Origin of the sequence: Paraburkholderia sp. RL17-380-BIE-A (assembly GCF_046028085.1) — a bacterium.
In the GTDB taxonomy this organism is placed as follows: Bacteria; Pseudomonadota; Gammaproteobacteria; order Burkholderiales; family Burkholderiaceae; genus Paraburkholderia.
Window position 1 is genome coordinate 1 of the sequence record NZ_JARESQ010000026.1, and the last position, 57,671, is coordinate 57,671.

40 protein-coding genes and 1 riboswitch are annotated in these 57,671 nt (G+C 62.4%); of the genes, 16 read left to right on the forward strand and 24 right to left on the reverse strand.

Features of this window, described 5'->3' with window-relative positions:
- The first annotated feature begins 480 nt into the window (after window positions 1–480).
- Together rpoD and P0D68_RS32125 are read left to right on the forward strand one after the other, a co-directional pair.
- Window positions 481–2,478: an RNA polymerase sigma factor RpoD gene (rpoD, locus tag P0D68_RS32120; RefSeq protein ID WP_091804242.1), complete on the forward strand. Its 1,998-nt coding sequence runs from the start codon at window positions 481–483 to the stop codon at window positions 2,476–2,478.
- A 388-nt stretch (window positions 2,479–2,866) separates the two neighbouring features.
- Window positions 2,867–3,343: a PRC-barrel domain-containing protein gene (locus P0D68_RS32125; RefSeq protein ID WP_408303000.1), complete on the forward strand. Its 477-nt coding sequence runs from the start codon at window positions 2,867–2,869 to the stop codon at window positions 3,341–3,343.
- A gap of 262 nt (window positions 3,344–3,605) precedes the next feature.
- Here P0D68_RS32125 and P0D68_RS32130 read toward each other — a convergent pair whose 3' ends face one another.
- The 8 genes from P0D68_RS32130 to amaB all read right to left on the reverse strand — a co-directional run bounded on the left by P0D68_RS32130 (window position 3,606) and on the right by amaB (window position 18,592).
- Window positions 3,606–4,412, reverse strand: a complete 807-nt coding sequence (locus tag P0D68_RS32130; protein WP_408303002.1) for a YfaP family protein — start codon at window positions 4,410–4,412, stop codon at window positions 3,606–3,608.
- Window positions 4,413–4,719: 307 nt separating this feature from the next.
- Window positions 4,720–6,348, reverse strand: coding sequence for a DUF2300 domain-containing protein (locus P0D68_RS32135; RefSeq protein WP_408303130.1), 1,629 nt, complete (start codon window positions 6,346–6,348; stop codon window positions 4,720–4,722).
- A 166-nt stretch (window positions 6,349–6,514) separates the two neighbouring features.
- A complete protein-coding gene (locus P0D68_RS32140) occupies window positions 6,515–11,317 on the reverse strand; it encodes an alpha-2-macroglobulin family protein (protein WP_408303005.1) in 4,803 nt (1,600 codons plus the stop codon).
- Entirely contained in the window at window positions 11,314–12,207 is an 894-nt protein-coding gene (locus P0D68_RS32145) for a DUF1175 domain-containing protein (RefSeq protein WP_408303007.1), read from the reverse strand. Before P0D68_RS32145 ends, P0D68_RS32140 begins: the two co-directional genes overlap by 4 nt.
- Window positions 12,208–13,998 carry a DUF2138 domain-containing protein gene (locus P0D68_RS32150; RefSeq protein WP_408303009.1) on the reverse strand — a complete coding sequence of 597 codons (1,791 nt, stop codon included), beginning with the start codon at window positions 13,996–13,998 and terminating at the stop codon, window positions 12,208–12,210.
- A 463-nt stretch (window positions 13,999–14,461) separates the two neighbouring features.
- Window positions 14,462–15,658, reverse strand: a complete 1,197-nt coding sequence (locus P0D68_RS32155; protein WP_408303011.1) for an aminotransferase-like domain-containing protein — start codon at window positions 15,656–15,658, stop codon at window positions 14,462–14,464.
- Window positions 15,659–15,780: 122 nt separating this feature from the next.
- Window positions 15,781–16,953: an NAD(P)/FAD-dependent oxidoreductase gene (locus P0D68_RS32160; RefSeq protein WP_091804265.1), complete on the reverse strand. Its 1,173-nt coding sequence runs from the start codon at window positions 16,951–16,953 to the stop codon at window positions 15,781–15,783.
- 139 nt (window positions 16,954–17,092) lie between these two features.
- Window positions 17,093–18,592, reverse strand: a complete 1,500-nt coding sequence (gene amaB, locus P0D68_RS32165) for an L-piperidine-6-carboxylate dehydrogenase (RefSeq protein ID WP_408303013.1) — start codon at window positions 18,590–18,592, stop codon at window positions 17,093–17,095.
- A 474-nt stretch (window positions 18,593–19,066) separates the two neighbouring features.
- Here amaB and P0D68_RS32170 point away from each other — a divergent pair, with 474 nt between their 5' ends.
- Window positions 19,067–19,435 carry a response regulator gene (locus P0D68_RS32170; protein WP_408303015.1) on the forward strand — a complete coding sequence of 123 codons (369 nt, stop codon included), beginning with the start codon at window positions 19,067–19,069 and terminating at the stop codon, window positions 19,433–19,435.
- Between the two features lie 161 nt (window positions 19,436–19,596).
- Here P0D68_RS32170 and P0D68_RS32175 read toward each other — a convergent pair whose 3' ends face one another.
- On the reverse strand, window positions 19,597–20,439 hold the full coding sequence (locus tag P0D68_RS32175) for an HTD2 family dehydratase (RefSeq protein WP_408303017.1): 843 nt from the start codon (window positions 20,437–20,439) through the stop codon (window positions 19,597–19,599).
- A gap of 306 nt (window positions 20,440–20,745) precedes the next feature.
- Here P0D68_RS32175 and P0D68_RS32180 point away from each other — a divergent pair, with 306 nt between their 5' ends.
- Both P0D68_RS32180 and P0D68_RS32185 read left to right on the forward strand, forming a co-directional pair.
- Complete coding sequence (locus P0D68_RS32180; protein WP_408303019.1) at window positions 20,746–21,558, forward strand: 2OG-Fe(II) oxygenase; 813 nt, start codon at window positions 20,746–20,748, stop codon at window positions 21,556–21,558.
- A gap of 314 nt (window positions 21,559–21,872) precedes the next feature.
- Window positions 21,873–23,792, forward strand: coding sequence for an FUSC family protein (locus P0D68_RS32185; RefSeq protein ID WP_408303021.1), 1,920 nt, complete (start codon window positions 21,873–21,875; stop codon window positions 23,790–23,792).
- 583 nt (window positions 23,793–24,375) lie between these two features.
- Here the strand turns inward: P0D68_RS32185 and P0D68_RS32190 are convergent.
- The 4 genes from P0D68_RS32190 to P0D68_RS32205 form a co-directional block, all read right to left on the reverse strand.
- Window positions 24,376–24,564, reverse strand: coding sequence for a hypothetical protein (locus P0D68_RS32190; RefSeq protein ID WP_353615898.1), 189 nt, complete (start codon window positions 24,562–24,564; stop codon window positions 24,376–24,378).
- Window positions 24,565–24,650: 86 nt separating this feature from the next.
- On the reverse strand, window positions 24,651–27,014 hold the full coding sequence (locus tag P0D68_RS32195; RefSeq protein WP_408303023.1) for a DUF6531 domain-containing protein: 2,364 nt from the start codon (window positions 27,012–27,014) through the stop codon (window positions 24,651–24,653).
- Between the two features lie 1,700 nt (window positions 27,015–28,714).
- A complete protein-coding gene (locus P0D68_RS32200; RefSeq protein ID WP_408303025.1) occupies window positions 28,715–29,446 on the reverse strand; it encodes a CbtA family protein in 732 nt (243 codons plus the stop codon).
- An 11-nt stretch (window positions 29,447–29,457) separates the two neighbouring features.
- Window positions 29,458–29,688: a CbtB domain-containing protein gene (locus tag P0D68_RS32205; protein WP_408303027.1), complete on the reverse strand. Its 231-nt coding sequence runs from the start codon at window positions 29,686–29,688 to the stop codon at window positions 29,458–29,460.
- Window positions 29,689–29,690: 2 nt separating this feature from the next.
- A riboswitch (adenosylcobalamin (AdoCbl) riboswitch) is annotated at window positions 29,691–29,843 on the reverse strand.
- 88 nt (window positions 29,844–29,931) lie between these two features.
- Between P0D68_RS32205 and P0D68_RS32210 the strand changes: the two genes are divergently transcribed.
- Window positions 29,932–30,525, forward strand: a complete 594-nt coding sequence (locus P0D68_RS32210) for a histidine phosphatase family protein (protein WP_408303132.1) — start codon at window positions 29,932–29,934, stop codon at window positions 30,523–30,525.
- Between the two features lie 23 nt (window positions 30,526–30,548).
- On the opposite strand, the gene P0D68_RS32215 is transcribed toward P0D68_RS32210, so the two are convergent.
- The 4 genes from P0D68_RS32215 to P0D68_RS32230 form a co-directional block, all read right to left on the reverse strand.
- On the reverse strand, window positions 30,549–30,989 hold the full coding sequence (locus tag P0D68_RS32215; RefSeq protein ID WP_091808969.1) for a hypothetical protein: 441 nt from the start codon (window positions 30,987–30,989) through the stop codon (window positions 30,549–30,551).
- Between the two features lie 104 nt (window positions 30,990–31,093).
- Window positions 31,094–32,107, reverse strand: a complete 1,014-nt coding sequence (locus tag P0D68_RS32220) for an alpha/beta hydrolase (RefSeq protein WP_408303029.1) — start codon at window positions 32,105–32,107, stop codon at window positions 31,094–31,096.
- Window positions 32,108–32,126: 19 nt separating this feature from the next.
- Entirely contained in the window at window positions 32,127–33,485 is a 1,359-nt protein-coding gene (locus P0D68_RS32225; protein WP_408303031.1) for an MFS transporter, read from the reverse strand.
- Window positions 33,482–34,558, reverse strand: coding sequence for an alpha/beta hydrolase (locus P0D68_RS32230; RefSeq protein WP_408303033.1), 1,077 nt, complete (start codon window positions 34,556–34,558; stop codon window positions 33,482–33,484). Before P0D68_RS32230 ends, P0D68_RS32225 begins: the two co-directional genes overlap by 4 nt.
- A 186-nt stretch (window positions 34,559–34,744) precedes the next feature.
- On the opposite strand from P0D68_RS32230, the gene P0D68_RS32235 reads away from it, so the two are divergent.
- The 8 genes from P0D68_RS32235 to P0D68_RS32270 all read left to right on the forward strand — a co-directional run bounded on the left by P0D68_RS32235 (window position 34,745) and on the right by P0D68_RS32270 (window position 44,581).
- Window positions 34,745–35,647: a LysR family transcriptional regulator gene (locus P0D68_RS32235; RefSeq protein WP_408303035.1), complete on the forward strand. Its 903-nt coding sequence runs from the start codon at window positions 34,745–34,747 to the stop codon at window positions 35,645–35,647.
- Window positions 35,648–35,733: 86 nt separating this feature from the next.
- On the forward strand, window positions 35,734–37,251 hold the full coding sequence (locus P0D68_RS32240; protein ID WP_408303037.1) for an ATPase domain-containing protein: 1,518 nt from the start codon (window positions 35,734–35,736) through the stop codon (window positions 37,249–37,251).
- A 4-nt stretch (window positions 37,252–37,255) separates the two neighbouring features.
- Complete coding sequence (locus P0D68_RS32245; protein ID WP_408303039.1) at window positions 37,256–38,914, forward strand: ATP-binding protein; 1,659 nt, start codon at window positions 37,256–37,258, stop codon at window positions 38,912–38,914.
- 85 nt (window positions 38,915–38,999) lie between these two features.
- Window positions 39,000–39,620 carry a MarR family winged helix-turn-helix transcriptional regulator gene (locus P0D68_RS32250; protein WP_408303041.1) on the forward strand — a complete coding sequence of 207 codons (621 nt, stop codon included), beginning with the start codon at window positions 39,000–39,002 and terminating at the stop codon, window positions 39,618–39,620.
- Between the two features lie 6 nt (window positions 39,621–39,626).
- Window positions 39,627–41,729, forward strand: a complete 2,103-nt coding sequence (locus tag P0D68_RS32255; protein WP_408303043.1) for an FUSC family protein — start codon at window positions 39,627–39,629, stop codon at window positions 41,727–41,729.
- 55 nt (window positions 41,730–41,784) lie between these two features.
- A complete protein-coding gene (locus P0D68_RS32260; RefSeq protein ID WP_007176114.1) occupies window positions 41,785–41,994 on the forward strand; it encodes a DUF1656 domain-containing protein in 210 nt (69 codons plus the stop codon).
- A complete protein-coding gene (locus P0D68_RS32265) occupies window positions 41,991–43,058 on the forward strand; it encodes an efflux RND transporter periplasmic adaptor subunit (protein ID WP_408303046.1) in 1,068 nt (355 codons plus the stop codon). Before P0D68_RS32260 ends, P0D68_RS32265 begins: the two co-directional genes overlap by 4 nt.
- On the forward strand, window positions 43,055–44,581 hold the full coding sequence (locus tag P0D68_RS32270) for an efflux transporter outer membrane subunit (protein WP_408303048.1): 1,527 nt from the start codon (window positions 43,055–43,057) through the stop codon (window positions 44,579–44,581). Before P0D68_RS32265 ends, P0D68_RS32270 begins: the two co-directional genes overlap by 4 nt.
- A 343-nt stretch (window positions 44,582–44,924) precedes the next feature.
- Here P0D68_RS32270 and P0D68_RS32275 read toward each other — a convergent pair whose 3' ends face one another.
- The 3 genes from P0D68_RS32275 to P0D68_RS32285 all read right to left on the reverse strand — a co-directional run bounded on the left by P0D68_RS32275 (window position 44,925) and on the right by P0D68_RS32285 (window position 48,514).
- Window positions 44,925–45,386 carry a (2Fe-2S)-binding protein gene (locus tag P0D68_RS32275; protein WP_091804331.1) on the reverse strand — a complete coding sequence of 154 codons (462 nt, stop codon included), beginning with the start codon at window positions 45,384–45,386 and terminating at the stop codon, window positions 44,925–44,927.
- A gap of 43 nt (window positions 45,387–45,429) precedes the next feature.
- The gene (locus P0D68_RS32280; protein ID WP_408303050.1) at window positions 45,430–47,700 is read right to left on the reverse strand and encodes a xanthine dehydrogenase family protein molybdopterin-binding subunit; all 2,271 of its coding nucleotides are present in this window, start codon (window positions 47,698–47,700) and stop codon (window positions 45,430–45,432) included.
- Window positions 47,701–48,268: 568 nt separating this feature from the next.
- Window positions 48,269–48,514: a hypothetical protein gene (locus P0D68_RS32285; protein ID WP_408303053.1), complete on the reverse strand. Its 246-nt coding sequence runs from the start codon at window positions 48,512–48,514 to the stop codon at window positions 48,269–48,271.
- Between P0D68_RS32285 and P0D68_RS32290 the strand changes: the two genes are divergently transcribed.
- The gene (locus tag P0D68_RS32290) at window positions 48,513–50,363 is read left to right on the forward strand and encodes a S8 family serine peptidase (protein ID WP_408303054.1); all 1,851 of its coding nucleotides are present in this window, start codon (window positions 48,513–48,515) and stop codon (window positions 50,361–50,363) included. The genes P0D68_RS32285 and P0D68_RS32290 overlap by 2 nt on opposite strands.
- Before the next feature lie 91 nt (window positions 50,364–50,454).
- Window positions 50,455–52,275, forward strand: a complete 1,821-nt coding sequence (locus P0D68_RS32295) for a hypothetical protein (protein WP_408303056.1) — start codon at window positions 50,455–50,457, stop codon at window positions 52,273–52,275.
- 26 nt (window positions 52,276–52,301) lie between these two features.
- Here P0D68_RS32295 and P0D68_RS32300 read toward each other — a convergent pair whose 3' ends face one another.
- The 4 genes from P0D68_RS32300 to xylA all read right to left on the reverse strand — a co-directional run bounded on the left by P0D68_RS32300 (window position 52,302) and on the right by xylA (window position 57,657).
- The gene (locus P0D68_RS32300; RefSeq protein ID WP_091804337.1) at window positions 52,302–53,501 is read right to left on the reverse strand and encodes a sugar ABC transporter permease; all 1,200 of its coding nucleotides are present in this window, start codon (window positions 53,499–53,501) and stop codon (window positions 52,302–52,304) included.
- Window positions 53,498–55,057: a D-xylose ABC transporter ATP-binding protein gene (gene xylG / locus P0D68_RS32305; protein WP_091804340.1), complete on the reverse strand. Its 1,560-nt coding sequence runs from the start codon at window positions 55,055–55,057 to the stop codon at window positions 53,498–53,500. Before xylG ends, P0D68_RS32300 begins: the two co-directional genes overlap by 4 nt.
- Window positions 55,058–55,136: 79 nt before the next feature.
- Window positions 55,137–56,165, reverse strand: coding sequence for a D-xylose ABC transporter substrate-binding protein (gene xylF / locus P0D68_RS32310; protein WP_408303059.1), 1,029 nt, complete (start codon window positions 56,163–56,165; stop codon window positions 55,137–55,139).
- Between the two features lie 169 nt (window positions 56,166–56,334).
- Window positions 56,335–57,657: a xylose isomerase gene (gene xylA / locus P0D68_RS32315; RefSeq protein WP_091804346.1), complete on the reverse strand. Its 1,323-nt coding sequence runs from the start codon at window positions 57,655–57,657 to the stop codon at window positions 56,335–56,337.
- Between the last annotated feature and the right edge of the window lie 14 nt (window positions 57,658–57,671).

Genomic DNA, 57,671 nt, shown 5'->3' on the forward strand with positions numbered 1-57,671 from the left:
GACAACGATTGACACATCGTCAACCCCCTTTTGTGAATTTTCTTTTGACCAAGCGCCGATCGACGCCAGAACCAAGCCGCCCCTATATATAGAGAAGTGGGACCAGCGAGCCCGCGTCATGTGAGAACGACCAAGTTACTCTATAGTGAGGAGCTTGAAATCCACCAATACGCACGCACCTTGGAACACGGACCCGACAACCGCTCCAAGCCCGACCAGCGGCGCGGGGATGCACCTGCAACAAACGCGCATGATGAAATGATGTGCACACAATGAGCGCGAAGGCTCAAGCTCGTATATAATGCGAGCCGCGCGAATTTCGCACATTTCTATCGGCCCGCTTCGAGCGGGCTCATCTTTTTTGCTCCCCAGAGCACAGCCAAACAACCGCGTTGAGTCACTCAGGTGATGTTGAGCCATGCTCGAAACGCCTGACGGTCGCGTCTTGCGTCTCATAGCGAAGCCTCTAGAGGAGAATACGTGAACCCTTTTGATCGCGAAGATTCGCAACACGAAACCGCCGGCTACGCCGCCAAAGCTCCCTCGGGCCGTACGGCCAAGGGCAAGGGCGCCGGCAAAGCGATCCCCGTGGCGGCCGAGCTGCCGCCGCAGCAAGCCGAAGAACGTCAGCGCCAGATGCGCGCGCTGATCCAGCTCGGCAAGGAACAAGGCTATCTGACCCACGCGCAGATCAACGACCATTTGCCCGACAACTTCGCGCAAACGGCGGCGATCGACAGCATTGTCAGCGCGTTCAACGACATGGGCGTGCAGGTCTACGAGCAGGCGCCGGATGCGGAAACGCTCCTGCTCAACTCGAACGCCCCCGCCGTGGTGTCGGACGATCAGGCGGACGAGGAAACCGAAGTCGCGCTGTCGACCGTCGATTCCGAGTTCGGCCGCACGACCGACCCGGTGCGCATGTACATGCGCGAAATGGGCGCGACCGAACTGCTGACGCGCGCCGGCGAAATCGCGATTGCCAAGCGCATCGAAGACGGCCTTCACGAAATGGTGCAGGCGATTGCCGCCTGCCCGCTCGCGATCTCGGCCATTCTGGCGAGCGCCCAGCAGGTTGCCGACGGCGAACTGCGCATCGACGAACTGGTCGACGGTCTCAATGAAGACACGGTCGCCGCCGAAGAAGACAGCGCTAGCGCGGACGCGTCGGCCGATGTCGACGCCGACGCGGACAGCGACGAAGACGAAGACAGCGACGACGACGTCGGCCCGGCCGACTCCTCGGCCGCAGACGAAGCACGCCTGAAGCAGCTCACGAGCGACTGCCTCGAAATTTTTGCCCAGGTCGGCATGTTGTCCGACCAGATGAACGCTTCGCACACACGCGGCGACGTCACCTCGAAGGCGTACCAGCGCGCGCGCGAAGAGATCCAGCAGCACCTCGCGAAGATCCGCTTCACGGCACGCACCATCGACCGCCTGTGCGGCGACGTGCAGCAACAGGTTGCTCAAGTTCGCGCGATCGAGCGCAACATTCTGCAAATCGTCGTCACGAAGAGCGGCATGCCGCGCGAGAAGTTCATCGAGTCGTTTGCCGGTCATGAGGCCGACCTCGGCTGGACGGAACGCGCCGCACGCTCGAATACATCGTACGGCGCGGCGCTGGAGCGTCATCTGCCCGCAATTCAGTCCGAACAGCAGAAGCTGATCGAAATCGAAGCAACGGTTTCGCTTCCGTTGAAGCATCTGAAAGAGATCAACCGCCAGATGGTCGCGGCCGAATCGAAGATGCGCAAGGCGAAGAGCGAGATGATCGAGGCGAATCTGCGTCTCGTGATCTCGATCGCGAAGAAGTACGTGAACCGCGGCATGCTGTTCCTCGATCTGATCCAGGAAGGCAACATCGGCTTGATGAAGGCCGTGGACAAGTTCGAATACCGTCGCGGCTGGAAGTTTTCCACGTATGCCACGTGGTGGGTCCGCCAGGCTGTCACGCGTTCGCTCGCCGATCAGGCTCGCACGATCCGCGTGCCGGTGCACATGATCGAAACGATCAACAAGCTGAACCGCATTTCGCGCGAAATCCTGCAGCAGACCGGTCAGGAAGCGCATCCGTCCGTGCTCGCGGAACGCATGGAACTCTCGGAAGAGAAGGTGCGCGGCATTCTGAAGATCGCCAAGCAGCCGGTGTCGATGGAAACGCCGGTCGGTGACGACGGTGACGCCACGCTCGGCGACATGATCGAAGACTCGGCAGCTTCCTCGCCGGCCGACGCAGCCATGCAGGCCGACTTGCGCGCCGCCATCGACGACGCGCTCGACTCGCTGTCGCCGCGCGAAGCCAAGGTGCTGCGCATGCGCTACGGTATCAACACGAAGTCGGACCACACGCTCGAAGAAGTCGGCAAACAGTTCGACGTGACGCGTGAGCGGATTCGTCAGATCGAGAGCAAGGCCATGCGCAAGCTGATGCATCCGAGCCGCGCCGACCGCCTGAAGTCGTTCCTCGACCGCTAAGTCAGCAATTAGGCCAGCAATTAAGCCAGTAATTGCGCTTGTCGTGCGTCACGCACGGCAAGCGCATCCCTCCTCCTACCTCAAGCAAGCAGCGAAATGATCCCGCAGTGGGTTCGCGCTGCCGCCCGCCTTCCAGCCGTATAGAACGCGCCAGACTCGCGCTGAAAAATCGCGAAAAGCGCCCGACGTCATTGCGCGTCCGCGCAACTTTCTCCAATACATCTCCCCGCAATTGCCGATCAGGCGCATGCACGTCCAGGCGTACTACGCCCGCCACATGCGGCAGCCACAGCCAATCGCCGCAAAGCGCGCCCGCGTCCATCATCCCCGCAGGCAACGGGCACAGTCGTTGCGCGCTCCTCTGTATACCTTTTATGAGGAGCAGATCATGACTACCCTCGATCCCCACATCCCGGCACCAGCCAGCACGCAAGGCGCAACTATTGTTGGCGTTGGTATCGGCGACGGCCCCGGACCGGACGTCATGGCCGCATCCACGCTCGACGGCAACAAGGTGATCTCGTCCGACGGCGAACATGTCGGCAAAATCTCCGACATCATGCTCGACGTGCGCGGCGGTCGGATCGCTTACGCGGTGTTGTCCACCGGCGGTTTTCTCGGCATAGGCGACACACTTCACGCTATCCCGTGGAGCGCGCTCACGCTCGATACGGACGACAAATGTTTCGTGCTCGACGCAAGCGCAGAACTGATCAAGAACTCGCCGGGCTTCGATAAGGATAACTGGCCTTCCATGGCGGATACGCAATGGGGCGCCACCGTGCACGAGTATTACAACCGTCGGCCGTATTGGGAAGCCACGCGCGACGTGGTGGAGGGGCGAGAATCGGACTCCGATCTTTGATTGGCGCATGGTTGGTCGGGATCAGGCCGTCAACCTGAGCGAGGAAAAGTGCCGCGAGCCGCTCTTTAACAGAAGGCGCGCATAGCGCTGAGTTTGTCCACGGCATTTGTCCACAGAAACTGTTCGCAAGCCTGTGGACAACCTGCGCATGACTCACGCAACTCGTTGAACGCATTGGCTTTCACCTGCGCGCTCTCAATGAGTCGCGGGTCTCACCGCTTGGCGGACATAGGTGTGGCTTCGCGGTATTACGGCAACACAGTTACGGCAACACAAACGTTTTCACGAGCGTCAATTCACCGGCCTTGCGCATAGGCACCCGAATCGTTTCGCTCTTTTCGTTCGGCGTATTCTCGTTCGTGATGATAGTGACCTGCGCGACGGTCATATCGGCGCCGCTATTGCCGCTGCCGTAGTAATTCACAAACACCAGATATGTGCCCTTCAACGGCGCTGCCGACGAGTAAATTTCCGGTCCATAGCCGGTCGTCACGTCGACGTCGAGCGCGCCGCCATTCGGCGCAACGCGCTCGCCGTACCAGGTGTGCGCGCCGTCGGGCGACACGACGTGCAAATCCAGATCGGTGCCGTCGGTGTCCCACGCGAGCAGCACACGCAGCTTCGGCTGGGTCTTGCCGCTGTAGGCGTCGTAGAACTGCACGCGTTTGCGGCTGCCGTCCGGCGCGCGCAGTTCGACGCCGTTACTGCCGGCAGGAAACGCGTAAGGCCGCGAGAACTTGCCGTCCTCTTCCACGCGCTGCGGCAATGGTGTGCCGTCGACCACGAGCGTGCCCACCGTGGTGCCCTTCTTCTTCGGCGTATTGCGGATCTGCCCTTCGATCAGCGCGAATCTGGACTGCCCTTCCGGCGTCGATACGGACACCGCCGGGTAATGCACGTCCTGCGTATAACGCTCGCTGTCACCGCTCGTGTTGCGCCAGCCATTCAACGGCGCGGCAAAGTCGATGTCGCTCGCATGCGCCGCCGGCGCTGCCTGCAGGCAGGCCAAACAGGCTATTGCGAACAACTTGTGACGCGCTTTCATCCAACCCGTCGTGTTGACCTTCATGTTCCTTGCTCCCATCCCGCTGTCAGAGTCGCTCGCTGTTCGCGAGCATCAGGTCGCCGATCTTGCGCAGCGGCGCGACCCTCGTTTTCATGCCATTCGTTCGGCGTGGTTTCGTGGAACCACTGCTTCAGCGTCGTCCCGATCACGTCGCCAACATGCGAAGCGCGCATCGACGTTGTAGCCGGTCGAATCGAAATCGCCCTGCTAATTCACATACAACAGTCACGCTTCACACCCGAACAGACGCCCGCATGACGCACCAAAGACGACCGGCTCAACAGACATAACGGCAAGCGCGTGACGATATTCATTGGATCGGATTGTCGGTACGAATCAGCGTGCGCGCGGTCCGCTCGACGAACGTCTCATCGAGACCACGCGGATGATGCTGGAACGCGAGGTGAATATATTCATGCGCCAACGCGATCCGATCCTCTTCGGTCTGCAAGCGATACACGTACACGCGATTGCGCTGCGCGTCGGCATACGGCCGCCCTTCTCGCACCGCGCACACCGCGGGCAGATCGGGGGTTTCGTAGCCCGCCGCGCCGTCCATGCGCCGCGCCCACAAAAGCGCGTTGCGCTGCAGCCAGGCCTGCGCGCCGGCCACCGCGATGCAGTCGCCCGATAACGGACTCTGGAACGACGTCAGCGTCGCTTGCGGCCAGGTGCGCGCGAGAATGGCGTCGAACGTCAGGCCGGTTTGAGCGGAGGCCTTCGCGGCCAGCCAACTCATCTGTCCCGGCGCGGCCTTGTCGTGGTGATACTGGACGGGCACGCCGGTCAGCACGAGCGCATCGGTCAGATCGGCGGCATGACGCGCGGCTGCCGTCGGCGCGCGCGGCAGGACGCGCTGCGTGCTGCTGCTGTCGTCGATACGCAAACAGCCGTGATCGTGGCTGCCATGTTGCACGACGTAGGTTCGCGCCGCGACGGCTAACGCCTTGGCCGCCTCCGGCTGGCTGGTGTCGCCTTCGCGCTCGACCACGCGCGCCACGTAGTCGTTCATGCCGAACCGGCCGACCACTTGCGGCGCGCCCACAGCATCGCGATCGAGCCGCAATTCGCCGCGGCTCGTCACGCGCGCCCAATTGCCATTCACAAAGCCGACCCGGAAATCCCCGCGCAATGGACCGTCCGTTACGGAGGCCGGCCCTTTATCGCCGAGCACTTCGCGAATCGGATAGCGGCTGAAGAAATCGACCAGCACGCAAGCCGTATCGTCCGGCACGGTGATCTGCGTGAGCAGCGGCGCGATGCGCGGCGCGGCGGCCGCCAGCACGCGCGCGCTGCCACCCGAACCGCCCAGCCACACCGGCGTGCCGTCGGCGAGCCAGCCCGCCGCGCCGCCAATCGAGGCACCCGGCCGCGCCGGATCCGGCATCGTCCAGGTCTTGGCGCGCAGGACACTGCCGTACAGCGACACCGTGCCTTCGCCGCGTCCGCTGGTCAGCACCGACACGAGCGTGCTCGCGGCCGCTTCGCGCGGCCGGCTCGGCATGGCCTGCAACGCGGCGAGCAATTCGGCTACCGGCACACGGCGCGCGGGCGTCATGGCGTGCAGATCGCGCAACCAGACGGGCGCGTGAGCGGCAGTCCAGTACTTGCGCCAGTCGGTGGAATCGAGTTGCAGGCGCGCGGGCTCGAAAAAGAGTCCGCACGACTGCACCAATGCATGTTCGCGATCGATGTGGCCGCCGGTCATGCAGCAATACACTTCTTCCGGGTCGTCGCCGTTGCAGGCGTAATCCGGCGCGGCGATGTTGCGATCCACCAGATAGCCATAGACGAACAGTTTCCACACGCTGCCGAGCGGCGTCTCAAGCGTGCGCGGTAAGTCATTCGCGGCCTGAGGCGAGAAGCCGACCGGCGTGCCGCTGCCGTCGGCTTGCCAAAGCTGGGCCTGGCCGTCGCGCAACCAGGCAAAGCGCAGCATCTGCGGCGCGGAGGCCGTGGCCGACACAGTTGAAGACGAAGCCGCCGCGTCCGTTGCCGTTCCGTTGAAACCGCACACCACGCTCACGGCGAGCGCGATCCGCAGCGTGGCTGCCAGACGATCGCTTAAAGGCCGTAGCGCGCGGAACATGGCGGTCTCGTCTCGCTTACTGGATGCGCAACGTCGTCACGCGATCGCTCTTGCCGCCTTCGAACGCCTTCGCGTCCGGCTGATACATGCGGAAGTACCGCGCGGGCGGCAGCGCGAACGTGCCCGGTAATGCGAAGCGCACCAGTTGCCGCAGCGTGACCGGCCGGTCGAGCAACGGCACGGGCTGGTGATATGCGAGCTCGCCCATCTCGTAGGACGCCACACGTTGGAACGGCTGCGGACCGCTCACGCCCTCTTTCGCGCCCGGCAGCCCGTCGATCGACACGCCCCAGCTCGTCGCCTCGACATCGCCGCCCGGCGGCAGCGGCACGTCGAGCAAGCCGTAGTGGTACGCGTTGCCCGAGCGCGGCGTGAGCGTGACTTCGTCGACGTAGAGCGCATTGCTGTCGATCGCATCGCCCTGCTTAACCGGACGCGCGGTGAACGCGGAGCGGCCCACCTGGCTCTCGGCCGCCGCATCTTTTTTCTTCGGATCGGCTGCGATCTCGACCGGTTCGAGCTTGTAGAAACGCCGCGCAACAGTGATGTTCAGACGGCTGTCCTCGCTCGTGTGACTGCGGAACGAGACCAGCGCGTTGACGTCAGTGCGCGCGGCGCCCGTGTCGAGCGTGGCCGGCAGCGTCGCGCCGGTCCACTTGTAGGTCGGCGTGCCGGTGGGCGTCGCGGCGCGCGTCCAGCCCGCGCCTTGCAGCGACGGCAACGACGCCGCCGCCACCTCGCCGCCCAATGCCTTGCGCAACCACAGGAGCGTCAGCGCGCGATCGAGCGTCGGGTAATCGGCGCTGCTCTTCGCGAGCAAAGCCGATGCATCGACTGCCGCGCCGCCGTCGCCGCCGGACATGACCAGCAGGCTTTGCACGAGCGGTGCCGGATCGCTGCTCAACGCAGTACGCGCGGCGCTCGCCGCAGCGTCGAAACCATCGGGCAATTGAGCATTCGCGCTGCGCGCCATGCTCGCGATCAGCAGCGTTGCCATCTGCTTGCCGCGCGGCGAATCGGCTTGCGCGAACACGATGCTGTCCGACGCGTTATACGTGCCGTTGCGCGCCGGCGCATTGGCCGTGGCCACCGCGTCGCTCATCAGGTCGGCGGCCACGCCCGACACTGGCGTCGCAACCGGCAAGCCCATCTGCTGCATCAACCACAAGGCCAGTGCGCGATGCAGCAGCGGCTCTTTTGCACCCGCGTCCCGATAGACGTCCATGGCATGCTGCCAGTTGTCGGCGGGCAGGCTGATGCCGAGGCTGCGGCTCGCGAGCCAGTCCGCGTAATACGCGTAAGCCGTGATCAGCGCGCTGCCGCCGGTGGTATCGCCCCACCAGCCGAAGGTGCCGCCGACGCCCGCCAGCATGGCCAGACGCTGCCGCTGATTGCGCAGCAGCGCTTCGAGCCCTTGCGTCGAACTCGCGTTGTCGGCGTGGCCGATCGCATCATGCGCGAGCGCGAGCGGAATCAGGCGGCTCGAAGTCTGCTCGGCGCAACCGTACGGATAGGCGATCAGATCGTCGGCGACGCGCATGAACTGGCTCTGCGCGCTGCCAATGAATCGCACACTGACGTCCTGCGCGTCTTGCGGCAGATTGAGCGGCTTGTTCGTGCCGTCGAGCGCCAGCGTGCTCTGATGCAGATCGAGCCAGCCGCTCGCGTCCAGATGAATCGTGGTTTGCAAACGATCCACATCTTTACCCGCGCTGCGCAATGTCGCGTTGATCACGCCATCTTTCAGCGCGCCGCTCGGCAGGCGCAAATAGTTCGCGCCACGCTTGAGCGTGACCTTCTGATTCAACGAAAGGCCGCCGCCCTCCACGACCCACTGCGCGTCCATGTCCGCGTCGGTCTGATTGAAAGCGATCATGTCGATGGCGGGCTGATCGTTGACGCGGAAATGCGACGGCCCGCTCCACTTCAGATACAGCGCCTTGTCCGAGCGCACGTAGGCGGTACGCTGACCGACCATGCCATCCGGCGCCGCGGCGCGCACGGTAATGCGCCAGCGCGCCAGCGAATCCGGCATCCTGAACGTCATGGTGGCGTGACCGTTCGCGTCGGTTTTCAGGTTCGCTTCCCACGCGGCCGTGTCCTGATCGTCGCGGCGCGGCCGTTCGAGCACTTTCACACCGCGCTCGTTGTAGTTCGCGCGCTGTGGTCCGCCCGGCGCGCCCTTCAACGGCGAGCGCGCGAGGTCGTAGGTGATGAACGACAGGCTCGACGAAGTCCGCACGTTATTCCGGCGCGGGTGATAGAAAAAATCGACGATATTCGGCGCGATCTCCGGCTGTAACACGTAGACCATCTCATCGACCACGCTCACGGTCAGGTTCGCCGCTTCCGGTTTGCCGTTCACCGTGCTGTCGAGATTCAGGGTGACTGTGTCGCCGGGACCGTACACCGGCTTGTCGCTCTTCACGTTGAGTTCAATCTGCGGTTGAGCGACCACGATGCCCGCGTTCTGGAACACGTATTCGCCGGCGTGCACGTACAGCACCGAGAACGTCATGTTCGGCGCGAAATCAGCGCCCACCTTGATACGCGCTTTCCATTGCGACGGCGCGACGCGTTGCAGTTGCAGCCAGTCGCCGCCTGCCGTCAGCAGCGCGCGACGTTCCACGTTGTCGCGTTCGAGCGTGAGCAACGCGTCGTCGACCGGCATCGGGAACGTGATCAGCGCTTCGGCGGTATCGCCGATCTTGTACCTGTCGCGATCGAATACGATCTCGACACTGCCCGGAATCGCCTTCACGCCGTCGCCCGCAACCCAATGGCTGGCGGCGGCGAGCAGGTTGCCCTGGTCATCTTTGACCGACAGCATGTACGAGCCCGGTTCGTCGAATTGCACCGGGAACGACAGCTTGCCGCCCGCGCTCGTGCCCTTCAACGCGCCTTCGCCATGCGTTTGCGATTCGAGACGCGTCCATTCGTATTTCGACGGCGCATGCGAAGCGGGATCGATCGCACCAAGCGCCTGCAGATCGAAGCTGACCGATTCCTTCGGTTGCGAGAACGATTTGGCCGTGGTCAAACGATACGGTGTCGCGCCGCGCGCGATCAGCACTTCACGTGTCACTCGCACCTTGTACGCCGCGCCGTCCTGCGCGAACAGCGTCAACGCATAGCGGCTCGGCTCCTTCGCGGCCGGCAGCGTGAGACTCGCATTGCCGTCGCTGTCCGTCTTCAACTCCTGCTGGTCGAGCTTGACCGGGAACAGACCCGCATAACGCAATTCGCCGTCGACGATCGTCACTTTTTGCGCGCGCAATGTGACCGAGATCTTGCTATCGCGCACCGGCTTGCCGTCCGGATAGCGCAACTGGATCTTGCCCTTCAGCGCCTCGCCGGTCGCATAGTCGGCTTTATCCATCGAGAGGTTCACGTCGAAGTGCGGCTTCACATATTCGGCGACGCGAAATGCACTGCCGTATACATCGCCGTTGTAGTCGAAGCGCAACGTGTAGCCGCCGGCGGTGGCGTCGGCGGGCAGTGTGAACGCGGTATCCGCGCCCGTGTCGGAAGCGAAATGCACCTTGCTGCTCGCCACCGGCGCGCCGTTTGGATCGAGCACGTCGAGCTTGAGATCGGCCTCGGCGGGCGCGGACGATTGCGTCGCGTTCTGGAACGTGCGGCCGATGAACTTCACATGTACCGGATCGCCCGGCCGGTACATGGGCCGGTCGGTGACCGCGTAGATCTTCGTGTTATAGATCTCGCTGTCGTAATAGAAATTCTCGGAGACGAACACACCGCCCTGCGGATCGGTGCCGAGCACATAGCTGCGCTCGGGGCTCACGTGTTGCAGCACCAGCGCGCCGTCGTTGCCGGTCGTGCCGCTTTGCAGGACGCCCACGCCGTCGGTCCAGTTCACTTCCGTATTCGCGACCGGCTTGCCGTTGTCGCGCCGCGTGGTCCATACCAGCATGCCGTTCGGCGCGGCTTTGACGACCGCCACCGTGTCGGACACGAACAAGAGCGTATGCGCGCGATAATTGCCGATCACCGCCTCGACGATATAAAGCCCCGGCGGCAGCTTGCCGACCGGAATCATCGCGTTGCCTGCGCTGGCTTCGATAAAGTTACTGCTACTGCCCGCGAGATTCACACCTTTGGGCGGCTGGATCACTTTTGCGTCCCAGATCGGATAGCGGAAACGCGCGACCATGGCGTAGCCTTTGAGCGGCGCGAATTGCGAGTTCGGCTCGAATTGCGTCTGCTTGCCGGTCTGCTCGCCGAGCCTGAATTGCGGCGCAGCTTCAGTCGCCTTGCTGCGGGTCGCGAAAGACAGCACACGCTGCCACGCGCGGCGCGCTTCGGTGAACCAGCGGTCCCACAGATACGCGAGCGTATTCGCCAGCCCTTCACCCTGATAATTCGGCGCGACATTCAGCCGGTGCAGATTCTTCTGCGCCTTCAGAAAGTCGAGCGGCTTCGGCACGCGATACACGACGATATCCGCGCCGCCGTACGCCTGCAACGCGTCCTTGAAATCGCGGCCGGGCGCTTCGAGCCGCACCTGCGCGAGTTGATCGCTGGCGAAGCTCGCGTCCGAGAGCAGGAAGAACGGCTGACCGTCGACCTTCTGCGAACTGAAGTTGCTCGACGGCGCCGTCTGCAACGTTGGATTTCCTGCGATGTTGGCATCGGCGGCGGTGTTCGACGCTTCGTCGTCCGCATAAGCAGCCGGTGCGACGGCGAACGTCATGGCCGCGAATAAGACGGGAAGCAGCGCCGCGAACGCGCATGCCGCGCGACGGCGCGCGTTGCCCAACCAACCTCGTGATGGCGTGACGGAAATCATTCGGGTCATGGTGTCAGAAAGTCCAAACGAAACACGCCGACGAAATTCGGATTGCCGTCGAGCGGCTGCCAGCGGGAATCTTTCCATTGCATCAGGTCGGAAACGGCCACGGCGCGCAGACCGGTATCGGTCGGCGTGACGGTGCCTGTGTGATAAGCGATGTAGCGATCCAGCCAGATCATCAGATGCTGGTCGTCGCCCTGGTCGAAGAACAGCAGATCACCAGGCAGCGCCTGGTTCACGTCCTTCGAAACAAAACGGCTGTTGCGTTGAATCAGTGCGATTGCCGATGCGTACGCGCCGGTGGAACCATCGAGCTGCGTCCAGCGGTTGGCGATCGTGCGCTGCGCTGCGGACAGTTGCAGTTCGGGCGGCATGCTGCTGGTATCCGCGAGACTGGTCATGCCGTTGGCGCGCAGCCATCGGGTGTCGTGCGGCCTGAGCGTCTCGCCGACCGCGAAGCGCACGAGCCCCGCGCAGTCGCGTTGGGTCCAGCGCGGCGTGGGTCCGCGCCGCATCTGCTGGTCGACGATACGCACGAACCACGCGCGAAATGCCGCCGATTGCTGCGGTGAGAGTGCGTCGGGGTCGGGCGATGCGGTGGTGCTGGTGAGCGCGTGCGCGTAGGGTGAGTAGGGCGCGAGGCTCGCGACGGCGAATGCATATGCAACGCGTGCGAGCCACGCGCGGCGCGAGGCGGTGGCGGCATGGCGTGCGACAGGCGCGGTATGCGTGGACTGCGCAACATGCGCGGTCTGCGTCGACTGAGCAGCATGCCCGAACTGCGCGGCATGCGTCGGCTGCGCGGCATGCGCTGGCCTTGCAGCGACCGTGCCTTGCGGCGCGCGCTCAGGCACGCACGTCGCGACTGTCGCGTCGGGTACGCGAAGGCGGCGCACTCAGTCGCCCTCGGTGCCGGGTTGATCCGCGGGCGTATCCGCAGCGCTTTCTGTCGAACCGGCGCCGGCTTTCGCGCGATCGAACCACCACTCCACCGGCACCCAGCCCGTCGAGCCCGGCAGGTTTTGCGGCAGCGTCAGCGAGACCGGCGGGTAATGAGCGAGCGCGTGCAGCTTCGGCACGAGATGCGTGCGCGACGCGTTGCGGAACACCGCTTCCTGATCCGCCGGCAACGCCGCGCCCGCCTCGCGTTCGATCAGCGCGGCGGCCGAAGAAGGCGTGAGCGTCAGAATCGTGCGCGGCAGACGCTGCGGCGCGAGCGTATCGGCCAGCGCCGGATAGCGCTTGTCGAGCACCGCGAGCGTGTCGTCGACGAGTCGGCCGTCCGGCGAGAAGATCAGATAGCCGTGCGCGAGGGCGAGCGTAACCGGAAAATAGCGCTCCGCCGACAACTGCGACGCGAACGACGCCTTGCTCGTCAGTGCCGTGCCCGACCGCGCGCTGACGGGCCGCTGCCACACGGTGACATCCGCGCTCTGGTCGCGCGTGGAGACGGGCAAGCGGCGATAAGCCGACGAGTCCGCGCCGTCCGTTTTGGCGGCCTTCGCTTCATAGGCGCCGATCACATCGCCGAAGGTCTTGCCGAGCGCCGCCTTCAATGCGGCGACACCGGCCGCGTCCTGCTTCTTCACGCGCGCGACGAACACCGGGGCGACCAGCGTGGACTTCGCATACCAGCACACCGCCGCGGGACCGGCGAGCTGATCGCCAATCGCGGCAGCGTTATCCGCGTCGCCGGCCACCTTGCCCAGCAGACCCGAGGCTTCTTTCCAGTCCGCCGGCAAACTCGTGCAGGCCGCCGGATTGGCTGGCAACGCGCGCCACAAATCGGCGCTGTTCCACTGCTGCGGCAACTTGCCCGGGTCGATCAGCGCCGAGGTTTGCCAGTTCGCCGCTGCACGTCCCGAAGCATTCGACGAAAAATCGAAGCGCAGTGCGTCGATGCCGGAGAAGAACGCCTGATAACCGAACGACAGATAGTTGGCCGACACCACCAGCCGGTGACCCTTCGGCGCCTCGCCGGGTGCGTCGAGCTGATAGGCGCGCGCTGCATCGTCGCGGCCCGAGGAGAGCATGTCGGACACCGCATCGGCCCGCTCGCCGAGCAGGCCGCCCTTCTCGTCGAGCAGCACGCCGGGTGCGGACAGTACGACCAGCCGGTCGTCCTTGCTGGCGAACAGCAGCGTGCGGCCTACCGCCAGTTTCAATGCGTAGACCGGCACGTCGCCGGAGAGCTTCGCCACCTGGCTCAATTGCGCGTCGCTCGTGGCGACATTGCCGACGCCTTGCAGCAGCTTGGCGAAACCGTTGCGATGCATCGACATGACCCAGTAGCCGAGGCGGCCGTCAGGCGAGCGCCACAGCAGCACGTGCGCGGGTTCGTCGAATACACGGCGGATCACTTCGTCGCGCCAGTCGAGCTGATGTTCGAACGCGAGCCGGCGCAGCGCGCCCTCGGCGGACAGCCGCGTATTGCTCGATTCGTAGTAGTCGACGAAGTCTTGCGTGAGCACGTCGTGCAGCAATGGCACGCTCAGAATGTCGCGCGGCAAATGCGAGAGCGATTCACTGTCGATCACCGCGTCAGGGTGATGAATGTCGAGGACGATTTCGCCATTCCCGGCGGCTTTGCGATGCGCAAATGGACGCCACACCGCCTCAATGACCACGCCGGCCACAACCAGAAGACCGACAACCAGGATTGCAATCTTTTTTCGCGACATCTTCATCTGATTTCTTCTGGTTCGATGCGACGGTATTAACGGGAATGCCCGGCGGATTAAACCAGCGGGATCATGGCCGAAGGCAGCGATGATAACCGATATTTTTAACGCAAAACCAACGGCACTTCCTATTTAACAGTCGTGCCACTTCAAGGTTTGACAAAAATCGGACACACGTCTAATTAAGACGATTGGGAACCGAGTCCATTCGATGCGGCGATCTGATTCGCCAAACCGGCACGAACAGGATCGGAGATTATTTGCTAGGCATGCACGCCCCTTGCGTCCAGCGCGCCGTGAATAATGCCTTTATCCGTGAACGGTCATGCAAGGCATTACGGTACGCGGGTTTTATGCTAAATCCACGCAATTAAACGCGCATGTAAAAAACCCGGCGGCACAGAGAGTGCCCGCCGGGTTAATTGCGCATCGCGCTTACTACTTTGATATCGATCTGTCTTAGCCGCTGTCAAAACCGTTCGAGCGCCTGTTTCATTCTCTGCACGCCGGTTTCGATATCGGCTACGCCGGGCGCGGCAAACGACAAGCGCAGCGCGGCGGTATCGATATTGTCTTTATAGAAAGCCACGCCCGGCACAAACATCACATTGCGCTCGATACAAGCGCGCAGATAATCGGACGCATTCTGACCGGCTTTCAGTCGCGCCCACACGAACATGCCGCCAGCCGGGCGATGAAACGCAATGTGCTCCGGCAGTTGCGCTTCCAGCGCGTCGCACAGCGTGCGGCATTTCACGGCATAGGCGTCGACGATGCGCGGCAAATGCCGCTCGAGCGCGCCGCTTGCGAGGTACTCCGCGGCAATCGCCTGGGTCCACGGCGAGCTGCACAGGTCGACCGTCTGCTTGGCGACCACGCAACGGCGCAGAATCTCCGCATGCGCGAGCATCCAGCCAACGCGCAGGCCGGGCGCGACGATCTTCGACAGACTGGAGAAATGCACGACCCAATCGCGTGAACCCGGCACCTGCTCGCTCAACGCGAGCAGCGAAGGCAGTGCTGCGCCGCTGAAGCGCAGATCGCCATAGGGATCGTCTTCGACGATCAGAAAGCGGTAACGCGCCGCCAGTTTCAGCAACGCCATGCGACGTTCGAGCGACAAGGTCGCACCGGTCGGATTGGCGAAGGTGGGCACGGTGTACAGCAGCTTCGGCGCGCGGCGCAGCCTGCCCGACTCGAGCTGCGCGGCGAGTGCGTCGACGTCGAGGCCATTCTGATCGACGGGAATCGTGACCACATCGGCCTCTTGCAGCTTGAGCGCCTGCAAGGTCGCGGGATAGGCGGGCTGTTCGACCAGCACCACGTCGCCGGGCGCGACCATCACGCGCAGCAGCAGATCGAAGCCCTGCTGCGAACCGGTCGTCACGAGCAATTCCTGCGGCGTGCAAGGGGTGCCTCGGCGCATCATTAAATGCGCGAGTTGTTCCTTGAGGACGACGAGGCCGTCGGTGGGGCCGTATTGCAGGCAAAGCGTGGAGTGCTGTGTCGCCCGTGCCGCGGCGGCGTCGAGTCCTTCACGATCGAATAGATCGCTCGCCGGATAGCCGCCGGCGAACGAGATCATGCCGGGTTGCGCCAGATACTTGAAAAGCTCGCGAATCGGCGAACCGGTCGGTGCTTCGAATGCGGGATTGAACGTGAACATGGTGACGGGCCGCTTATCTCTAGAGGGAGGATCGGCGTCGATTGTGGCCAGTGTCAGAGTGAGCGGCAAACGATATCTACGCACTACGTATTGCGTTTTTCGCATCACCCCGGCGCGCGCGGCTACACCACGTTTTTCTCCACGATAGGCCGGTTTTCGAGCACTCGCGTGAAACTCAACGAGCCCAGATCGAGCGTCGTATAGCGGCCATGCAGAATCAGTTCGCTGATGCCGCGGCCCGTTGCGGGTCCTTGCTGCAAACCGTGTCCGCTAAAGCCGTTGGCGAAAATACAGTTATCGACATCCGGGTGGTAGCCGATGATCGCGTTCTGATCGAGCACGTTGTATTCGTAGTAGCCAGACCAGCAATTCTGCACACGCAGCGCTTCGAATTGCGGCACGCGATGCGCGAGCGTCGGCCAGATCACATCGTCGAATAGCGCGTGATCGACTTCGTCGAGCGGCAGATCGTCGGGGTCGTTATCCGCCGAGGGTGACGTCCCGCAGATAAACGATTTGCCTTCCGGGCGGAAATACACGCCGGTCGGATCGATCAGCAACGGACACCGTTCGAGCTGCCCCGGCGAGGTGACATTGAAAATACTGCGGCGCCGCGCATAAACCGGAATGTCGATACCGGCCATCTGCGCGACTTTGCGTGACCACGCGCCGGCCGCATTGACCACCACGTCGCAGGCATAGGTCTCGCCGTTCGCGGTCTGCACGTGAGTCACGCGTTTGCCGTCGCGCTGGAGTGCGGTGACGTCCGCCGCGATGTAGCGCGCGCCGAGCGATTGCGCCTTCTTGCGCAGCGCCTGCACGAGCCCGTAGCCGTCGAACCAGCCTTCGCCACTTTCACCGTATGCACCGGCCACGAGGTCTTCTGTATTGAGCCAGGGAAAGCGCGCTTGCAATGCAGCTTTGTCCAGCAGACTGATATCGGCGCCGAGACTTTTTTGCAGTGCGTGATTCTCACGCAGCGTCGTCTCGCCGGCCGGCGTCGCGAGGAACAGGTAGCCGCCTTCGTGCAGATCGATCGACGGTTTGGCGCCGTCGACTTCGAGCCGTTCACCAATCGAGCGCAGAAACTCGATGCCGAACAACGACATCTGAATGGAAAGTGGCGTGGAGAATTGCTGCCGGATCGACGCCGCCGATAAGGCCGACGACGAGCGCGCATAAGTCGGATCGCGCTCGATCACCGTGACGCTGACTGTCGGATCGGACAGCCGCAAGAAATACGCGATCGAGCTGCCGATCACCCCACCGCCGACGATCACGACTTTGGAACTCACGTCTTACCCCACGAGTAGCGTGGCCGCTCTTAACGCCGGCGGCGCAAACGGATTGCTGAAGAAGGTTGGGCAAAGCCGCAGCGGCGCGTGAATGCGCCGCTGCCTGTTACGGATAAACGAACGGATTGCGCGAGCGGTATCAGCCGATATTGAAGTCGATACCTTGCGCGAGCGGCAATGCCGACGAGTAGTTGACCGTGTTGGTCGCGCGGCGCATATAGGCTTTCCACGCGTCCGAACCCGACTCGCGGCCGCCGCCGGTTTCTTTCTCGCCGCCGAACGCGCCGCCGATTTCCGCGCCGCTCGGCCCGATGTTGACGTTCGCAATGCCGCAGTCGCTGCCCGAGTCGGACAGGAAGCGTTCAGCTTCGCGCAGATCGGTTGTGAATACACACGACGACAGACCGTGCACCGCCGCGTTGTTCGCTTCGACCGCATCGGCGAAATCGGTGTAGCGCAGCACGTACAGAATCGGTGCGAACGTTTCCTTCAGCACCACCGCCGTTTGCGACGGCATTTCGACAATCGCCGGACGCACGTAGTAGCCGCCTTCATAGCCCTTCACGTCGACACGCTCGCCGCCGAAGACCTTGCCGCCTTCAGCCGTGGCCTGTTGCAGCGCTTCCTGCATGCGGCCATACGATTGCTTGTCGATCAGCGGACCCATCAGCGTGCCCTTTTCGAGCGGGTTGCCGATCGGCACCTTGCTGTACAACTGCTTCAGACGTTCGATGGTTTTGTCGTACACGCTTTCGTGCACGAACAAACGGCGCAGCGACGTGCAACGCTGCCCGGCCGTCCCGACCGCCGAAAACAGAATGCCGCGCATGGCGAGTTCGTGATCCGCCGTTTGCGTGACGATGCCCGCGTTGTTGCCACCGAGTTCGAGCAGCGAGCGGCCGAAGCGCTTCGCCACTTCCACGCCGACGGTGCGGCCCATTTCCGTGCTACCCGTGGCGCTGACAATCGACGCGCGCGGATCGGCCACCAGCTTTGCGCCCACATCGCGGCCACCGTTGATCAATGCAGTGAGGCCGGCCGGTGCATCGCCGAACTCTTGCAGTGCCTCTTTGAGAATCTGATTCACGGCGAGCGCGGTAAGCGGCGTCTTTTCCGACGGCTTCCAGATCACCGCGTTGCCGCAGACCAGCGCGAGCGCCGCATTCCACGACCACACCGCAGCCGGGAAATTGAATGCCGAGATCACGAGGCAAGTGCCCATGGGATGCCACGTTTCAGCCATACGATGCCCGGGACGCTCCGAGGCGATCGTCAGACCGTACAACTGGCGCGACAGACCCACCGCGAAATCGCAGATGTCGATCATTTCCTGCACTTCGCCCATGCCTTCCTGGAGAATCTTGCCGGTCTCGAGCGTGATGATGCTGCCGAGCGCCTGCTTCTTCTCACGCAGACGGTTGCCTAGCAGACGCACCAGTTCGCCGCGGCGCGGCGCCGGGACGTTGCGCCAAACGGTGTACGCCTCTTTGGCCTGAGCGAGAGCCGTGTCGACTTCCGCCACGGTGTTGCTGGCCACGCGGCCAATGAGTTCGCCCGTGATGGGCGAATGAACCGCGATGTCGCCGGCTTGCGCCGCGTGGGCGATGCCGAGGTCGGCGAGAATGGTGGAAGCGTCCATGAAGATCCCTTTTATTTCCGATGCGAAACAAGAGTAAGTTCGGAAACTATACACGCGGGTTTTTCTGGCGGCAAGGGTATTTGCCCGGGAACGGCGGCCTAAAGACTCCTAAAGGCTTACTGAGCTTGAGTAACGCACGGAGCGAATGCATCGCTGCCAGCTTTCGCGTGCGTCGGCGCCGGAGCAGCGGGCACGCGCCGGTCGCATCACGTTCGTTTCTTATTGGAAATAGGGGCTGCCTTTGGTGGCATCATGGAATCGCCATGCATGATGAAAGCAGAGGTTGACGCGCCCTCAGCGCTCACAAGACAAAGGCCAAATAAACTGGCACGAATCAAGTGTCAGGCACGACCCTTGCTTTTTCTTGCGGCTCGACAGGACCACAACGCGTGGCAATTCAGCCCGCTCCCCTGTCACGACTGGCACCACGAACATCCGGGGCCCAGTCCAACCGACATTTCAGGCATAAGCATTATGAGTCGCGTATTACTGGTCGACGACCAACCCGAGGCATTGTCCGCGCTGCGCGCCGTGCTGGTCGGCCGTGGTTACACGGTCGCCACGGCGGCGGACGGCGCCGAAGCTTTTGAACGACTGCAACGCACGCGCGTCAGCGCCGTGGTGTGTGACTGGCGCATGCCCAATATGGACGGCGCCGAGCTGATCGAATCGATGCAGGCGCGCAGTGAACTGGCGTCCGTACCCGTCATTCTGACAAGCGGCAGCGGCGAGGCGCCCGCGTTGCCCGTCAAAGGCTTTCTCAGGAAACCGTTCGCGCTGGACAAGCTGCTCTCATTGTTGGCCGAATGCGAAAGCGACGCGGCGCTGCCCGCTGCCTGCTGAACGCGGTGTTGCGATCGCGGGAGAGCATCGTCGATGCGCCCGCCAGCCGGACTCGCGCACAAAAGCGGGGCACGCGATGAACTCGTGAGCGCGGCCATGCGGCTTCACGGTGCGGTGACCTCCGAGCGCAATCGCGGCTGAACGAGCGAATCGCTTGAATCTCACGCAAGCGCCGCGGTGGCGCGCATAGTCAGATAGCCTTCGTGGTCTTTGGCCCACAGGTCGATGATCTTGCCGTCGGCGGATGGCTTGCCGCACACCGTGAACGCCTGACCCGCGAATGTCGGGCGCACCGCCTTGAAGGCGAAACTCTGCAGCGTGGCGTCCGGTTGTTCACGGTGCACCAGGTCGACCAGCAGCGTCGCAATCAATGGACCATGCACGATGAGCCCCGGATAGCCCTCGACCTCCGTCACGTACGGGTAGTCGTAGTGAATCCGATGGCTATTGAAGGTGAGCGCCGAGTAGCGGAACAGCATGACGGGGCCGGCATCGATCGTGCGACGCCACGTTTCCCCTTCCGGCGCGAGTTGCGCCTGCGGTGGCCGCGCGCCCTCCTGCGGTTCGTCGCGATAGACGATGTCGTGCTCCTCTTCGAGCTTCAGTTCGCCGCCCGCTTCAATGGTGTGCTGCACCGTGACGAACACGAGACGGCCGGACCGGCCGGTCTTGTCTTCGATATTGGCGATGGTCGAGGTCCGCGTGGCGCGCTCACCCACTTTCAGCGGCGCGTGAAACGTCAGACGGCCGCCGGCCCACATGCGGCGCGGCAGCGGCACGGGGGGCAAAAAACCGCCGCGCTTTGGATGGCCGTCGGGGCCGACCTCGGACATCGGCGCAGTCGGCAGAAAGTACAGCCAGTGCCAGAGCGGCGGCACGCTGTCGCCGTGTTCTTCGCGATCGAGCGTGGCGGCCATTGCCGTCAGCGGAAAGGCCGTGATGTTGTCTTCGGCCACCATCTCCTTGTCGAGCCAGTCGTCGAGTTTCTGCGGGGAAGCGGACATAGGCAAAGTCTCCGGATGTGCGTTGGGCTTAACAGGGTTTTACTATGAACAGGGCAGCACGTCGCGCGAAGTCGGCATTTCCAAAGCGGGCGTCGGGTTTGTCTAAAGTCCGCCGCACTGCCGGACTGCCGCGTGCGGAAGCGCACGCCCCCTGCCGGGGCTGGATCGTTCAGAACATCATGCACCCGTTGCCCGAGCAGCGACTGCGAAACGCGCAGAATTGAAGAGCAAGAGTCGGAGGGCGTGACAGAACGCCTGTACTTACACTCAATCATCGTTCTGGTAATAGCGTGATGGAGAGAGTTCATGGATACGATTGCGAAGGGTCAACAGTCGCACTCGCTGGAGTTGGAGTTCGGAGCCGGTGCGATCCAGAAGCCGAATCTCAAAGACGGTGAGGCGCAGACGGCCGGCTCGCTTGCGCAGCGCATCGGGTCGGTCGACTGGTTCGAAATAGAAGAAGGCTTGAACGCGTATGGCTGCGCGATGCTGCGTAATCTGCTCAGTGCCGGGGAATGCGATGCGCTGACTGCGCTCTACCCGCGCGAAGCCCTGTTCCGCAGCCGCGTCGTGATGGCGCGACATGGTTTCGGCCGCGGCGAATACAAGTATTTCGCTTATCCGCTGCCGCCGTTGATCGCGGATTTGCGTACCGCGCTTTATCCGTGCCTCGCGCCCGTGGCGAACCGTTGGAGCGAGGTGATGGGTATCGACGTCCGCTATCCGGCTACGCATGCGGAATTCATCGAACGCTGCCACGCCGCCGGTCAGACGCGCCCCACGCCGCTCATGCTTCAATACGCGATCGACGACTACAACTGCCTGCATCAGGACCTCTACGGCGAACACGTCTTTCCACTCCAGGTCGCAATTCTGCTGTCCGAGCCCGGCGCGGACTTCACAGGCGGCGAATTCGTCATGACGGAGCAGCGTCCGCGCATGCAATCGCGCACGGAAGTCGTGCCGCTCGGCAAAGGCGACGCGGCAGTGTTCGCGGTCCACCACCGTCCGGTGCAAGGGACACGCGGCGCGTACCGGGTGAATTTGCGGCATGGCGTGAGCCGCCTGCGCTCGGGCCAACGGCATACGCTCGGGGTGATTTTCCACGACGCGACTTGAGCCGGCCTCCGTTTGGCGGGCTTGCCGCAGTTAGTTACGCGTGCTGCTGCGCCGCCGCAAAAATTCGACTATCGTGATTTTGACCAGGTATGATTCGGGAAAACCCGAACCCGCCGGATGCGCTGCGCCACCCTTTGCAGCGTATGTCGGCGTGTCTGTTCGAGTGTCATCGCCCGTTGTCGGGTGGGGCTGTTAGCCGGTGATCCCGGCATGGCGGCCCAATCCGGCGATACAAAGCTGGCGGGCCCGCGCGCCCGCCTCGTCGCAGTCGGTCAAAAGCCGAAGGCGGCCAATTAGCCTGGACATCATCGATCATGATTGCTGCCGCGTTTTCGCGCGTCGCCGACCGCCTGCTTGCCGCGGATCCCGGACTCGTACGCCTCCATACTGCGCTGCGCGTTGCGCTTGCCTGCCTGCTCACCGGCGTGGCCAGCGTCGCGTGGACTGTCTCCGTCCACCAACCCATCACGCTCGCCGCACCCGGCATCCTCTTCGCAATGGTCGCGCCGCTGTTCGTGCGCGATGCGCGGCGGCCCGCATGGTTCGGCACGCTCTTCACCCTCTATCTGTGCGCCTGTGTGTGCTTCGCTACGGCGAGCGTGCTGAGCCGCTATCCGCTGGCCGGCGATGCCGGCTTCCTCGTCGTGATGTTCGTCGGCATGTTGTGCCAGGCATGCGGTCCGCGTGCGTTGGGATGCGCGATGCTGGGCGTGGTGTGTTTTTACCTCGGTCTGTATCTGCATCCATCGACGACGCATCTCGTGCAGTCGCTCCTGCTCTCCGCGTTCGGCCCGTTGATGGTCACGCTGGTGGGTCGCGTGATCGTACCGATGCGGCCCGCGACGAGCTTGCGCCTGGCTGTGCATACGGTCACGCTGCGCGCGTCGCGTGTGCTTCACGCTCCGGCGGCGGCGCATCTCTCGGCGTTGAACGAAGCTGCGCTTTCGCTCGAAGAACAGTTGGCGCTGTTGAATCCGTCCGATGCGGAAACGATTCGCGAACGGATCGTCGAAGTGGAAGTGGCCGCCGGGCAGTATGCGTTTGCATCGGGGCATGCGGATGGCGGCGGCGAGGCAAGTGCCGACGTGTTGCGTCACGCGATTGCGCGGCTCAGGGAAATTGCAAATCGAGGCCACATCGCTCGATTTGCTTCATCTGTACATGCAAGCGGTGCAACTGCGCTAACTGCGGCGCAGCGCCTCGCCGACTTGCGCAGCAAGCTCTGCTGGCTCCCCGCCACGCGCGCCACGACGGCTGCACTACTCGCGATGCTGATCGGTCACTCGCTTTCGCCGGAGCGCTGGTTCTGGGCGGTCATTACGACGTTCGTCGTCTTTCTTGGCACGCGCTCGCGCGCCGATACGGTGTACCGCGGCGCGCAGCGCCTCGTGGGGACGCTGGGCGGTGCGCTCGTCAGCGTTTCGCTGGTCGCGCCGCTGCAGGACTCACCGGTTTTGCTGGTCGCCGCGATGGTGCTATGCGTGTTCGGCTGGGCTTACTTCATCCTGAACGCGTATGCGCCGGGTGTGTTTTTCATCACCGTGCTCGTGGGGTTGGTCTACGGCGAGTTGGGGTTCGCAATGGGCCCGCTGGTCGAGATACGAATTGAAGAAGTGCTGGTGGGCTGTGTCGTGTCGTTCGCCGTCGCGATACTGATGATGCCGCTCGCGGCGACGCGGCATGTCGAGACGAGGCTGAGTTCGGTGCTGGGCGCGTTGCGCGAGGTGGTGCGGCTCGCCGGGGCGGGTGCGCTAGCGGCTGATGCGGTTCCGGCCATGCGTCAGCTCGATCGCAGTTGGCACGACCTGCGGATCGCGCTGCGACCGCTGCAGACGCAGCGCGTGGTGGTGTGGAATCCCGATGTCGAACTGGCCACCGGCTCGCTGCTGTGTTGTCTGCATTGGGCGCGAGTGTTGAGCGATTCCGCGCGACGCGGCGGGTTGCGCGAAGAGGTGGCACTCAATGCGGCGGAGGTGGGCGCGGCGCATGTCGATTCGATCGTGGCGCGGCTCGATTCGTTGATTGCGCGGTACAACGGCGCCGTGGTGCGCGATGCGTGGGGTGGGCGGGATGAGCTTGCATCGGTGACGACTGCCGCTCATGTTGATGCACGTAAGGCGCCGGCACTCGCGCAACTGGATGGCGCTGTCGCGCAGTTGTTCGATCGGTTGACACGGCCGGCGTCGGATGCGCGGAGGGTGTTTAATTGGGCGTTGAGGGGGCGGGGGGTTTAGGAGTGCCGGGGGTGGTGTAAAGCTCATTGGCGATGAGGTTACGAGGAGCGGAGCCAGCGGGTTTGGATCAAGTGTGTAAGCGACCAACTTTTGCAGGCTCTCGTCGTAGTTCAGAACCACGGAATACGGCGGATGTTTAGCCATCGATAACCTCTGCATTCTTGATATCTTGCAAACGCTGTTGGCATGCACGGCGCTTGTAAGCGACGGCTCGTCAGGTCGGCGAGCGCAGTGCACACGGTCCCGATCGTCATAATCCCAGTTTGGGCGCGTGCGCCGTCTGAATGCTGGCGTTGGAGTCGGTCGAGAAGAAGCGTTCCACACCGTTGTGTCCACCGCGCACATTGCCAATTCGCTATTCGTACGCGACCCAAGCTGCTCGCGGAATTGATGATTAGGTTCGACCCACGACGTTGAACAAAGCCGCAGCGCCAGAACCGGCACGCTGCTCTGCCTTTTTTTCGCGGATCGACAAGAGTCCGAATTGGATGCCAGCGGACGACGCCTAGGCGGCGCCACCCGCTGGAACATGCCTTTGTGATGACTGAGCGTCGGTCGACCAAGTCACCGAACCTCGGAAAGATTACTCTTCAGACGGTCTGTCGATCGGTGCCTCTGTAAAAGTAATGTATTGCTTGAGATCAGGTTGACCCAGCGCGATGAGACTGAGCACACCAGCGCCAAACCGACGCGCAAATTCGTCGTCAAGTCGGAACTCGAATTCATCCAGTAAAACGGGCATTTCAATTGCCCCTTTCAACGCCGTGGCCATCCTTCCTCGCTCGACTGACTGCAAGATCAACTGTTGACGGTCTTGGTCGTAAGTTACAACCACGGAACATGGTGGAAATCTGATCATCAGTGCCCCCTGCACTCCTGATAGTCGTCAAATGCATTCTTCTTGCAAAGTGCGAGGCCCGCCAAACCACCCATATATTTGGCAAGCGAGTTACACCTGAACATATCGGACTCATACTTCGCGTGACAGTCCGCCTCACGCCACTCATTATCCCCGCTGCTCCCACACTTGACCATCCCACCGTCGCCGCTTCCAGCTCCGAAGAGAGTACTGTAAAGCATCGCCCTTTTCGCCGAACTGGTCAGATCCGGCACCAGAACAGGATAAGGGACTTGCGCCTGATCGCTCAGCATCACTTCCGTTGCCTCGCCCCATGCTGGAAGTGCAGCGCTCAGTTCACTTTCAAAAAGTTTCTCCGTTAGCGTAGCTTTCCACCGCATGTAGCACTCGACACAGATGCCTGGTACGAAGGCCCGTGTATCTGACTGCAATCCCGTGAGGCTGGCGGACGGTGCAACCGGGTCATTGCCCAGTTCCCAGTTGGTGAGCCACATTCCTAACTCGGCGTCGCTGATCGGCTGCCACCATGCGCCGTTAGCTGAGACCTTAGCCGAATGTGACGAGACCGAGCCATTCGCGGCGTACTGGTAATCGACTGCCAGTACACGGGCAAGTCCGCCATTCAACGAACTTGCCGGTTCGTTATACTGAAAGGACTTTACGCGACCACGCTCGTCGTATCCAATGCTTGCCTGACCGCTATTACCCGCTATTTGCGTCGCGCGGTTCTCGGCATCGCGACCGAGGGTTCGCATTGCCCAACCGGATACGGCGTCCCGCGTCGTCGCGATGTTGCCACGCGCATCATAGGTGTAGGTCCAGTCCTCAGTCTTCACACCATTCCGGACGACAGTGGCAGACAGGAGACGGCCCGCCTGATCGTAGCGCGCCCCGACCGTCATCTGATCGCCCGCCGCAACCGCCTGCATTCCCTGTTCGCCCGTCGGGTCGGTTGTCTGCCACTCTGCGTAGCCGGTGACGTGACCTTCTGTGTCGTAGACGAACGCCCTGATCTTGCTCGGCATCGCGACCAGATGCGGACGCAGTGAACTGCTGTCGCTGTACTCAACGGTTGTTACCGTCTTGCTGCCCGCGACCGTTGCAACTGCTTTCGTTGGCCGGTTGGCGCCGTCCCACGTGTACTGTGTATTCCCATCCGGGGTAACTCTTTGCTTCAAGTTCCCTGAGGTATCCCACGTACGTGACACCGTGCCACCAGGTGTGGCAATAGAGCCAGGCCGCGACGTGTCGCCGACACTAAAGGAATATGTGCTGTTCCCAGCCAGGTTGCCGACCGTGGTCGTGCCCGAGCCATACCTCAGTGAAACATTACGCGTCGTGTCAGGATGCGTGACCGAGACCGCACGTCCACTGGAATCGTAGGTCCATGTTGCAATCCTCGAGCCTGATTCGTCCTTGATGCCGGTCAATGCGTTTGGAAAGCGGACATCTTCGTACAGATACTGGCGAACGTATCCAATTGGCGCGGTTACCGAAGCCAGATTACCTTTCGCATCGTACGCATAATGCGTGGCATTGCCCGAAGGAGGCACGACGCTCAAGATGCGACCGCTACCGTCGTAGGCCAGACTAAGTGTCAGCCGCGATGCGTTCTGTCCAATACGATCGACAGGCCACTGCACAATTGAATCAATCCTTTGTCCGACGTACTGAACCTCGCGGTACATACCTGTGCGGGTCGTCTCGGAGTGGAACAGACCTGTGCTGACCGAGTACGTTTCCGTCGTACCGATCCGTTCGTCTTTCAGGTGGAAGTAACCATCGCCAGCTTTCGTCAGGGCGAGACCCGACGTTCCTGGCACCGCCCACGCTCCATTAACCCACTTGAATATCAGAGGCTGCCCGTTACTCCGATAAGCGGAGATCTTTGGGGTGCTCGCATTGGCTGCGGTCAGATCAAGCCTTCGCTGCCAGTTGCTGACCCAATAGCCCCCCATCGCCGTCTGGGTTTTGTCGAACGGCTTCGAAAAATAGCTACGACTGAACACAAGCGGCGACGTATCGCCGCTAGCAAAGTCAGTTTCAGAAAGCGTGACAACTCCATTTGCCGGAAACACCGGGGCCGCCACCGGGCAGGTATCGTCAGGCGGGGTTTCGGTTGAGCTGCACCATTGATCAATTAGTGCGAGGTCGTTAATACACGCATAGTTGCCCATTCCGCCAGGCGTATTGCTTGTGACGTCGAGCTTGCATGTCTTGGAGCCCGGCGTGGCGCCGGACTTTGCGTACAGTGAGAAGCAGTCGTCTGCGTTCGCGGTGAACGCAAGAACCAATAACGTGAAGGCAACCACCAGGCGGCCTAAAAATCCGGTCGCCTCTCCGTACAGTCTGTGTCTTCTCATTCTTATTCCTATAGGTTATTTGCTTGACGCACAGGTAACCTATAGGGATCACGATTACCGCAGAATGCGATAACTCCTAAAATCACGCTCTCCGTGCATTCACATAAACCATGGCTCGGGAATGTCGACACGAGGCGTAGGAATTTATAACGACAACCGTCAGATACCGCGAACTGCAATTAGTGAAATGGCGGACGCAAGACGAATGGAGGTACAGCGTAGTCCCTCGCACCACGAACCTCGGTAGCGATTAGCATCACTCGCGAATACGTTTCGCCCCGACAGGGACATGTCACTTCTTTGCCAGTTGACGCATAGGGCTCTAGGTCCGATTTTCCTTGATAGCCACCAACTTCAGGATATAAACGCCCCATGGGCCAGTCGCCTCATGGACACGAAGCCGGCCGTAGGCTCGATTGCCCGGAATATTCGAGGCCGGTCCGCATACCCTGATTGTGTCCCGGATGAAATCATCCCTAAACTCAACGCCAAACCGGCATCCCTTCCTGCCGCCGATTCGCTCGTATGTGACATCGAAAGTTCGTGAAGACTGCGCGGTGAAGCGTGGCAGGGCCAATATGCATTGCCATACGGCGGCACACACAAGCAGTCCCATGGCTACCGAAGTTACTGTGATGTGAGCAGCGATGTTTCTCAGCGGCTCGCGAAGTCTCTTGAATGTGTAGGCCCAAAGCAGACCAAGCACCACCGAGAAATCGCCTAGATACACGTCCCGGATTACCCACACGCCAACGTGGCAGTTGACGGACAGCACTACTCCGGTGAACCACACGAGAATAGGCAGGATAAATAGGCGCAAAGGCGTTCGAGTGGAACCGTTCTCTGATTTGCTTTCCTCACTGAATGTCATTTGCTCGCTTAGCTATGCGTCAAAGCCGTATTCTTTCACCTTGCGTCGTAGGGCTATCTCACATTTGAAATGCGGGGCGGTTTATCGATGAGAGGGGCAGTGCCTTGCATCGGTACTTCGGTCAGCAGTAGCGGTGGGTAATCAGTTTGACCTCCAGTCAGCGAATACGCGCACACCTTCCAGCAAGACGCGTGGGGTTAGCGCGAGCCAGTAGCTAAAGTCCGGTACCCCGCATTCGATGGGCTCCGCCTGTCGGTTCCTCGGCGATCGCGTTCGACCGCATTCCCGCGCCCATGCGGGCGGGCTCGAATCGGCTAAGCGCAAGTGGTCTGAACCTGGCAAGTACTGTCGCGGACGTGCTGAATACCATTGGAGCGGTAATTGCGAGTGTCGCCGATGCGTTGGCCCGGTTCAGGCGCAGGTGGCGGCGCCCTGGGCAAATACGACGGCCCTCCGTTGGACTCAACCAGCCCATTAGTTCTTGACCTGACCGGCTCAGGAATAAACCTGCCCCCTGAACACCAGCGCGACTTATTTCGACCTGAACAACAACGGCTTTGCCCGACAAACCGGCTGGATTGGCGCGGGCATAGGATTGCTCTGCTTTGCCCCCGACGACCGGGCCGCGAAGCTGGGACGTCTCACTGCTGGAACTTTATCCACAGATTCTGTGCTCAAGCCTGTGGATAACCACCCCACAACAGCCCCAACTCCTTGACGCACAAACCTTCTCGACCCCTGCGCGCAAACAGCGACGAGCCAGGCAGAGAACGCCGGGCACAACCACCGAGGCGGTTGCGCCCATCGCCTCCACCAACCATCAAGCCGACTACACCGCCGGCCGACCGCCCAACCGCATAAACGCACCGCGCTCAACGAGCGCGCCGAACAGCAGTCCAATCGTCGTCCACATGATCGCCTGCATACCAAGCGCCGCCACACGGAACTTCCACAGCAGCGCCGCCGGAAAACCCTCCGGCACTTCATTGAAAGTCGGCATCGACAGTTGTACCGCCGCGATAATCACGACAAACACCAACCCCGCCACGATCGAGCCATTCCACGCGCCGAGTTTCGCGCCCACACGGCGCCGCACCTTGAGCGAAAACACCATCGCGGCCAGCGAGATCGCAATCATCAGGAAGAACAGGCCCGTGCGCGTCCCGATCGTCTCCGGGTCGCCGACCGCAGGCGGGTTCGCCGGATACTTCAGGTTGGGAACGACCGCCAGCGCAATGAACGCACCGAGCGCCAGCCACGCGGACAACGCGCGTGCGCTCAATGCCCCCGCGCGCCCATACGCGTAAGCGAACACCAACGAGAACAACCCGCCAAACGCCGCGCCGTACACCACCACCCCGGTCAACAGGCCGAGTCCTTGTTGCGTCTCGCGGCTCACCATCGCGGGTTCGGGCGCCTCGTCTTTCGCGGCATCGGCCCTTTCTTCGAATGAGATCGCCTGATTGACTTGCGGCTCGCCCGCGACCCGGGCGAAGCCGAACGTGAGCAGTCCCGCGGCGATGCCTGCCAGCATCCCGCGCACCAACAATTTACCGACCATGTCCGACTCCGTTAGTGACAGGGAAAGCCGAGCAGATGGCGACCGTCGTGCACGAACTCATGCACGTACATGCCGGGCACCAGCGATGTGGCGCCCTGTTCCGCACCCACGAAGTAAAGCGCGAGCAACAGCAGCAGCCCCCCGAACACGACCCACGGCAGCAACTCGCGCAGCGGAATCGGCGTGGGTTCAAAAACGGGCTGAGAAGCGGCCTGCGAAGCGGGATCGAAAACAGCTGTCATGATGGACATCTCCTGGGGTTACGCGCCCCGATAGTCGTTGCAGAGGAATGATGCGAAGCTCAGGTCTGGCTTTCGGCATGTGCTGTCGATTACAGTGGCGCGACCGCGCCGGGTTTTCACCGGCTTCCGTGCTTCGCAGTCCGGCTATTCTACGCGCTAAACTCCGGCACCCGGCAACGCAAAGCGGATGCACCCTTTCCGCCAACGCCAGGCTTCGGCGCAGCCTCACAGGAAATGAACAGAGTGGACATACGGCTATTACTGATCAGCCACGCATCGACCGCAGCCCAACGTGCAGGCCGTTTTCCCGCTGATGACCCGCTCGACGCCCGCGCTATCGCAGAAGCCCGCGTCCACGCCACGAACACACGTCTGGCGATCGCGGAAAGCGCGTCAGCCTATGTGAGCCCGGCCGTCTGCGCACGAGATACGGCGGCGGCCCTCGGCCTCGCCGCGTCGGTCGATGTCGCGCTGGCGGACATGAACTATGGCCATTGGCGAGGGCGGCGGCTTGCCGATCTCGAAGCCGAAGCGCCGCAAGACCTCGCCGCATGGATACGCGATCCCGACGCCGCGCCGCACGGCGGCGAGTCGTTCAGTCAGCTCGTAAAGCGGGTAGGAGAATGGCTCGTTGCGCTAGGCGGCACGCCCGACCTTGCATCGGCCGATATGTACAACGTGGTCGCCGTCACGCATGCTCCGCTTCTCAGAGCAGCGATCGTGTATGCGCTTGGCGCATCGACCGCAGTGTTTTCGCGCATTGAAATCGCACCGCTTTCGATGATCGAGTTGCGGCGCTCATCACGCGGCTGGTCGTGGTGGCCGGCGACGCATTAGCCGCTTTCACGCCGCAGCCCGATTCACTTACCCGACACCACCAGGCGCAACTTGTTCGAACCCGTCGGCGTTACGGCAATGTCGGTCCGCTTGCCCTTCGCACCGAGATAAAAGTGCTGCCGTCCCGGCGAATTCTGGTCGTGTGTCGCGTCGGGCAAACACGACGCGACGTCGGCCGCGACCGCTTGCAGCGCGTCCGCATTTGAACCGGCGTCGTGATGCGGCGTCCACGTGCATTGGTAGCTGCCGTGGCTCGCCGAACATTGCGCGTCGTCGCCGTAGGGTTGCGCGACGCCTTTGCCATCGTCCGGCGTCAACGACGCGAGGCCGCCAGGCGCCGCCGCTACGATGCGTTTCAGTGATGCACAGGGGCTAGGCGCGTCGTCGGCATTGGCGCTGCACGGCAGCAACGCGCCGAATGATGCAACGGCAAGCGCGGAGGCAAGCAATCGGGTTCTGTTCATGTCGGCGCGGTCCTCGAAGTGGCTTACAAGTAGCATGAAGCGAAGTAGCACGCTTCGTGCCCATGCGCGCCGAGCGCCTCACGCTCGCTCTCGCGCAACGCGCATCACAGACCAGCACCAAACAAAGCAGCCAGTCCTTGAGGCGATGAGAAAATCCCTTTGGCATCGTGCCCGACACCATCGATCACGAACGTCCGATGCGTCGCCAATCCTTCCGCATGCCGCGCCGCCATATAACGCGCATAAGCGAGTCCTCGCCCGAGACGGTGGCTTCCTTGCGTTTGCGCGGCGCATGAACGGTCGAGCGCAGGATGCTGCGGATCGCAATCCGCGCCGCCGAGCAGCACGGTGACGTCGCGTTGCGCGTAGCGCGCTTCGAGCGCCGCCGCGGAACCAGCGTCGCCCGACTCGCGCGCGTAAGCCGGCAAATCCTTGAGCCCATACTTCCAGCGATTGAACGACGGGCACATCGCCCTATCGAACTCCGCGAACTCGCCAGAGGCTGTAGGCCGCAGCGCATCGAAATACACATACGACGAAGGATTCGCCACCACGTATCGCAGCACAATGCCGCGTGCGGTGAGCGGTGCCTCGCTGCGCGCGACCACCGCATAGCGCTGCACGACCTGCCCGCCGCCCGAGTGCCCGGCGACCACCACCTCGGCGAGCGACGCGAACTGCTCGCGTGATGCGAGCGTGTGCACAATGGCGTCGAGTACATCGAATGAACTGATCGGCGCGGGACCTTCGGCGTTTTCGCCGCCCATCCAGCTCGTCCAGTCCCAATGCAATGTGGACGGCGGCAACGCATGCGCTTCGACATCCGCGGTCGCGAGAAACTGCGGCACGATCAGCAGCGTATCGGCCGCGCTGCCGCCGGCAAGTGCGCACGACCGCTCGGCGAGATCAAAGTAAGTGTCGCCGTTGCGCAGGCGGCCGTGAATCAGAATCACGGCGCGTCGAACGTCGCGCGTCGGCGCCAGCCAGTCGCCATTCGCGAACACGGGCACAGTGCCGCTGCCGGCTCGCGTCGTGACGTTCAGATGCCGGCTCGCGACCACCGCCACCGGACGTTCATTCGGCGCTCGCTCGTCGTCTGTCATCAAGTACTGGGTCATGCAATACGCTCGTGGTTGATCAATGAGTGGCGGGCCTCGGCGCAGTGTCACCCGCCATACGTCCGGCACGCGTGAAGTACACCATCGCGAGCGACACAAAACCGGCAAAAATCAGGTAAAACGCGGGCGTAAGACTACTGCCTGTCACGCGCGTCAAGCCGGTAATGGTGAGCGGCGCCATGCCGCCGAACAGCGTCACCGCAATGTTGTACGACAGCGCCACGCCCGCCGACCGGCTGCGCACCGGAAACAAGGTGGCGAGCATGCCGGGATGCGCACCGGACATCGCGGCGAGAAACACCGTCGCGACCATCTGCGCGATGAAGAGATGCCCCGGCGTCGGATTCGTCACGACGAAGTGATAAAGCGGGTACACGCAAACCATCCACGCAATCACGATCGGATAGAACAGCTTGTACGCGCCATAACGATCGGCGAGCTTGCCCGATAGCGGAAACAGAAACAGATTGAGCACACCCGACACGAACGCGCCGAGCAACGCCGTAGAGAGCGGCAGATGCAATTGCCGCTCGACATACACCGACAGATACGAGTGCCACACGTAATTGGTCGCCGCGCCGATGATGATCACGCCCATCGCGCAGACCGCCGCATCGCCGTTGTCACGGAAGAACTGGCGGATCGTGACGAGCGGCGGCTTGTCCTTGTGGTCGAGCAGGCGCTCGAACTCCGGCGACTCGGCCACGCGATGGCGAATATAAAACCCAAACGGCCCGGCCAACGCACCAAACAGAAACGGCAGACGCCAGCCCCACGCCACGAGTTGCTCATGCGTGAGCTGCGTGGTCAGCAGATAACCGACCCCGGAAGACAACAGCAGCGCAAACGCCTGCGCCGACATGTTGAAGCTGCCATAGAACATCTTCTTGTGCGGCGGCGCATACTCGACCAACATCGCCGATGCGGTCGCGAACTGTCCGCCCACGGAGAGCCCTTGTAGCAGGCGAGCGAGCACGACCAGCATCGGCGCCGCGACGCCGATGCGCGCATAACCCGGCGTGAGGCCCATCAGCAACGTGCTGGCCGCCATCGAAATGATCAGCAGCGACAGCGCTTTACGGCGCCCTGCCCGGTCCGCATAAATGCCTAGCAGAATGCCGCCGATCGGCCGCACGATGAAACCGACCGCGAACGTGGCAAGCGTCAGCATGATCGAGACGAAACCACTACCGCCGGGAAAGAACACTTGCGCGATGATCTTCGCGAAGTAGCCGTAAATCAGAAAATCGAACCACTCGAGCCCGTTGCCGAGCACGGAGGCGAAGATCGCACGCCGCACCATCGCGGGACTCAATGCGTTCGAGGCACCGGCGCCGGACGCGCTTCCTTCACGCTGATTGAAGGTCGCTTCGCTCATTGTTCGCATCCCTGAGTGTCGAACATCGCCGCCAGCGCGCACACCGAGGTCAGGATGCGCGAACCGTCGTGCCCCACGCCGGGCACGATGTGAAAGCTCTGCTTCAAGCCGTCCGGGTGGCGCGACTGGATATAGCGGTAGTACGCCTGCGCACGCGCGACGCGCTGTGGCCCTTGCGCTTCGGCCGCGCAGGTCTTGTCGAGCGCGCTCTGCTGCGGATCATCGTCCGCGCCGCCGACGAGGTAGTCGATCCGCCGCGCCGCATAGGCCGCTTCGAGTTGCGCGGGTGTACGGTTGTCGAGATACGGCGGCCGGTTGTCCATGCCGTATTTCCACTGATTGAAGTCGGGGCATTGCGCGGCATCGAACGGCGCAGCGACGCCTTGCGCGTTGGGCCGTTGCGCGTCGAAATACGCATAGGTTGAAGGACTTGCCACCACGTATCGCACATCGATACCCTCGCCAGTCAGCGCAGCGATGTTGTGCCCCGCGACAGCGTAGCGCTGCACGACTTGTCCACCGCCCGAATGCCCGGCGAACACCACGTGCCGCAAATTGGGAAACAGCTTGCGATCGGCAAGCCGCGCGACGATCGCGTCCAGCACCTCGTAGGAACTGATGGGCAGCGGCGCGCGAGCCGCTTCGCCGCCCATCCAGGCGTCGCCGGTCCAGCGCAGCAGATCGGCAGGTTCGTCGTGAACGCGCGTATCGAGCGTGGCGAGGAATTGCGGCGCGATCAACAACGTGGTGTCGGGGTCTGCATGCGCGGCATCGCGGGCGTTCTGCGCGGTGCGAAAGTACACGTCCGCATTGCGCAGTTTGCCGTGAATCACGATCACCGCTCGCGTCACCTGCGGTTGCGCGACACGCCAGTCCTTCGACAGATACAGCGGAAATTCCGCGTGCCCTTGCGGCGTCTCGAGCGTGAAGCGCGTATCCGAGATTGTCGCCACCGGCTTCATATGCGGCTCGTAAGGATGGACCGCGAGCGCGGGTTGCGCGAGCGTCATCAGCAGTGCAGCGCCTGTCAACGCGCAGCGCATACCGAAACGCCGTGAGAGATTGACCGTCATGTAGCTTGCTCCTGATTACCGTGCACTGTCTTGAACGCGGTGCATCGTCAAATCTGTCGTTGAAAAACTCGACTACGATCGTAGGGTCGGCTGAGGCAAATGTAAAATACCTGTTTTACGCACAACCCATATTTTATGAATATGGCAGTGGGCAGGCATTCGAATGCAGCCGGGAGACGAAACACCATGGAATTGCGGCATCTGCGTTACTTCCTGGCAGTCGCTGAAGAAGGCCAGTTCACGCGTGCGGCTGAACGGCTTGCCATGCAGCAGCCACCGCTCTCGCAGCAGATCCGAACGCTCGAGGAAGAAATCGGCTTCGAACTCTTCGTGCGCATGCCGCGCGGCGTCACCCTGACACCGGCCGGGCAGGCCTTTGCCGAAGACGCGCAACGCTTGCTGCAGAACCTGCAGCAGTCCGTGGACAAGGCGAGCCGGATTGCGCGCGGCGAACTCGGCACGATGTCGATCGGGCTGACGAGTTCCGCCGCGTTTCATCCATTCACAACCGAGGCGATCCGCGCGTTTCGCAAGGTGTGTCCCGAAGTCGCCGTGGAGCTTGCCGAACTCAATGCGGCGGAGATCATCGAGCGCCTGGCTGCAGGGCAGATTCAGGCGGCGTTTCTACGCAAGCCCGTCGAAGCGCGCGAAAGCGTAGCCTTCGAGTTGCTCCTCGACGAGCCGATGGTCGTGGTGTTGCCGGTCGGCCATCCCTTGCTCAAAGGCAAGAAGCGGCCGCGCGTGTCGCTGAAAGCGCTGGCACACGAAGACTTCATTCTGGTCCGCCGCCCGGGCGCGCCCGGCATGTATGCCGACATCCTCGCGGCATGCCGGCAAGCGGGTTTCGTCCCGCGAATCGCGCGTGAAGTGCCGCGTATGCTGTCGGGCATCAACCTCGTTGCCGCGGGTCTCGGCGTGACATTGGTGCCCGCTTCCATGCAACGTTACGACCAGGTAGGCACCGTGTATTGCACGCTCGCGAATCCGTCGAAACTGAGCGCGCCGTTGCACCTCGCCTATCCGGCTGTATTGCATAACAGCGCGGCGACGCGCTTCATTCAACTGGTGATGGCACGCGCCGGCGCGTGAGGCTGGCGTCGACGGGCACGCAAATTGCATTCTCGACGTACCGGCTGGGAAATGATCAGCCACTCACTCACGCGAAACGCCACGCCATGTCAAACAGACACGACGCCGACACACCGGCCCGCCTGTCATCCGGAATCGATGGAATCGACGACATCCTCGGAGGCGGTCTGACTGCGCACCGCATGTATCTCGTGGAGGGTGCGCCCGGGACAGGTAAAACTACCCTGGCCTTGCAGTTCTTACTCAAGGGTGTCGAAGAAGGCCAGGGAGGCTTATACATCACCCTGTCCGAAACACGCTCCGAATTGATCGCGGTGGCCGACAGCCACGGCTGGGACATCAGCCGGTTCACGGTGCTGGAACTGCTTTCCGACGAAGGCCTCGACCCTCAGTTCGAGCAGACCGTATTGCACCCGGCCGAAGTGGAACTCGGCGAAACCGTGCGCAACGTGATCCAGCAGGTCGACGAACTCAAACCTGCGCGCATCGTGCTCGACAGCCTCTCCGAGTTGCGTCTGCTGTCGCAGAACCCGCTGCGTTACCGGCGGCAGATTCTCGCGCTCAAGCGCTATTTCGCCACCCGCGAATGCACCGTGTTGCTGCTCGACGATAATACGTCCGACCCGGGCGACGTGCAGTTGCACAGCATCGCGCACGGCGTGATCAGCCTCGACAATCTGGTACACGACTATGGCGGCAATCGCCGCCGCGCGCGTGTCGCCAAGATGCGCGGTATCAAGTTTCGCGAGGGTTACCACGACTTCACGCTCGACACTGGCGGCATTCATGTCTACCCGCGCCTCGTCGCCGCCGAGCACCACACGGAATTCAACCCCCAGGTGGTGAGCACCGGTACTCAAGGCCTCGATGCGCTGCTTGGCGGCGGACTGATCCCAGGCACCAACGCGCTGATGATCGGCCCCTCGGGCGTCGGCAAGACCACCACGGTGGTGTCGTGCCTGATCGCGGCGCTCGAGCGCGGCGAACGTTGCGTCTATTACGTATTCGACGAAACGCTGACCACACTGATGATCCGCTGTGCGACGCTCGGCATGTATCTCGCACCGCACGTCGAGAGCGGTTTGTTGACGTTGCGCCAGATCGATCCGGCGGAAATCTCGCCGGGCGAGTTCGCCAGCGACGTGCGCAAGTCGGTCGAAGACAGAGGCGTCCGGTACGTTGCGATCGATAGCCTGAACGCCTATCTCCAGGCCATGCCCGGCGAGCGCTATCTGCTGCTGCAAATGCACGAATTGCTCGGTTATCTCAATCAGCAAGGCGTCATCACGATGCTCGTGCTGGGGCAGCACGGCATTATCGGCGAGGTACAGAACGATATCGACATCAGCTATCTGAGCGACGTGGTCGTGCTGTTCCGCTATTTCGAACACCACGGCGAAGTGCTCACCGCCGTGACTGCCGTGAAGAGCCGCGCCAACGCCCACGAACGCTCGATCCGCCAGTTCCGTCTCGGTAGCGGCGGCGTGGAAGTGGGCGAGGCGCTGCGCGACTTCGAAGGCGTGCTGTCCGGACTGCCGGCTTATCGTGGCAGTACCGCCCTGCTCGGGGCAACGAACCGCGTCATCGAAACGCCCGGGAAGTGAGTTCATGGAGCAACGCGTCCTTATCCTGGCACCGTTTGGCCGCGACGCCGATGTGATCGCCGAAGTACTGCAAAAAGACCACCGCATCTGCCTGGCATGCCGCGATGCCGACGCGCTCACCGAGGCGCTCGACGCCGGCGCGGGTGCGGCGCTGATCGCCGAAGAAGCGCTCGCGGGCGACCATGCGATGCGCCTGTTCAACTGGCTCGAAAAACAGCCGGCCTGGTCCGACTTCCCGTTCACCCTGCTCGCCGCCTCACGCGTCGGGCATCGCTCAGAACGCGGGCTGGAAGTGCTGGAACGGCTCGGCAACGTGGTCGTGCTCGAACGTCCGTTGAACTCGGAGACGCTGCGGCGCGCAGTGGCGTCGTCATTGCGGGCACGGGCGCGGCAATACGAGTCGCGCCGCCATCTGGCCGAACGGATCCAGGCGCAGGAGGCGTTGGTGCAACTGAACGACTCGCTGGAGAGTCGCATTGCCGAACGCACCCACGAACTGGCTTCCGCCAACAACCGGTTGATGATGGAGATTCACGAGCGCGCCAAAGTGCAGGCCGTGCTCGTGCAATCGCAGAAAATGGAAGCCCTCGGGCAACTCACCGGCGGCATTGCGCACGACTTCAACAATCTGTTGAACGTGATCATGGTCAATGCGGAGCTGATCGCACGCGTGAGCAGCGATGAGCGTCTTCGTGGCATGGCCGCCACCGTCAAGCGGGCGACCGAACGCGGCGCGAAACTGACGGGTCAGTTGCTCACATTCTCACGCAACAGCAACCTCGATCTGAAAGCCGTGGACGTGGTGACGTTGCTGCAAGGCATGCGCGACATCATCACGGTGTCGCTCGGGTCGAGCATCCGTTATACCAACGACTTCGACGGCGAAGAGATGTGGACCGAGGCCGACGCCAATCAGCTCGAACTGGCCATTCTCAATCTCGCCATCAACGCACGCGATGCGATGCCGGCCGGCGGCCAGCTCGGCATTCGCGTGAAAGAGCGCGAAGCGCCGGATCAGACACTCGAAGGCGGCCCCTACGTGGTCATCGAAGTGGCCGATACCGGTTCAGGCGTACCACCCGATGTCGTGTCGCGCGTGTTCGATCCGTTCTTCACCACCAAGCCGATCGGCAAGGGAACGGGACTCGGCTTGAGCCAGGTCTACGGCATCGCGACGCAAGCCGGCGGCACTGCGCGTCTGTTCAGCGAGGAAGGCGTCGGCACCACTGTGGAGATCTGGCTGCCATTGCGCGAACGCGTGACGCCGCAGGCCGAAGCCGCAGCGAACGCGGAAGCGAACGTGGTGGGCGAAAAACGCGTGCTGGTGGTTGAAGACGATGGCGAGGTGCGCGCCATGCTGGTCGAGTCGCTGCGAATGCTCGGCTACACCGTGACCGAAGCCGCCGACGGACGCGCCGGTCTGAACCGTTTGCAGGACGACAAGCCGGACCTGCTGATGGTGGACTTCGCCATGCCCGGCATGAACGGTATCGACGTGATCGCCGAGGCGCGCAAGCTGCGCGAGGATTTACCGGTGATCCTCGCCACCGGCTATGCGGATGTGGATATTTCCGGGCTGGCGGTAAAGCGCTGCACGATCTTGCGCAAACCGTTTCAACTCGATGACCTGGCGCGTACGGTACGGCTCGGGCTCGCGGCGTGAGCGCGATTCTAATGATGAGCCCGAGTCACGAGAAGGTCGATTCAATAGTTTGCTAACGAATTTTTAAAGAAATACAATAGCGGCCATGTCGAATCTCGATACCTTGCGCCGCACGGTCAGCAGCACACTGGTCGTCGCCGCCCGAAAATGGCGGCGCACGAGCCATGGCGTGCTGGCGGCCTTCAATGTCTCCGAGGCATGCGCCACACCGCTGCTGACCGCGAGCCGGCTCGGCTCGGCGGTGCGCCAGGTCACGCTCGCCGATCATATCGGCATCGAAGGACCGTCGCTCGTGCGGCTGCTCGATCAACTGTGCGCTGCGGGTTTGATGCGCCGCGACGAAGACCCCGAAGACCGTCGAGCAAAAACCGTGGTGCTCACCGAAGAAGGCCGCGCCGTCACCGCGAAAATGGAAGAAGAACTGGTCACGCTGCGCGCGCAGGCGTTGAAAGACGTCTCGCGCAGCGATCTCGAAGCGACCTTGCGCGTGCTGGCCGCTTTCACGGGAGAGGTCAGCGAACCTGCTGATGAGAGCAGCAACCCCGGCAACGAACCAGCCGTCCAAGCCCGGGAAGAACCCGATGAGCGCGCCTCGCGCGCACGGGCGCCGGCCGGCGGCCGGGTCCGTCACGCAGCCAAGGCGAACAAGTCGAACAAAGGCAAAGCGGACACCGCCGCGCCGCAAGAGGCCGGCGATCCGGCGTAACGGTTTATGGTCTACCCATCCCTTCGCGACTGGCTGTTTTCAGTCAAGACTTTTGCCGCGGCGATGATCGCGCTCTACATCGGTCTCGCGCTCGAACTGCCGCGGCCGTATTGGGCGATGGCGACCGTCTACATCGTATCGAACCCGTTTGTTGGCGCGACCCGCTCCAAGGCGCTCTATCGCGCGCTCGGCACCATGCTCGGCGCCTCGGCCGCGGTACTGCTGGTGCCGCCCTTCGTCGAATCGCCGTATCTGTTCAGCGTGATCGTGGCGCTATGGACCGGCACACTGCTGTATCTGGCTGTGTCCGACCGCACCGCGCGCAGCTACGTGTTCCTGCTGGCCGGCTATACGATGCCGATCATCGCGCTGCCTTCGGTGACCAATCCGACCGGCGTGTTCGATCTCGCGATCAGCCGCACCGAGGAGATTACGCTCGGCATCGTGTGCGCGAGCATTGTCGGCAGCGCGCTGTTTCCGAGCCGGCTTGCCCCGACCATCATCGAACGCACCGACGCATGGTTTCGCGACGCCGCGTTCTATGCGACCGAAACCTTGTCCGGCCGCATTGCCGGCTCGGCGATTTCGGGCGCGCGGCAGCGTATCGCCGCCACCATCAATGGTCTGGAATTGCTGCTGAGCCAGCTTGCGTACGATCACACGCGGCCCGACGTGCTGGCGCGCGCGCATGAACTGCGCGGGCGCATGCAATTGCTGCTGCCGATCATGTCGGCGCTCGCCGATCCGCTGATCGCGCTCTATAACAGCGGCCGCCAGACGTGGCCCGACGGTCTGGAAAGCCTGCTCGCCGATCTCATCAAATGGTTCAATGAGCCGATGCCCGCCGTGAGCGAGGGCTATCATCCCGACCCGACAGCCAACGCGTTGCGAGAGCGGATCGCGGCCATGCAGCCGCCGCCGTCCGCGCTCGCGGGTTGGGACGGCGCGTTGCTCTCGAACGCGCTGTGGCGTATGAAACAGGTGATCGATGTCTGGCAGGACTGCCGCTCGCTGCGCGTCATCATTACACGCGAAGAAGGCTACTGGCGGCCGCGCTTTCGCCATTGGCGGCTGGGCGGCACCGAGCGCTTCTACGATCACGGCATCATGCTGTTCTCGACCGGCTCAGCGGCGGCGGCCGTGATTCTCGCGTGCACTCTTTGGATCAGCTCAGGCTGGAACGACGGCGCCGGCGCGGTGACGCTCGCGGCCGTGGCGTGCTGTTTCTTCGCCGCGCTCGACGAGCCCGCGCCGTTCGTGTTCCGCTTTTTCGTGGCGACCGCGATCAGTGTGGTGGCGGCGGGCGTGTATCTGTTCGCCGTGCTGCCGCACGTGCATGACTTTCCGATGCTGGTGGTCCTGTTCGCCGCGCCGTTCATCTTTGTCGGCACGCTGATTCCGCGTCCGCAGTTCAATCTGGCCACGGTGCTGGTCGCCGTGAACACGGCCACCTTCATCAGCATTCAGGACGCGTACGACGCCAACTTTCTGGTGTTCATGAACAGCAATCTCGCGGGCCTCGCCGGCTTGCTCTACGCGTATGTGTGGACTCGCGTCACGCGCCCGTTCGGCGCCGAACTCGCGGCGGCCCGCCTGCTGCGTTCGAGCTGGGCCGACGTGGCGCTCACCGCGTCCACGCGGCCGATCGAGGATCCGCGCAATCTCGCCGCGCGCATGGTCGACCGCCTGATGCAGTTGATCCCGCGCCTTGGCGCGACGGACGACCATCGCCATCCGTCGATCGAGAGCTTTCGCGACCTGCGCATCGCCTTCAACGCGCTCGATCTGCGCCGCCTGACCCGCAAGCTGGGTGGCGAAGCGCCGGCCGCGATCGAGCACGTGCTCGACGACGTGCGCCAATACTACGAAAGCTGCGTCGCCCGCCGCAAGCGCGAGCCGGTACCCGCGAGCCTGATGTCGTCGATCGACGCCGCCGTGGCACGCGTGACGGCACAGGGACTCGCCAACGCCGGCGCGCCGAGCGCGACCTCGCAAACGTCGGCGCGCCAGTTGCGTGACGCGCTGCATGCGCTGGTCGGCTTGCGTCTTTCCCTGTTTCCGGCCACGTTACTGATACCCACGCCGCCGGAGCCGGAGGCCGCTACCTGATGCGCACCGTCCATTTCCGGTTTCAGGCCGTTTCCAACCCTTTCCACTTTCCGCGATGATCGGTGAAATCGATATTTTCGGCGTGTTCGTGCCGGCCGTGCTCGTGCTGATGTTGATCGCGTATCTGATCAATCTGGCCATTCGCACGGTGCTCGCGCGCGTCGGCTTTTACCGCTTCGTCTGGCATCGCTCCATCTTCGATCTCGGCATCTATGTGCTGGTGCTGGGCCTTGTCGTTGTCGTTTCGCACAGACTAATTACGTGAAAAAAACCTGGTTCTCCGTCGGTCAGATTCTGCTGACCCTGATCGTCGTCGCGGCCGCGGCCCTCGTGCTGTGGAAACTGGTCGACTACTACATGTTCGCCCCGTGGACGCGCGACGGACACGTACGCGCCGACGTGATCCAGGTCGCGCCGGATATCTCGGGGCTGATTTCGTCGGTCGAAGTGGTGGACAACCAGCAGGTCAAGCAAGGCCAGGTGCTGTTCGTGATCGATCAGGCGCGTTATACGCTCGCGCTGCGCCAGGCGCAGGCCACCGCGCAGCAACGCCACGCCACGCTCGATCAGGCGCGCCGCGAAGATGCGCGCAACCGCAAGCTCGGCAACCTCGTCGCGGCGGAAGTGTCGGAAGAAAGCCGCTCGCGCGTCGAACAGGGCGAAGCCGCGCTCGCCGATGCAAACGTCGCCATCGACACCGCGCGGCTGAATCTGCAACGCGCCACGATCGTGAGCCCGGTCGACGGTTATCTGAACGACCGCGCGCCACGCGCCGGCGAATTCGTCGCGGCGGGGCGGGCGGTGGTCGCGGTGGTCGATATGCATTCGTTCCGCGTCGATGGTTACTTCGAGGAGACCAAGCTGCGTGGCATCGACATCGGCCAGCCGGTCGATATCAAGGTGATGGGCGAGCCGAACGCGCTGCGCGGACACGTGCAAAGTATCGTCGCGGGTATCGAGGATCGTGACCGCACGCAAGGCTCGAATCTGCTGCCGAACGTGAACCCGGCGTTCAGTTGGGTACGGCTCGCGCAACGGATTCCGGTGCGCGTCGCACTCGACGAAGTGCCCGCCGATTTCCGCATGATCGCGGGACGCACCGCGACGGTGTCGGTGCGCGATCTCGAGCCGGCAGGCAGGAAGCATCCGGATGCGGGCGCATCGGGCGCGGTGGCCGCGTCGGAGGGTACGGCTTCGGCTTCTAACTCCGCGGCGGTATCTTCTGCTTCGGTATCGTCTTCCGCTTCGTCTTCGGCTACCTCCGCTGTTCCGGCTGCTTCCGCTGCCAGACCGGCGTCGGCCGCGGTCACCTCGGGCGCGTCGCAATGAAGCTGTCGCGCGCCCTGCCCTTATTGCCTCTGTTGCCGTTGGCCGTCGCGCTCGACGGCTGCATGAACGTCGGCCCCAACTATGCGTTGCCGCAACAGGCGCTTGTCAACGCGCCGCTGGCCAACGCGCCGATCGAAGGCGCCGACACGGCGCTGACGACGCGCCGCAACGTGCCGCCCGTGTGGTGGAAGCTCTACGACGATCCGGTGCTGAACGGACTCGTCGATCAGGCGCTGCAATCGAACACCGACTTGCGCGTCGCGGCGGCGAATCTTGCGCGCTCGCGTGAAGCGCTGGGCGTGGCGCAAGCGCAGGGCGGATTCTCCGGCAAGGCCTCGGCCGTGATCGAACGGGCCCAGGAATCCGCCGAACAATACCTGCTCACCGAGAAGCTGCCGGTCGTCAATGAAGGCGACATCGGCATCAACGTCTCGTATGAAATCGATCTGTTCGGCAAGCTGCGACGCGGCGTGGAAGCGGCGCAAGCCGACAGCGAGTCCGTGCAGGCCGCCGCCGATCTCGCACGGATCACCGTGGTGGCGGACGTGGTGCGCTCTTACGTCGAACAATGTTCCGCTGCGGAAGAACTCAGGATTGCACAACAATCGCTGACCCTGCAGAAACAGCGCGTGGACGTCTCGCGCCGCCTGCGCGACGCGGGCCGTGGCAATCAGCCCGACGTGACGCGCGGGCAGACCCAGGTCGATACCTTGTCGGCGGATATTCCGCGCTATACGGCACGCCGCAAGATCGCGCAGTACCGCCTCGCGGCGCTGCTCGCCCGCGCGCCATCCGACTTGCCGCCGGCCGTACTCGCTTGCGACAGGCTGCCGCAAATCCGCCAGCCGATTCCGATCGGCGACGGCGCCGCGCTGCTCAAGCGCCGCCCGGATGTGCGCGAGGCCGAGCGTCAACTGGCGGCGTCCACCGCGCGTATCGGCGTCGCCACCGGGGCGCTATATCCGACGGTGAGCATCGGTGCCTCGGCGGGTTTGACCGGGATTCTCGAAGATTTGGGCACCTCGTCCACGGCGCGCTGGGGCTTCGGCCCGCTGATCAGCTGGACCTTCCCGGCGAACGGCGCGCGTGGCCGCGTGCGTGAAGCGCAGGCGTCGAGCCAGGTGGCGTTGGCGAAGTTCGACGGCGTGGTGCTGACCGCGCTGCGCGAGACCGAAACCAGTCTCGCAACGTATGCGTCGGACTACGCCCGCGCCGACGCTTTGCGCGCCGCCGTGAAGTCGGCGGCCGAGTCGGCGGATGAAACGCATCGGCTCTATCTGGCCGGGCGTGAGTCGTTCATTTCGGACCTGGATGCAACGCGCACGCTGACCTCGACGAAATCTCAGGCAGCCGCCGCGGAAGGCCAGGTGGCGATCGATCAGGTCAACCTGTTCCTCGCGCTGGGCGGTGGGTGGGAGATCGATCCGCAGAGCGCGTCCGGCAGCTCGACGCCCGCCGTTGCGGCATCGGTCAAAGCTGCGCCGGCTCCGGCACCAACGGCGGCTGCGGCAAAAGCGCCTTGATGCGACTTCTGATTTTGCACGTCTAAAGCGAGCCTCTCGTTGCGGCTCGCTTGCCTCAGCTTTGCGGGCCCGCCGCCGCGACAGAGCAGCGCCACCCGCACGCTCTGTCCCTCCCCGCAAAGCTTACGATTTATTTTTGATTATCTTTCTTTTACCTTTCATTTCGGGTTAAATACGTCCCATCAACCACTCATTACGGGGACACGTATGTCGCAATTCATGAAGAGCGCGGTCGCGCTGGGCGGCTGCATCGGCGTTTTCACGGCCGTCGTCGCCGTGGTCGAAATGCTGGCAGGTTGAACGCTCGCGGCTTCTCGCGTTGGGGCGAGAAGCGTCGGCGGCGCTAGGCGGGCCGACGCTTTGCCGCCGCCTGGTGAATCGCCGCCCGAACCCGCGGATACGTGCCGCAACGGCACACGATGTGCCACATGGCCGCGTCGATGTCGGCGTCGGTCGGCTTGGGGTTGTGCTTGAGCAGCGCGCAGGCCGCCATGAGTTGCGCGCTTTGACAATAGCCGCACTGCACCACGTCGAGATCGATCCACGCGGCTTTCAGCGCCTGTGCTTCGGGACCCTGCAAACCTTCGATGGTCGTAATCTTCTGCGTGTGGAGGCTCGACATGAGCGTCTGGCACGCGAAGCTTGCTTCGCCGTCCACATGGACCATGCACGCGCCGCAAATCCCCACGCCACAGCCGAACTTGGTGCCCGTCATGCCGAGTTCACAACGCAGCACCCACAGAAGCGGCATGTCGGGGTCGGCCTGCACCGCCACCGCCCGCCCGTTGATGTTCAACGATCCCATCGCCAATCTCCCTGGGTTCCTGAGTTTTCGAATTCGCCGTGCTTCACGCAAGCCTCAACGGCAGTGAGCGCAAGCGCTGGCCCGTCAATGCAAACACGGCATTCGCCACCGCCGGTGCGACCGGTGGCACGCCCGGTTCACCCACGCCTTGCGGATGCATCTGGCTCGGCATGATGTCCGTGTCGATTGCCGGGCAATCGTTGATTCGCACGACCGGGAAATCCCTGAAGTTCTTCTGCTGCACCTGACCGTTGATGAGCGTGATTTCATCCTGCAACGCGGTGGAGAGACCAAACACAATCGCGCTCTCCATCTGCTGACGAATCAGATTCGGATTCACCGGCATACCGCAATCGATTACGCAGACCACCCGATGCACGCGAATCCGCTTATCCGGCCCGATCGACACTTCCACGACCTGCGCGACCACACTGCCGAACGCCTCGTGCAACGCCACGCCGCGCGCGCGGCGCGCGCCGTCGGCGGCATGCGTCAACGGGTGTCCCCAGTCCGATAAAACCGCCGCACGCTTTAACACCGCCAGATGCCGCGGATGCTGCGCGAGCAGCGCCGCGCGAAACGCAATCGGGTCCTGGCCGGTGGCCGCGGCAAGTTCGTCGGTGAAGCCCTCGGTGAAGAACGCCTGATGTGAATGGCCCACCGAGCGCCAGAACCCGACCGGCACCGGCAGGTCGACAATCTTGTGCGCCACGCGCGCTGCGGGCCATTCGTAGGGCTGATCGAAGGCGCCTTCGCAGGTCGTCTTGTCGATCGGAATGCGCGGCACGCCGTAATAGCGCGCGAGGGACTCCGGCACGATCGCCTGACTTGCCGACGTGGCTTGCCACGCCAGCAGTTTGCCGTTGTTGTCGATACCGGCTTTGAGCCGTGACACGCATGCCGGACGATAGAAATCGTGAGTGAAGTCCTCCGCGCGCGACCAGAGGGTTTGCACCGGACGGCCGCCGCCTTGGCGCGCAATCGCCGCAGCCTGGGCGATGAAATCGAGTTCCAGACGCCGCCCGAATGCGCCGCCCAATAGAAGCGTTTGCACGTCGACCTTGTCGGTATCGATGTCCAGCACTTTTGCGACGTGATGCCGGGCGAGCGCGGGCATTTGCGTCGAGACCCAGACCGTGGCCGAGCCGTCCGTGACCTGCACGGTGCAGTTGGGCGGCTCGACCGCGCCGTGCGCCAGATACGGCGCGCGATACTCGGCGCTGATGGTGCGAGCCGCGCGACTCAACGCGGCGTCCACGTCGCCCAGATGGTAGTAGGCGTGGCCGTCGCCGTCGTCCAGTGCTTGTGCGAGGCGACGGTCCACCTCCGCGTTCGACAGCTTTGCCGCCGGGCCGTCGTGCCAATCCACGTTGATGGCGGTGACCGCGTTCATCGCCCGAAACGGGTTGTCCGCGATCACCGCGACGCCGCCGGTTCCACCGTTGTAGGGCGCGACGGCAAACGCCTTGATGAAGCCCGGCATGCTGGCCGCCGGCGTTGCATCAAACTTCGCGACCGTGCCGCCCAACGTCGGGCACATGACGACGCTCGCGTAGAGCAGGCCGTCGGGAAGCGCGTCGATACCGAAGCGCGCCGTGCCGTTGATCTTCGATGCCGCTTCGATACGGCGTAACGGTTTGCCGATCAGCTTGAAGTCGGCGGGATTTTTGAGCGCCACCTGGCGCGGCAACGGTTGCTGCGCCGCCATCGACGACAATTCGCCGAAGCTCGCCTTATGCCCCGAGGGGTGCAGCACCTGACCGCTTTCGACGCGACATTCGCCGGCAGGCACTTTCCATTGCGCGGCCGCGGCGCCGATCAGCATAGCGCGGGCCGAGGCGCCGGCCTCGCGCATCGGCGTCCAAAGGTCGTTGATGCTGGACGAACCACCCGTCATCATCGTGCCGGCTTCGCGCACCACCTTGCGGGTCATCCAGACGATGGTGCGTTTAATGGCGCTATCGTCGTCGGGGCGAAACGGCAGGTCGTCGATGATGTTCTGCACACTGTTGTAGATCTTGTCGATAGGCGAGTTTTCGACCCGCACCTGCGACCAGTCGGCGTCCAGTTCTTCGGCAAGCAACATGGCGAGGCCAGTGTGAATGCCCTGTCCCATTTCCGCCTTGCACATCATGATCGTCACGCTGTTGTCCGCGGCGATCTTGACCCAGCCGTTGAGCGCGACCTGCGTGCCTTGCGCCGGCAGCGGCATGGACGTAGTCAAACGCTGCCCCGGCGGCAGCACCGACCAGCCGACCAGCAGCGCGCCGACAGCGCCGGCGCCGCCGAGCAGGAAGGTTCTGCGCTTTAACATGGCATGGCTCGATCAGCTCGCACGATGGCTGGGAAGCTGTGAAGCGCGGGTCCGCGCCTGGCGTTGGTCCTCCGAATAGTAATAAGACGGGGGAGTGGATGTGGGACTTAAATGCATGCATTTAAGTCAGGAGGGCTTGGGGCGGGGGATGGGGAGGATGGCGGTGTGGGGGGTAAGCCGTGGGGTGTTTCATTAAATGAGGCGGGAACGGCTTGGTAAGGGCGGCTCGTTGCGGGCAGAAGGCCGGCGCTCGTGCGAGCATGCCATCGTGGCTGTGCCTGCGAAAACGACTCGGCGGAGGTCGCGCCAAACCGCGTTAGGACGTTTCACTCACCGCTTAGCGCAAATCGCAATCGATGCGTAGTTATTCCTGACATCGCACGGGAATTCTCCTTCACATAAAACAGCGCTTTCCGCTGCCTCACACTTTTCCAAGCGATTACCCTTCCATTACGAACGGGCACCGGTCTCTGTGCGGCTTTCCGATCGCAAGAACGAACGATCAACGAAAAATCTGCGAGATCCAAACGTTGAAAAAAGAGAGAACGAAAAGCGGCAGGATCGACTTTCAACACACAGTCAACCGGGCGGATGCGATCCGATCGAGATTACCAACGCGCCGCATCATTACCAGCGTTGCAAACCTCACTCTAGCGCTGGCCTTGGCCGCGTGTAGCGGGAACGGCGCGAGCGACACCGCATCGCGTTCGGCACCCAGCGCTCCGGAGACGGCAGAGGTGGCGGCCGCAGCGAGCGCTGCGAGTTCCAGTTCAGTTCCGCTCACCATGTCGTTGAAGATGAACACAACTGGCATGACGTCAGAGTCGCAAACCGACCGTTTCATCATCAAGTACAGACCCGGTACTGCTGAACGCGGCTCTTCCTCTGCCGTGCAAACGAAACTTGACAAGCTTGCCAGCACGCTCCCTGCGAGAGCACATCATCTGCGTCGGATGGGTATCGGCGCAGACGTGGTGACGACCGAGCGAAAACTCTCTAGCGCGCAGGCGAAAGCATTCATGCGCGCCATCGCAGCCGACCCGAACGTGCAATACGTTGAGCCGGACATTGTGGTCTCAGGTGGTGCTGTACCTAACGACCCATACTTTAACGATCAATGGGGCCTTCTTTCAAATCTCGACCCTGGGCAGCCCTATGCGGGTATCCGCGTGGCGAACGCATGGAATACAGGCACGGGCGCGGGCGTGACCATCGCGCTCGTCGACAATGGGGTAACGAGCCATAGCGATCTGAATGCAAACATATCTCCCGGTGGGTTGGACTTTACGTTTCTGCCCGGACCAAGCGACGGCACAAACCCTGGTCGTACTGTCGAGAATCCGAATTGCCAGGTGACCTGGCACGGCACTCACGTTGCCGGCATATTGAGCGCGGTGGCAAACAATGGCCTCGGCGTCGCAGGCGTCGCGCCGTCCGCGAAAGTACTTTCAGTTCGCGCGCTCAGCGCCTGCAACATCGGCACAATGTCGAGCGTCGTGGAAGCTATGGTATGGTCCGCGGGCGGATCTGTTCCAGGTTTTTCAGTCAATCCCCATCCCGCAAAGGTCATCAACGCGAGCCTTGGATCGGCTGGCCAGTGTTCGCAGGTGTATCAGGATGCAATCGACACCGTGAACAGTTTAGGCGGTACGCTCGTAGTAGCCGCAATGAACGATAACGAAGACGCATCAAACACCCAACCAGCCAACTGTCACGGCGTTATCGCTGTCGGCAACACACAACGCGATGGTTTGCGAGGGTACTTGTCCAACTACGGGCCCACGGTTGATATTTCCGCGCCGGGAACCGATATCTTATCGACCTATAACGATGGAAGTTCGGCGCTTGGCAGCGAGAGTTATGCCGCTATGACCGGAACGTCCATGGCAGCGCCAATGGTTAGCGGTGTAGTTGCTCTCGTACGTTCTGTCGCACCGAAGCCGCTAAGTACGGCCGAGATGCGCACACTAATCACACAGCACGCCCAGCCATTCCCCAAACAGCCGGATCATTCGATGGGATCGGGTATCCTCGATGCGGCGGCAACAGTTGCGGCGGCAAAGGCTGGCGAGATTCCAGCCGCAGCGGATTTCAAATGTTCCCAGAGTATGTCCGCAATGTTGGTGACGTGTACAGACCTGTCGACCGCGAGAGGCTCTGCGTCGATCAAGTCGTGGACGTGGACTCTCGGCTCCGGCAATGCGGTTGATGTGTTAAGCGCACAATCAGTCAACCCGATCTACAACTACGAATATCCGGGCACTTACAACATCACATTAACGACGACTGACAGCACAGGCGCAGTTAGCAGGGTAACTCGGCCCTTTACGGTCGCCGCCCCTGAGTCAACCGATCTGAGTTTCGACGTCAATCTCATGATTGCCGCGAAATCGAACGTCATGAAGTTCTTCAAGCTGGACGTCCCGGCTGGTGCATCGATCCTCAGGGTAGCCCTCTCAAATAGATCTAGTCTTGAATCGGGAACAATGTATCTGAGGGCCGGCTCGCCCACTACGGTAAACGCACCTTGCATTAGAAAATTTGCATCAGGCAGCGGTGCCCAATGCATCATATCGCGCCCGGCAGCAGGCGTTTATTACGTCACGCTAAGCCCTGATACCGACCTCAATGATGATGTGATTTTCGCTACCTATATGCAGTGACGTTCATAGCGTGCGAGCAGGCCCCCTGCGTTTCCGTCACGGAGCGCAGAAACACAACTTTTCGCATAAGCAAAGCCCACTATCTTTGAAAATGCAAAAGGCCATTACCCACCACTCCGATTCAATGGACGTGCACACGCTGATTGCTCGTGCAGACGCCGACTACTCCGCCTTCCGCATGAAAGACGCGGAAAGCGGATACCAACGGGCGTTGGCCTCGAACCCGTACAATGTCCATGCACTACACCGTATGGGGTTGGTGTGCGTGCACCTGGAAAAAATCCCAGAAGCAGACGCGTATCTGGAACGCGCTCTAAAGGCCGACCCAGCGCGTGCCGATCTGTGGGAACACGCCGGCCTGATCGCCGCGATGAAAGGCGACTACCCACGTTCGGAAGCGTTCTACCGTCATGCGATTGACCTCTCTGGAAGCACCGCAACCTTGCATCGCAATCTGGCGGATTGCCTGCGACTCAGCGGCCGCCTCGCCGAAGCGAAAGCGCAATACAAAGCGGCTCTTTCCATAGAGACGGACCTTCATCATGCGACGCGTGCCATCGCGCGCATAAGCGCCGAACTCGGGGAGGTTGATGATGCCGCCGACTATTGGCTAGCCGCATGGGCGCTCGACTCATCTTCCCTGCAAGACGGGTTCGATTTAATCGCAGCACTAGCCAAAGCCAAGCGTACGGCACAGGCAAGCCACGCGATCGCACAGATCAGAACACGGGAAGCGGACAATCCCGAAACATTGCAGGCGCTATGTCTCGCGTTATATAGAGCGGATCGTTTCGCCGATATGCTGAGTGTCGCCCGCCAGGGACTCGAGATCGATCCGCGACGCGTCACGCTGCACCACTACGCGGCACATGCGCTGAGCGTCCGCGGCAGAGTTGCGGAAGCGCTGGCCTACAGCAGGGAAGCGGTCCGACTCACACCTGATGATCCTGTCATGCAGTGCCAACTTGCATGCCTCGAACTGAGTCAGGGCGATTTTAAGAGCGGATGGGCGCGTCGCAATGCCGCTTACGCCATGCCCCTAACACGTGCCACTTTGGTCTTTCCAGATTTTCAGGTGTGGAATGGCGAACCAGTTTGCGGATGTCGTTTCCTACTCGTCGGCGAACAAGGACGGGGCGACGAAATCCAGTTCAGCCGGTTTGCCGAATGGCTACACCGGCAGGGTGCTATTGTCGATGTGCTGGTCAGCCAACCTGTCGCCAAGATCGCGGCAAGCATGAGGAGCGTACGGTCGGTTTTTACAACAACACCCGCCGGCCCTTACGACTATTGGAGCCATATGCTGAGAATGCCAGCGCATATGAACCTTGATCTCTCCATGTTGCCTATTGCCATGCCATACGTTTCGGCCGCGCCACTCCATATTGACCAATGGCGGCAAAAGCTCGATGTCATCTCACCATTAGCGGCGCATAAGAAACGCACGAGAATCGGTGTAGTGTGGGCGGGCGGTACGCACACCGCTCTAGATCGGTTCCGATCGATCGGTATCGAAACGCTGAAACCCCTGCTTTCCCATCCGGGAACGACCTGGTTTTCCGTACAGAAAGGGGAGCATGAATGCGACGGCGTACCGCTGGCAGACCAATTTGATTTACACACGCTCGGACCCATCATTGAAGACTTCACCGACACGCTCGCCATTCTTGAAACGCTTGACCTGCTCATTACCGTCGATACTGCCGCTGCACATCTCGCCGGTGCGGCAAACCTTCCAGTCTGGGTACTTTTGCCCGCGTACTCGGAGTTGCGCTGGCTAACCGACAGAACAGATAGCCCCTGGTACCCATCAATGCGGCTATTCCGCCAGCGCGAACTCGGAGATTGGAACCCCGTTATCGAAGAAATGCGGGAAGCTCTGACGGATTGGTGCAGCACCGGACCAAAGTAGCCGCCGCACCTCACCCGCCTTTCATCTCACCGCCTATTCGACCCCGACACCACATCGATCCACACGGCCAGCACGAGAATGCTGCCCTTCACGATCATCTGCCAATACGCATCCACGTCCAGCATCGACATGCCGTTATCGAGGCTCGCCATGACGAGCGCGCCGATCAGCGCGCCATAGACCGTGCCGGACCCGCCGCGCATCGACGTTCCGCCGATAAAACACGCGGCAATCGCATCGAGTTCGCCCATCGATCCGGCCGAAGGCGACCCCGCTGCAAGCCGTGCCGTATTGACGATGCCGCCGAACGCGCACATCAGCCCCATCAGCGCAAAGATCGCCAGTTTCACGCGGTTAGTGTTGACGCCTGAGAGCCGGGTCGCTTCGAGGTTCGAACCGACCGCGTAGATGCGCCGCCCGAACACGGTCTGCGTGGCGATCCACGTAAAGATGCCCAGCAGCGCGAGCAGCAACAGCACCGGCACGGGAATGCCACCGTAACGGTCAAGCGTGGCGACGAAGCCGGCGAGAATCACACCCGCGCCGACCACCTTCACGACGTCCTGCCAGAACGGCACCACCCGCAGTTGATAGCGCTCGCGGTTGCGCCGCTGGCGTATCGTCAGAAACGCCAGCAACAGAAACAGCACCACCGCAAGCGTATCGCCCGCGAGCCTCGGCAGATAGCCTTGGCCGACGAACACGAAACCATCCGACACCGGTGCAATCGTCGACCCGCCTGTCACACCAAGCAGAATGCCGCGATAGGCAAGCATGCCGCCGAGCCCGACAATGAACGAAGGCACGCGCCGGTACGTCGACCACCATCCGTTGAACATGCCGATCAGTACGCCTAGCAGCATGACCACCGGCAACGTGACGCCGAGCGGCCAGTGTCGGTTGACGTCGAGTATGGCCGCCACGCCACCGAGCAAACCGAGCAGCGAGCCGACCGACAGATCGATCTCGCCGGCAATGATCACGAACACCATGCCGCACGCGAGCATCCCGGTAATCGACATCTGCCGCAGGAGGTTCGACAGATTGCGCGGCGTAACGAATGCGCCATGCGTGAGCACCGAAAAGAAAATCCAGATCGCGGCCACGGCGATCAGCAGCGCGAGAATCTTGTAGCGCGCGAACAGTTGCTGAAGGCGCTGCGGACCGCCGAATGCGCCTCGCGGCACGGCTTCATCGGCGCGGTGGGAAGTAACGTCGGGCGTCATGCGGCACTCGCTACGGTTGGGTTCGGGGATCGTGGCACGGGACGGATCGCGGCGCTGAGTATGTCCTCCTGAGTCAGGCCGTCATTGACGAAATCGCCGCGCAACTCGCCTTCGCCGATCACCAGCACGCGATCGCTGATGCCGAGCACTTCGGGCAATTCGGAGGACACCATCACGATCGACATGCCGCGCTGCGCCAGTTGAAAAATCAGTTTGTAGATTTCGTATTTCGCGCCGACATCCACGCCACGCGTGGGTTCGTCGAGAATCAGCACTTTCGGGTCGGTCAGCAGCATGCGTGTCAGCACGGCCTTCTGTTGATTGCCGCCCGACAGACTCGCAATCGATAACATGGGATGCGCGGCGCGCACCGAAAGCCGCTTCATCTCCGTGTGAATCGTATCGAGTTCGGCCGCGGAATCGATCCGGCCAGCCGAGGCAAAGCGCGCCAACACCGCGAGCGTGATGTTGTGGCCGACGCTCAGCCCAGGCACGATGCCGTGACGTTTGCGATCTTCCGGCACCATGGCGATGCCCGCGCGAATCGCGTCAACGGGCGCGCGAATCCTGAGCGGCTTGCCGTCCATGACCACGGTCGCTTCGCTCACCCCCGGGTACGCACCGAAGATCGCCTGCATCAACTCCGTGCGGCCCGCGCCGACCAGGCCGGCCACGCCAAGAATCTCGCCACGCCGCAGCGCGAACGACACGTCGTTGACCCGCTTGCGACGCGAATTGGTCACGTCGAAACAGGTGACATGACGCGCTTCAAAGATCACCTCGCCGATCGGATGCGGCTCGCGCGGAAACAGGTTCTTGATCTCGCGGCCCACCATCAGCGAAATGATGCGGTCGGTCGTAAGCGCGCGCATCGGCTCCGTCGCGACGTGACGGCCGTCGCGAATCACGCTGATCGTGTCGCAGACGGCCGCCACTTCGTCGAGCTTGTGCGAAATGTACACACAGGCCACGCCGCGCCGCTTCAGATCGCGCACGATGTCGAGCAGAATACGGATCTCGGACGCGGTCAGCGAAGAAGACGGTTCATCGAGAATCAGCAGTTTGGCGCGCTTGTTTAGCGCCTTGGCAATCTCGATCAACTGCTGGTGCCCCCCGCCATAGTTCATCACCGGCTGTGCGGCATTGATTCCGCTGATACCGAGTTCGCGCAGCAGTTCGTCGGCGCGCTGGTACATCGCCGCGTAATTCATGCGGCCACCGGGCAGCGTAATTTCATTGCCGAGGAAGATGTTCTCCGCCACCGACAATTCCGGCACCAGCATCAACTCCTGGTGAATGATGATGATGCCGGCGCGCTCGGTGTCACGCACGCTGGCGGCTTTCAACGGCTCGCCTTCCCAGATGATCTCGCCGTCCCACGTGCCCCACGGATACACGCCGGAGAGCACTTTCATCAGCGTGGATTTGCCCGCGCCGTTCTCGCCACACAGACCCACGCACTCGCCCGGCGCGATCGTGAGGTCGATACCGTCGAGCGCCTTCACGCCGGAAAACGCCTTGACGATGCCGCGCATCGTCATGAGAGGTTGCGTCATTCGCTATGCCTCGCTGCAAGGCGCACGGCGGCGCCGATACGCACCACGCGCATCGCCGTCCGCCGCGCACACGTTACGCTCATTGGCTCGCGAGCTGGGCCTGGCTATAGAAGCCGTCCTTGACGACTACGTCGACATTGCTCTTGGTGAGCAACGTGGGTTGCAGGAGCACCGTGTCGACTTTCTTCTTGCCGTTGTCGTATTGCGCGTTATAGGCGGGCTTCTGGCCCTTCGCGAGAGCCACCGAGAGCTTGGCGGCTTCGCCGGCAATCAGCTTCAGCGGCTTGTAGACGGTCATGGTTTGCGTGCCGGCAATCACACGCTTGACCGCCGCGAGGTCCGCGTCCTGCCCGGAGACCGGCACCTTGCCCGCCAGGTGCTGCGCGGCGAGCGCCTGAATCGCGCCGCCCGCGGTGCCGTCGTTCGATGCGACGATCGCATCGATCTTGTTGTTGTTGGCCGTCAGCGCATCTTCGACAATGCGCAGCGCCGTGGAAGCACTCCATTCCGGCACCCACTGCTGACCGACTACCTTAATGTCGCCCCGGTCCATGGCGGGCTTCAGGATTTTGAGCTGGCCTTCGCGCAGCATCTTGGCGTTGTTGTCCGTCGGCGCACCGCCGAGCAGGAAGTAGTTGCCCTTTGGCTGCGCGTTGTAGACACCTTGCGCCTGCAATTCGCCGACTTTCTCGTTGTCGAACGAGATATAGGCGTCCACATCGGCATCGAGAATCAGGCGGTCATACGAGACGACCTTGATGCCGGCTTTCCTTGCTTCCGCAACCACATTGCCGAGCGTCTTCGAATTGAACGGTACGATCACGATGACGTCGACGCCGCGCGAAATCAGGTTTTCGATCTGCGAGATCTGCCGCTCTTCGCTCGCGTCGGCGGATTGCACCGACACTTTCGCACCAAGCCTTTCTGCCGCGGCAACGAAATAGTCACGATCGCGCGACCAGCGCTCCACGCGCAGATCGTCGATACAGAAGCCGATTTCCGGATGATCCTTGCTTGCATGCGCGAGCGGCGCGACAAGCGACAGGCTGGCGAGCACCGCTCCACACACGAGCGAACTCAACACGGTACGACGCGTTGCGAATTTCATGTCTCTCTCCTTCTTCTGATAGCCGGAATACCGGATTGGACGGCCTGCGCTGCGAGCCGCAGGACCGGACAAGCGACAACCCAAAGCTTCCTGTTTCGCGCGGTCGACGTGGCCGCGCGATTTTTATGAGGTGCTACGACTTCTCAGCCACGTCTTCCTGCGATCCGGATCAGCGTCCGCTGTAAATAGCCTGATTCACGATGTTTTCCATCAGCTCCTGATGGCCGCTGGCATGCTGCGGATTCAGACCGCGCGCCAACGCATCCGTCGCCAGCGTGGAGAGCGAATAGTCGCCGGACAGGATCTTGCGGCCGAACTCCGCTTCCCAGCCCGCATAGCGTTGACGCTTGAATTGATCCAGACGATCGTTTTCGATCAGCACCGCGGCGCGTTCGACAGCGAGCGCGAGGTTGTCGATTGCCCCAATGTGGCCGTAGAACAGGTCTTCCGGATCGACACTTTGCCGCCGTACTTTCGAGTCGAAGTTCATGCCGCCCGTTGTGAAGCCGCCATGTTTGAGAATTTCGTAGAAGGCGAGCGTCAGCTCTTCCACACTATTTGGGAACTGATCGGTATCCCAGCCATTTTGCGGGTCGCCGCGATTCGCGTCGACGCTGCCGAAAATACCCAGCGCATAGGCCGTCGCGATCTCGTGATGAAACGAATGACCCGCGAGCGTCGCATGATTGGCCTCGATGTTTACCCGAATCTCTTTCTCGAGTCCGTGTTGCAGCAGGAAGCCGTGTACGGTCGCGACATCGTAATCATATTGATGCTTGGTCGGCTCCTGTGGCTTGGGTTCAATCAGCAGCGAGCCTTTGAAGCCGATCTTGTGCGCGTGATCGACGACCATATGCAGAAAACGGGCGAGCTGATCACGTTCGCGCACCAGGTCGGTATTGAGCAACGTATCGTAACCTTCACGGCCACCCCACAAGACATAATTGTCGCCGCCGAGTCTTTGCGTCGCATCGAGAGCATGGCGGACCTGCGTCGCCGCAAATGCGAACACCTCTGGATCCGGATTGGTGGCCGCGCCCGCCGCGTAACGAGGATGCGAGAACAGATTGGCGGTGCCCCACAGCAACTTGATGCCGCTATCCTCCTGCTTGCGCGCCAGATAGTCGGCAATATGCAGGAAGTTTTCGCTGTATTCCTTCAGGCTCGACCCCTCGGGTGCGACGTCGGTGTCGTGAAACGTGTAGTACGGCGTGCCGAGCTTCGAGAAGAACTCGAATGCGGAATCCGCCTTTTGCCGTGCCCGCTCCATGGCATCGCCGGCTTGCTGCCAAGGGCGTCGAAACGTTCCGTGCCCGAAAATATCCACGCCCGGCCAGACGAACGTATGCCAGTAGCACACGGCAATACGCAGATGTTCTTCGAGGGTTTTGCCGAGTACCTTTTTACTTTTATCGTAGTGGCGGTACGCAAGCGGATTATCCGATTGCGGGCCTTCGTAGCGGATCTCGGGAATGTGTTCGAAGTAAGACATCTGTGTCTCCAGTT

What these genes read in the sequence shown, in the direction of transcription:
- P0D68_RS32125 (WP_408303000.1), top strand. Translation starts at nt 2,867, where the DNA reads ATGACTACCCTCGATCCCCACATCCCGGCACCAGCCAGCACGCAAGGC.
- P0D68_RS32130 (WP_408303002.1), bottom strand. Translation starts at nt 4,412, where the DNA reads ATGAAGGTCAACACGACGGGTTGGATGAAAGCGCGTCACAAGTTGTTC.
- P0D68_RS32135 (WP_408303130.1), bottom strand. Translation starts at nt 6,348, where the DNA reads ATGCTGCGCTTTGCCTGGTTGCGCGACGGCCAGGCCCAGCTTTGGCAA.
- P0D68_RS32140 (WP_408303005.1), bottom strand. Translation starts at nt 11,317, where the DNA reads ATGACCCGAATGATTTCCGTCACGCCATCACGAGGTTGGTTGGGCAAC.
- P0D68_RS32150 (WP_408303009.1), bottom strand. Translation starts at nt 13,998, where the DNA reads ATGAAGATGTCGCGAAAAAAGATTGCAATCCTGGTTGTCGGTCTTCTG.
- P0D68_RS32155 (WP_408303011.1), bottom strand. Translation starts at nt 15,658, where the DNA reads ATGTTCACGTTCAATCCCGCATTCGAAGCACCGACCGGTTCGCCGATT.
- amaB (WP_408303013.1), bottom strand. Translation starts at nt 18,592, where the DNA reads ATGGACGCTTCCACCATTCTCGCCGACCTCGGCATCGCCCACGCGGCG.
- P0D68_RS32170 (WP_408303015.1), top strand. Translation starts at nt 19,067, where the DNA reads ATGAGTCGCGTATTACTGGTCGACGACCAACCCGAGGCATTGTCCGCG.
- P0D68_RS32175 (WP_408303017.1), bottom strand. Translation starts at nt 20,439, where the DNA reads ATGTCCGCTTCCCCGCAGAAACTCGACGACTGGCTCGACAAGGAGATG.
- P0D68_RS32180 (WP_408303019.1), top strand. Translation starts at nt 20,746, where the DNA reads ATGGATACGATTGCGAAGGGTCAACAGTCGCACTCGCTGGAGTTGGAG.
- P0D68_RS32185 (WP_408303021.1), top strand. Translation starts at nt 21,873, where the DNA reads ATGATTGCTGCCGCGTTTTCGCGCGTCGCCGACCGCCTGCTTGCCGCG.
- P0D68_RS32190 (WP_353615898.1), bottom strand. Translation starts at nt 24,564, where the DNA reads ATGGCCACGGCGTTGAAAGGGGCAATTGAAATGCCCGTTTTACTGGAT.
- P0D68_RS32195 (WP_408303023.1), bottom strand. Translation starts at nt 27,014, where the DNA reads ATGAGAAGACACAGACTGTACGGAGAGGCGACCGGATTTTTAGGCCGC.
- P0D68_RS32200 (WP_408303025.1), bottom strand. Translation starts at nt 29,446, where the DNA reads ATGGTCGGTAAATTGTTGGTGCGCGGGATGCTGGCAGGCATCGCCGCG.
- P0D68_RS32205 (WP_408303027.1), bottom strand. Translation starts at nt 29,688, where the DNA reads ATGACAGCTGTTTTCGATCCCGCTTCGCAGGCCGCTTCTCAGCCCGTT.
- P0D68_RS32215 (WP_091808969.1), bottom strand. Translation starts at nt 30,989, where the DNA reads ATGAACAGAACCCGATTGCTTGCCTCCGCGCTTGCCGTTGCATCATTC.
- P0D68_RS32220 (WP_408303029.1), bottom strand. Translation starts at nt 32,107, where the DNA reads ATGACCCAGTACTTGATGACAGACGACGAGCGAGCGCCGAATGAACGT.
- P0D68_RS32225 (WP_408303031.1), bottom strand. Translation starts at nt 33,485, where the DNA reads ATGAGCGAAGCGACCTTCAATCAGCGTGAAGGAAGCGCGTCCGGCGCC.
- P0D68_RS32230 (WP_408303033.1), bottom strand. Translation starts at nt 34,558, where the DNA reads ATGACGGTCAATCTCTCACGGCGTTTCGGTATGCGCTGCGCGTTGACA.
- P0D68_RS32235 (WP_408303035.1), top strand. Translation starts at nt 34,745, where the DNA reads ATGGAATTGCGGCATCTGCGTTACTTCCTGGCAGTCGCTGAAGAAGGC.
- P0D68_RS32240 (WP_408303037.1), top strand. Translation starts at nt 35,734, where the DNA reads ATGTCAAACAGACACGACGCCGACACACCGGCCCGCCTGTCATCCGGA.
- P0D68_RS32245 (WP_408303039.1), top strand. Translation starts at nt 37,256, where the DNA reads ATGGAGCAACGCGTCCTTATCCTGGCACCGTTTGGCCGCGACGCCGAT.
- P0D68_RS32250 (WP_408303041.1), top strand. Translation starts at nt 39,000, where the DNA reads ATGTCGAATCTCGATACCTTGCGCCGCACGGTCAGCAGCACACTGGTC.
- P0D68_RS32255 (WP_408303043.1), top strand. Translation starts at nt 39,627, where the DNA reads ATGGTCTACCCATCCCTTCGCGACTGGCTGTTTTCAGTCAAGACTTTT.
- P0D68_RS32260 (WP_007176114.1), top strand. Translation starts at nt 41,785, where the DNA reads ATGATCGGTGAAATCGATATTTTCGGCGTGTTCGTGCCGGCCGTGCTC.
- P0D68_RS32270 (WP_408303048.1), top strand. Translation starts at nt 43,055, where the DNA reads ATGAAGCTGTCGCGCGCCCTGCCCTTATTGCCTCTGTTGCCGTTGGCC.
- P0D68_RS32275 (WP_091804331.1), bottom strand. Translation starts at nt 45,386, where the DNA reads ATGGGATCGTTGAACATCAACGGGCGGGCGGTGGCGGTGCAGGCCGAC.
- P0D68_RS32280 (WP_408303050.1), bottom strand. Translation starts at nt 47,700, where the DNA reads ATGTTAAAGCGCAGAACCTTCCTGCTCGGCGGCGCCGGCGCTGTCGGC.
- P0D68_RS32290 (WP_408303054.1), top strand. Translation starts at nt 48,513, where the DNA reads ATGACGTCAGAGTCGCAAACCGACCGTTTCATCATCAAGTACAGACCC.
- P0D68_RS32285 (WP_408303053.1), bottom strand. Translation starts at nt 48,514, where the DNA reads ATGCCAGTTGTGTTCATCTTCAACGACATGGTGAGCGGAACTGAACTG.
- P0D68_RS32295 (WP_408303056.1), top strand. Translation starts at nt 50,455, where the DNA reads ATGCAAAAGGCCATTACCCACCACTCCGATTCAATGGACGTGCACACG.
- P0D68_RS32300 (WP_091804337.1), bottom strand. Translation starts at nt 53,501, where the DNA reads ATGACGCCCGACGTTACTTCCCACCGCGCCGATGAAGCCGTGCCGCGA.
- xylG (WP_091804340.1), bottom strand. Translation starts at nt 55,057, where the DNA reads ATGACGCAACCTCTCATGACGATGCGCGGCATCGTCAAGGCGTTTTCC.
- xylF (WP_408303059.1), bottom strand. Translation starts at nt 56,165, where the DNA reads ATGAAATTCGCAACGCGTCGTACCGTGTTGAGTTCGCTCGTGTGTGGA.
- xylA (WP_091804346.1), bottom strand. Translation starts at nt 57,657, where the DNA reads ATGTCTTACTTCGAACACATTCCCGAGATCCGCTACGAAGGCCCGCAA.